Below are 57,671 nucleotides of genomic sequence, written 5' to 3'. Positions count from 1 at the left end.
ATGACTATCTATTTATTCATTATTTTGTTACCGTTTAGTTTACCGACTATGTTGCGTTGGTTAGAAATACCATTAGTAACTATTATAGCGGCAGCTTTTTTCTTAGTCGAAAAAATGGCAATTCATCTTCAGGATCCATTCGAAAACAAACCAACTGACACTCCAGTTTCTACAATTGCTAAAAACATTGAAAAAAACTTAATGCAGATGGTTAATGAATACAACGATGAATTTTCTAATAAATCGGAACATTTTGAGTCCAATTCGCATTCCGTACACGCGAAACAAAGCAAAGAAGACTATTATATTTTATAACTTAAATAATTGAGTCTTTCCCACATGACCTGTAAGAACAAAGTTTCTTGCAGGTTTTTTTTTAGATATAATTCTCGCAAAGCCACGAAGACTCAAAGAAATAAGTTCTAAACTTTACGTCTTCGCGACTTTGCGAGACAGTTTTATAGCTTTGTACATAATCCAAAAACCTGAAAGAACAATACTTTCCTGTAGGCTTTTTATGTTTATTATTTTACAGAAATAATTGTACTTTTGGAAGAATGAAGACAATTCTCGAAAACATCAATAAGCACACTACTTTAACACCAGAAGAACAAGAACTCTTTCTGTCCAAAACGGAAACACATCATTACAAAGCCAAAACCATTTTATTGAATAGTGGCGAAATCTGCAAATATTCCTATTTTGTAAATTCGGGAATCTTACGCAGTTTCAATATCAATGATAATATCGTAGAACACGTATTGAGTTTTGCCTGCCAAGGTTGGTGGATTGGAGACATGTACAGTTTGCTTTCGCAAAAGCCGGGCAATCTATTCATAGAAGTTCTGGAAGATGCTGAAGTCGTTTTATTATCCAAAGAAAACCAAGAAATACTGTATCGGGAAATTCCTAAGCTGGAACGTTTCTTTAGAATACTTACAGAAAACTCATTAGTTGCCAACCAAGAACGATTAATGGACAATCTAAGCTTAACCGCCGAAGAACGTTTTGAGAAATTCTGCAAAAAGTACCCTACACTCATTCAGAAAGTTGCTCAAAAACAAATCGCATCCTATTTAGGTGTTACGCCTGAGTTTTTTAGTAAAATGAAATCCAGATTGCTGAAAAAGCAGTAAGTGGTGGTCAATTATTTAGTAATTAGTTGTGTTTAGTAATAATACTAATCAAGGATTAAAATTAAATTACTACTATTCATCATATTAGTTAGACCTAACAGGTTTTAAAAACCTGTTAGGTCTCCGTTAAAACCTAAAAAACCGGAAGTTTTCTTTCTTAATCTAGATTAAGTGTCCTCCGCCCAAAACGATTGTAAATTTGTATAACAAAAATCACTAAATTTATATATCATGAAAAATACAGTTTTACACAAAGCCGATACAAGAGGACACGCAGATCACGGATGGTTAAATGCTTATCATAGTTTTAGCTTTGCAAGTTGGTACAATCCGGATAGAGTTCAATTTGGTGCTTTACGCGTTTTGAATGACGATACTATTGCAGCCGGAATGGGTTTTGGTACACATCCGCATGACAATATGGAAATCATCACCATTCCACTTGAAGGCGATTTGGCTCACAAAGACAGTATGGGTAATGCAGCTACCATAAAAACAGGTGATGTTCAGGTAATGAGTGCCGGAACTGGAATCCAACACAGTGAATTCAATCCAAACGCTGATCAACGCACAAAACTTTTCCAAATTTGGTTATTCCCAAAAACAAGAAACGTTGAACCTCGTTACCAACAAATTACTTTAGACACTACTGAACAAAAAAATAATTTTGCCCAAATATTATCTCCAAATTCTGATGATGCCGGAGTTTGGATTCACCAAGATGCTTGGTTTCATTTAGCCGATTTTAGCGCTGGTTTTTCTAAAAAATATGAGCTAAAAAAAGAAGGAAACGGTATTTATATCTTTGTAATTTCAGGAAAAATTACTGTTGACGATCAGGAATTGGAAACCCGTGATGGTTTGGGCATAACTGATTTTAAAGCTTTAGACATCAAAGCGACAACAGACTCAAAATTTCTATTAATGGAAATTCCAATGGGATATTAATTAAGGTGCTAAGATTCTAAGACTCTAAGTTTCTAAGATTAAAAACTTAGAGACTTAGGTACTTTAAAAAAAACTTAAAAACTCAGCATCTCAGTAACTTATCAACTTTTAAAAAAAATGAACGAAGAAGTACAATTAGAAATAAACGATAGAAAAGGTTTTTTCCACATAGACGTTAATGGTAAAACCGAAGCCAAAATGACTTTTGTGTTTGCCGGTCCGGATAAAATCATAATAGACCATACCGAAGTAAACGAAGGTAATAACGGAAAAGGTTATGGAAAAAAACTGGTGGCCAAAGCAGTAGAATATGCCCGAGAAAAAAATATTAAAATTATACCGCTTTGCCCTTTTGCAAAAAAAGTATTTGACAAAACTCCCGAATTTAAAGACGTATTATAATGGAAAATCTTTTCGAAAATGACATACTTGGTCATATAGGCACTCAAAAGTACTTATGCAACATCACTTGGAGAAAAGGGCAATTCCTTATGGATGAACCCGAAAATACTGGAGGAAAAGATTTAGGGATGGATCCTTTTTCGACTTTACTGGCTTCTTTGGCAGGCTGTACTCTTTCTACCCTGAGAATGTACATAGATAGAAAAGAATGGGCAATTCCAGAAATAAATATTTCACTAAATTTATATCAGGAAACTTTAGACGGCGAACTGACAACAACCATTAAAAGAAACATCACATTTTCAGAAGAAGTTAGTGTCGAGCAAAAAGATCGACTATTAATTATTGCTGATAAATGTCCGATTTCAAAATTACTTAAAGGAAATATAACCATTAACACATCACTTTAGCCATGGACCCAAAAAACATCAAAAAAGAATATACCAATGGTGAAGTTACCATTGTATGGCAATCCGGAAAATGCATTCATTCCGGAAATTGTGTGCGTAATAATCCAGACGTTTTTAAACCGAAAGAACAACCATGGATTACACCCGAAAATTCAACTACAGAAAAAATCATAGAAACTGTCAATAAATGCCCATCGGGCGCTTTGACCTTTTACCTGAACAAAAAAGATTAACCCTCATTTAATTTCCGAATCACTTTAGCAGGATTACCCACTGCTAAAGAATTTTCGGGAATATCTTTAGTCACAACAGATCCGGCACCAATTACACAGCCTGCACCAATAGTAACTCCTGGGCAAATTACTGAGTTCCCCCCTATCCAACAATCATCTCCAATCGATACAGGTTTTGAACTTTCGACAGTTCTTCTTTCGATGGCATTAAGCGGATGGGTTGCCGTGTAAACATGTACTCCCGGCGCAAAGAAAACATTGTTTCCTATGGTCACTTTCATCGTGTCTAAAACCACACAATTAACATTGAAATAAACATTCTCTCCAGAATGAATATTGTATCCATAGTCACAATGAAACGGCGGTTCTATATACAATCGTTTATGAGAATTGGGCATTAACTCCCGCAGAATGGCACGGGATCTTCCATTCATCAAATATTCGGTAACATTCAATTTATGCAATAACTTTTTGGCTTTCGTTCGCTCTTCTACAAGTTGTTTATCATTGCAAAAATAAGGTTCGCCCAAAAGCATTTTTTCTTTTTCAGTCATTTTTCGTACAATTCAAATTAGCAACTGCAAAGTAGAAAAAATTTGTTTTCGATTTTATTATAATGTGAAAACAAATGACTTTAAAATAACCGCAAATTCGCAAACTATTTTTTTAAATCGAAACGTATATTTTTATCCAAATTCATTTGCATTAATTCTACTTATAAATGACAGCATAATAACACCTTTATAAATTTGCGGTAAAAAATCACACATTCTTTCTCTCTTCTTATATAAATAACAGATCTTTCTTTAGCCCTGATGGAAGGGAAAATCTCCCGATTTAGAAAAGCAAGGCTTTTTTGCCGTAGTTTTTCTAAATTGGGAATTGGAATGACAGCAGGAGAAATCTTCTTAAGGTGCAAAAAATTGCTGCTCCTAAAAAAAATAGTATTTTTGCTGTCGATTTTTGGTTTTCACTTATAAAAATCTGAACCTTATAACTAGTAAACAAAAAAATATGAAAGCATACGTATTTCCAGGTCAAGGAGCACAATTCACAGGAATGGGTAAAGACCTATATGAAAACTCCCCATTAGCAAAGGAATTATTCGAAAAAGCAAATGAAATTTTAGGTTTCCGCATTACAGACATCATGTTTGAAGGGACTGCTGAACAATTGAAAGAAACCAAAGTAACACAACCTGCAGTATTTTTACACTCGGTTATTTTGGCTAAAACTTTAGAGGATTTCAAACCAGAAATGGTAGCAGGTCACTCTTTGGGAGAATTCTCAGCATTGGTAGCCAATGGCGTTTTGTCTTTTGAAGACGGATTAAAATTAGTTTCACAAAGAGCTTTGGCAATGCAAAAAGCTTGCGAAATAACACCTTCTACAATGGCTGCCGTTTTAGGATTGGCTGACAATATCGTTGAAGAAGTTTGTGCATCTATTGACGGTGTTGTGGTGGCTGCTAACTACAACTGTCCTGGACAATTAGTAATTTCCGGAGAAACTACTGCTGTAGAAAAAGCTTGCGAAGCAATGAAAACTGCTGGTGCTAAACGTGCCTTATTATTACCTGTTGGAGGAGCATTTCACTCACCAATGATGGAACCTGCAAGAGAAGAACTTGCTGCTGCCATTGAAGCGACTACGTTCTCTACTCCTATTTGTCCTGTGTATCAAAACGTAACGGCAAACGCAGTATCTGACGCTAATGAAATTAAGAAAAACTTAATCATCCAGTTGACTGCTCCTGTACGTTGGACACAATCTGTACAACAAATGATCTCCGATGGCGCTACTTTGTTTACTGAAGTAGGTCCTGGAAAAGTATTGACTGGTTTAATTGGAAAAATTAACAAAGAAGCTGCAACAGCGAATGTTTAATTTTTAGATAGCAGGTTGCAGATTTTAGACTGCAGCTATAGCAAATCAATACTATAGAATCCTCACGAACTGATGTTCGTGGGGATTTTTTATATCTCACTGTAAAACAAAGTTTTGAATTTCATTTTTTCTAAGAAATTATACATTTGTCATATTTTTATATAGAAAAAGTTTTATCTTTAGGAAGTTAATTCATCTAATTATTAATTCAAAAAAACTATAACATGAAAAAAGTACTATTAAGCTTAACATTAGCTATCGCTTTACTAACTTCTTGTAAAGAGAAAACACAGGATAAAGTAGAAGAAGCCGCAGGTGCTGTTAAAGAAGAAGTAAAAGAAACCGCAGATACTACTGTACATAAAGTAGAGACCGCTGTTGATACTGCAAAATCTAAAGTTAATAAAGCTGTTGAAACCGGCGCTGCAAAAGTAGAAGAAACTGCAAAAGAGGTTAAAGAGAATGCTAAGAAAAAATAAAAAAGCCGAATAGAAATCACAATACTATAGAATCCTCATAAACTTATGTTTATGAGGATTTTTTTATTTAACCTTTTCACATTTAACTACTTGAAACAAAAAACCCCAAACAATCATTACAATCGTTTGGGGTTTACACACTAAATGTAATTAATTATCTTGCCTGAATAGCCATATCTGTAAAATCAGAAAACAAGCCATCCAATCCTAATTTATAGAAAGCCTGGTATTCTAAAATTGGATTGTTATAATAGTTGTGCAATAAGCGACGCCCTTCATTTCTAAATGTATAAGCATGCACTTGCAAACCTTTTTTATGCGCATCCGAAATTAATGTGCTTGGAGGCAGCGCTTCTTTATCAGAATCATCAACTTTACCGTCTGCATTTATATCATCGGCTTTGCCATCATTATTGGCATCTGTCCCTTTATACGAAATAATAAAAGGTTTCCATGGGCCAATACCGTTGGCATAGGTTTTAACAAAATCTAAACCGGCTTGCGTTCTAAAAAAACCATAATCTCTGGTATCTCCTTTTAGATACCAATCATATGGTTTTCCGTCAGAAATAATTTCACCAGCTGGAACCGTAAAAACTAAATCCCCGTTTAGAGTCACATCATAACAGCTTAACAATTGAATGATTTTCACAGTCGATTTACTTCTGATGTATTGCAAATTAGAAACCTCAAACGACTGAACATAAACTGGAGATGAAGCGTCATTCCAACCTTCGGCAGTCAAAACTTCTAACAGTTTATCCGTGATTTTTAGGTTTAGCGCTTCGTGAAAAGAGGGGTGCTTTGTTTCTGGATAAATCCCTATAACTCGCCCAGTTTGTGCTGATCTTTGTTTTGCCAAAGCAACAACTTCCTCAAATGTAGGGATTGAGTATAGGTTATTATATTGTTGTGAACGTTCTGCAAAAGCTTGTTTCGCTTTTAATTTTTTAATCTCTACCAAAGTAAAGTCGCAAACAAACCAATCCGTTACCATTGCTCCATCAATATTTCTAGTCGTTTTTTTGGACGCAAAAGCAGGAATGTCAGCTACGTTTGTTGTTCCGGACAGCATTGGTTCATGACGCACCACCAATTGACCGTCTTTTGTCATTACCAAATCAGGCTCGATAAAATCGGCTCCCATATCAATCGCTTTGGTATACCCTTCTATCGTATGCTCCGGCAAATAACCCGATGCACCACGATGGGCAACTACAATAGGGTTTGCTCCTGTTAAAGTAGGATACTTGGCATTTTGATCTGAATCATTTTGATCGTCCTTATTGCAGGACAATAACAACATTGCGCCACTCAAAAGAATTGCGCTTTTTAAAACATGAATTGAGGTCATAAATTTATATTTTTAACAAATAAATTCAATTCCCCCTTAATTGGCGTTAGCGCTGAGTTAAGTATCTGTTATTTAAATTTTATAAAAAAACCTAACTATCAATTGATAGTTAGGTTTTTATCGGTTTCAAAATATTCTGTAAAGCTTCTTTACGAACGAATCTTCTCTTCCCATTTCCAAGCACTGGCCATGGCTTCATCTAAGGTAGATTCTGCTTTCCAGCCCAATACATCATTTGCTTTATCTGTATTGGCATATGCTTCGGTAATGTCACCTTCTCTACGAGGAACAATTTTATAAGGTAGTTTTTTATCGCTCACTTTTTCGAAACTATGTATCACTTCTAATACAGAACTTCCTGTTCCTGTTCCTAAATTGAATATTTCTATTTTTTCAAGGTTTTTTCCGTTTAATAAACGTTGTAATGCAATCACGTGAGCTTTTGCCAAATCTACCACATGTATATAATCACGGATACAAGTTCCGTCTGGTGTAGGATAATCATCTCCAAACACTGATAATTCCTGACGTACTCCAGAGCCTGTTTGGGTAATAAATGGCACTAAATTTTGAGGAACGCCTATTGGCAATTCTCCAATTTCTGCAGATGGATGTGCTCCAACTGGGTTAAAGTAACGCAATAAAATAGCATTAACACTAGTTACTTTGGCCACATCACTAATAATTTCTTCCCCAACTTTTTTGGTGTTTCCATAAGGCGACATTGGTTTTTGTACAGGAGCGTCTTCTGTAATTGGCATTTCTTCTGCTTGTCCGTAAACCGTACATGAAGAACTAAAAATGAAGTTGGCTTTATCTTGTTTAGAAAGCTCTTGCAAAAGATAAATCAAAGAAGTGATATTGTTTTCATAATACAATAATGGGTTCCCAACGCTTTCTCCAACTGCTTTAGATGCCGCGAAGTGAATAACTCCCGAAACATCATTATGCTTTTTGAAGAAATTACGAACTAACTCTTTTTCTCTTAAATCTAATTTTTCAAAAATTGGTGTTTTGCCAGTAATCGCAACAATACCTTTCAAAACCTCTTCTGATGAATTAGAAAGGTCATCAATAATAACCACTTCAAAGCCTTCATTTTGTAATTCTACAACGGTATGAGAACCGATAAAACCTAAACCTCCTGTAACTAGTATTTTCATATTTCTTTTTTTTGGTACAGACGCGATTCATAGCGTCTCTTTAATTAATATGTGAATTTCTATTTCATAAAAAAGACGCGAAAATCGCGCCTCTATGGGAATCATTTTAAATACTCTAAAACGCTATCCGTTATAAATTTAATTTGCTCATCATCTAATTCGGTATGCATTGGTAAAGAAAGCACTTCTTGAACTAACTGATTCGTAACCGGGAAATCTTCCTCTTTATAACGAACATCCAAATACGCTTTTTGTAAATGCAATGGAATCGGATAGTAAATAGCACATGGAATTCCTTTATCCAATAAATGTTGCATCAATCCATTTCGATCAGCATTGATGATTCTCAAAGTATACTGATGAAAAACGTGATCATCTCCTTTTGAATCAAATTCCGGAACTATTATATTAGAATGTCCAGAAAGAGCTGCATTGTATTTTCCTGCTGCTTCACGACGTGCCGCATTGTATTGATCTAACAAAGGTAGCTTCGCGTTTAAAACTGCTGCCTGAACACTATCTAATCGAGAATTCACTCCTACTACATCATGATGGTAACGCTCGTACATCCCGTGATTAACGATACCTCTAATAATATGAGCCAAAGCATCATCATTGGTAAAAATTGCTCCACCATCACCATAACATCCCAAGTTTTTTGATGGGAAGAAAGAAGTAGAAGACACATGACCTATTGTACCTGCTTTCTTTTTAGTTCCATCAGAGAATGCGCAATTAGCTCCAATAGCTTGAGCATTATCCTCAATTACAAAAAGATTATGCTCTTTGGCAATAGCCATAATTTCCTCCATATTGGCAGCACGACCAAACAAATGTACCGGAACAATTGCTTTTGTTTTTGGAGTTATTGCTTTTTTAATTGCATCGATAGAAATATTCATATTTTCCATATCAACATCAACTAAAACTGGTGTTAACTGTAATAAAGCAATCACCTCAACAGTAGCTGCAAAAGTAAAATCGGCTGTGATTACCTCATCTCCGGGTTTTAACCCAAGCCCCATCATGGCAATTTGCAAAGCATCTGTACCATTTGCACACGGAATAACATGCTTAACATCTAGATATGTCTCTAATGATTTTTGAAATGAATGAACCTGAGGTCCGTTAATATAAGTATTGGTATCCAAAACTTCCTGTATAGAAGCATTTACAGTTGCTGCAATTTTATCATATTGACCTTTTAGGTCAACCATTTGTATTTTTTTCATGTAATCTTTTTTTAGCACCCCATATCTCACCGAGGGCAATTAATCGAAGTATAGACATTTTTAAGACGTAGGCTATCAAATAATCTTAGCATTCTTAAAAAGCTGTACAAAAATAGTTATTTAATGAGTTCAAACCAATGAAACCCACATTAAAAAAGATTTTTCTTCTGAGGAAATAAAAAAACATCCTGATAATTCTTGAGATGATCCCAAAATTTTAAATATTTGTTTTCGAAAGAAAATAATATAAAGAAAATGTAATTTAGCACAAAAAAAATACTGATGCACTTTCTTTATAATTTAACCTTACTACTTGCTCAATTTATACTGAAAATCGTAGCTCTTTTTAGCCCCAAAATGAAGCTTTTTATAGAAGGCAGAAAAAATGTTTTTTCGACTTTGGAGCTAAAGATACAACCAACAGATAAAACCATTTGGTTTCATGCAGCATCATTAGGCGAATACGAACAAGGTTTACCCGTAATTGAAAAAATTAAAGAAACCTATCCCAATCATAAAATTATAGTTACCTTCTTTTCTCCATCGGGTTATGAAGTTCGTAAAAACAACACCGTTACTGACGCGACTGTTTATCTACCTCTGGACACTCCAAAAAACGCCAAACATTTTTTAAAACTGGTTCATCCGGATCTTGTTTTCTTTATTAAATATGAATTTTGGATTAATTATCTGGATCAACTAAAAAAACAAAACATCCCTACTTACTTAATTTCCGGAATTTTTAGAGAGAAACAATTATTCTTTAAGTGGTATGGTGGATTTTACAGAAAAGCGCTGGACACTTTTACTCATTTCTTTGTACAAAATGAAAACTCAAAAAAACTAATAACCGAATTGGGCAAAACCAATGTTACCATTTCTGGTGATACCCGATTTGATAGAGTAGTTGCAATCTTAGAAAAAGACAATACATTAGATTTCATTGCTGAATTCAAAAACAATAGCACAACCATAGTAATTGGCAGTTCTTGGCCTAAAGATGAAACCTTACTAATCGAATACATCAATTCTTGTACTCTTGATGTAAAGTTTATCATTGCTCCGCACAACATAAAAGCAGAACAAATTGAAAACTTAAAGAACAGCATCAGCAAAAAAGTGGTTTTATTTTCAGAAAAGGAAAGTAAAGATTTATCCCAATACAATGTATTTATAATAGACACCATAGGCATTCTTACCAAGATTTATAGTTATGCGGACATTGCTTATGTGGGAGGTGGTTTCGGAAACCCAGGTGTGCACAATATTCTGGAACCTGCCACCTTTGGAGTACCCATAGTTATAGGCTCAAACTACTCACATTTCGAAGAAGCAACTAGTTTAGTGCAATTAGGAGGTTGTATTTCGATATCCAATCAAAAAGAGTTGGAGCAAGCTTTATCTACCCTTATTCAGAACAATGAAACAAGACATCATAAAGGTCAAATTTGCAGCTCTTTTGTACAAAAAAACAAAGGTGCCACAAATAGCATTATGACAAGAATCATCAAGCTCTAGTACCTAAAATAATAATAACAAGAGACTCTTACTATCAACTTATTCCTAAATCTATCCCTTAGAATTCCAAAACCTCTCAAAATGAGCTATTAAGACAGTAAAGCCTGTAAAACAAGTCTTAGATTTTTGATTTTATCACAAAACCCTAATGTCCTGACAGAAAATTATTTTTAAAAAAAAAATGAAAAAATATTCTACATATTAAAAATTTTATATCTTTGCCCCGAATTAATAATTAACCTTTATATTAAATTAAGATGAAAAAAGTATTTTTAAGTTTAGCTGCTGTTGCTGTATTAACTGTTGTATCATGTAAAAAAGCTGACGCTGCTGCTGAAGAAACTACTGCTGTAGATTCTACTGCTGTTGTTGCTGACACTGCTGCTGTAGTTGCTGATACTGCTGCTGTTGCTGTTGATTCTGCTGCTGCTGCTCCTGCTGCAACTCCAGCTGCTACTACTACTCCAGCTGCTACTGAAGCTCCAGCTGCTAAGTAATTTCAAAATTACGCAAGAAAAAAATAAGCTGCATTTAGTGCAGCTTTTTTTATGCCTTGACATCAGACCTATAATTCTTTATCAATCAAAGAAAAGGTGCTAAAAAAATACCATCCCAAAACCGAGATGGTATTTTTTTTTGTTTTTTATATATTTAAAAACTCAATCCAAAAAAATCAAATCATTACTTGAGAAATCCAATATCTCAGACAATGCCGCATATTTTACAATTTCATCAATCCCTTTCTGAACCCTCAATTCCGTAGTATACTTTCTACTGATCGCAAATGGAGCCCCATCCAAAAACAGCTTAAAAAAATATTTACCTCCAGCCGATTTGTATTTATAAAAAGCCGCAAGATCTATATTGTTTTTAAAATACTCCACCCCTTCTTCGCATTCAAATTTCAATTCATAACTCAAACTTGTAAAAATCACTTTCCCTTTTCTCGAAGTAAAAACAAATTTATACTGACCATCAAATCTTTTACTTATCACAAAAGCACCCATTGAATTTTGAATTTTAATTTTAAATTACAGATTTTAGATTTAGGACTCAAACCACAAACACCGCAAAGGATTACGAGTTTTCACAAAATAAAAAAGCTTCAAACATAGTTTGAAGCTTTTAGTACTCAGAGCGGGACTTGAACCCGCACGAACATTGCTGTTCACTGGATTTTAAGTCCAGCGTGTCTACCAATTTCACCATCCGAGCATTATATGGTGTTGAGCGAAAAACGGGGCTCGAACCCGCGACCTCGACCTTGGCAAGGTCGCGCTCTACCAACTGAGCTATTTTCGCATTTCATTTCTTAAAAAGAACCGCAACACTTATTTAGTATTGCGGTTGCAAATTTAGGACATTTATTGAATTACACAAGGCTTTTTTATAAAAAAAACAAAGATAAAATATAACCTTCTGACAACGTTTACTTTAAATACGAAATTATTTCCTAGATAACATCCTTTTAATTTCATTGAGCTTCATCAATGCTTCAACTGGCGTTATCGCATTAATATCTAAGCTAACGATCTCCTCTTTGATCTCTTCCAACAAAGGATCATCCAGATTAAAGAAACTCATCTGCATTTCTTCTTTTTCAGACTTTATTCCATTTAAGACATCACTCGAATGATTTTTCTCTAACTTCTTCAGCATCTTTTGTGCCTTTGAAACAACCAACTGAGGCATTCCCGCCATTTTAGCCACATGAATACCAAAACTATGTGCACTTCCTCCTTTTACTAATTTTCGAATAAAAAGCACCGTGTCCTTTAATTCTTTTACAGACACATTGTAATTCTGAATTCGAGGCATAGTTTCAGTCATCTCATTCAGTTCATGATAATGCGTTGCAAACAATGTCTTAGGCTGAGACGGATGTTCATGCAAAAACTCAGCAATAGCCCAAGCTATAGAAATCCCGTCATAGGTACTGGTTCCTCTACCTATCTCGTCTAACAGAACCAAGCTTCGATCCGAAATATTATTCAAAATAGAGGCCGTTTCATTCATTTCGACCATAAAAGTAGATTCTCCCATCGAAATATTATCCGAAGCTCCAACTCTGGTGAATATTTTATCTACAATTCCCATTCTAACGCTTTCTGCAGGAACAAAACTTCCCATCTGTGCCAGCAACACAATCAAAGCTGTTTGACGCAATATTGCCGACTTTCCAGACATGTTAGGTCCAGTAATCATAATCAATTGTTGCGCTTGTCTATCTAAGAAAACATCATTAGTAATATACGGCACGCCTACTGGCAATTGTTTTTCAATTACAGGATGTCTTCCTTCTTTTATTTCAAGTTCGAATGTTTCGTCAATTTCCGGACAAACGTATTTGTTTTCGATTGCTAATTGGGTAAAAGAACACAAACAGTCTAATTGCGCTACCAAATTAGCATTCATCTGAACTGGTTTGATATAAGTAGCTATCCAACTTACTAATTGCTCAAATAAATCATTTTCGATTTTTTGAATCTTCTCTTCAGCTCCCAGAATTTTAGTTTCATATTCTTTTAACTCTTCGGTAATATAACGCTCTGCACTTACCAGAGTTTGCTTTCTAATCCATTCTTCAGGAACTTTATCTTTATGAGTATTTCTAACTTCTATATAATACCCAAAAACATTATTGAACGATATTTTCAAAGATGAAATTCCAGTTCGTTCCGACTCTCTTCTCTCAATCCCTTCCAAAAATTGTTTTCCTGATGTAGATATGGCTCGCAAATCATCCAATTCAGCATTTACTCCTTGAGCAATAGCATTCCCTTTGGCAACAGCCACCGGAGCATCTTGATTCAAGGTCGTTTTTATCTTTTCGCGCAATAAATCACAGCTATGCAAACTATCCCCGATTACTTTTACCGCTTCTTGAGGACTCTCTAATGCCAATGTTTTAATTGGGATAATAGCATCTAAAGACTCTTTCAGATAAACCACTTCACGAGGTGAAACTTTACCAGTGGCAATCTTAGAAATCAAACGCTCCAGATCCGAAATCTGTTTGATTTGACCCTGTATATTTTTTAAAATATCCTGATTTTCATTCAAATAAGAAACTACTTGATGACGACCTTTTATTTTATTACTATCTTTTAATGGTAAAGCCAACCAACGTTTCAACAAACGCCCTCCCATTGGCGAAAGCGTTTTATCAATTACATCAAGCAATGTAACAGCATTAGGATTGTAACTGTGATATAATTCCAGATTACGAATCGTGAATCGATCCATCCAAACATAAGCATCTTCAGCAATTCGCTGAATCGCCGTGATGTGCTGTACTTTATTGTGCTGTGTTTCGGATAAATAATAAAGAATCGCGCCCGAAGCGATAATACCTTCTTTTAATTCTTCAACCCCAAAACCTTTTAGAGAAACAGTTTGAAAATGCTTAGTCAGTGTTTCAAAAGCATAATCTTCTTTAAAAATCCAATCTTCTAAATAGAAATTATGAAAATCCTCTCCAAAAGCTTCCTTAAAATCATTTTTATTGTTTTTTGGAACCAAAACTTCACTTGGATTGAAATTTTGAAGTAGCTTATCTATATACTCCGCATTTCCTTGTGCGGTAAGAAACTCACCAGTAGAAACATCCAAAAAGGAAACCCCAATCGTTTTATTGGCAAAATAAATTGCAGCTAGAAAGTTATTGGTCTTAGATTGCAAAACTTCGTCATTCATAGAAACACCAGGCGTAACCAACTCAGTCACCCCACGTTTGACAATCGTTTTGGTCATTTTTGGATCTTCTAATTGATCACAAATCGCAACACGAAGTCCTGCTTTAACCAATTTAGGCAAATAAGTATTAATAGAATGATGTGGAAAACCAGCCAAAGCGGTCTCAGTTTCGGAACCAGCTCCTCTTTTAGTTAATGTAATTCCTAGAATTTTTGAAGCCCGAACGGCATCTTCTCCGAAAGTTTCATAAAAATCCCCAACACGAAATAACAAACAAGCATCAGGATATTTCCTTTTGATCTCGTTGTATTGTTTCATTAATGGAGTCTCCTTAGCTATCTTCTCTTTTGTGGCCAAAATTATTGTATTTGAATGAATAAAAAACTCAGCGAATTTATAATTTTATACCTCAAAAAACTAAGGTGTAAAAAAATTAAATTATTTTTAAGAGAACATATCAATACAATTTTGTTTATTTGTATAAATTTGTCAATAATTTTAAAAAAAGACTATGAAAAAAATATTCTTATTAGCATTGCTAACTGTTTTAGGAACTACGATTTCTAACGCTCAAGAAACTTCAAAAAAGAGCAAAAAAGCAAAAACTACTACAACTGCTGCTCCTGCTTTACCAAAAGTTGACGGTGCCGGAATGGTTTTTGAAAATGAAACTATTGACTACGGAACTGTAGCTCACAATGCAGATGGTAACCGTCAGTTTGTATTTACTAACAACGGAAACAAACCGTTAATCATTACAAACACACAAGGATCTTGTGGATGTACTGTACCTACTACACCAAAAGAACCTATTGCTCCAGGAGCAAAAGGAGTTATTGGAGTAAAATATGCAACTGACAGAGTTGGTCCATTTACAAAAACAGTTACTGTAACATCTAACGCTGCAGGACAGCCATCTAAAACACTAACTATTAAAGGAAATGTTTTACCAGATGCTGCACCAGCTGCTACAAAAAGCTAATATTATCTTTTTATACCATACAAAGAACGGCTTCCTAGATTTTAGGAAGCCTTTTTTATAAACCATTACCATTACCCAAACGATGAGAAAACTAGAAAACAGCGAACTAGAAAGAAAATCAATTGCCGATTTTAAAAAATCAGAAAAAACCCCTCTGATTTTGGTTTTGGATGATATTCGCAGTTTACACAACATAGGATCTGTATTTAGAACAGCCGATGCTTTTTTGATAGAAAAAATAATTTTGTGTGGTATTACTGCAACTCCGCCAAACAAAGAGATTCACAAAACAGCACTTGGTGCAACCGAAACCGTAGCCTGGGAACATCACGAAAATGTTTTGGAAGTTATTACTAATCTAAAGAAAGAAAACATCACTACACTTGCCATCGAACAAGTAGAAAGTTCTATTTTTCTTCAAGACTTCAAAGTAGACAAAAATCAGAAATACGCTTTAATCTTCGGGAACGAAGTATATGGAGTAGCTCAGGAAGCTGTAGCTCTGTGCGATGGTTGCATAGAAATCCCTCAGTTAGGAACCAAACATTCCTTGAACATTTCTGTAAGTGCCGGGATTGTAGTTTGGGATTTATTCAAACAATTTAGGCATTAACCAATTGGTAATCGAAGTACTCCCTATAACAAATAAGAAATATCACAGGAAATGTCATTTTTTTTTACACACTAATGGCTATTGCCTATTGGCTAACCACTAAAAGCTAAAAACTAATTACTTTTCTCCTGTATAGAATTTAGAACAAAAAGATAATCTTCTTGTTTATTTACAAAATCACGATCTGAGACATCTATCACCAAAACATTCAAATTGGTTTGGGTTTTGATATATTCTAAATACCCTTTATTGATTTTTTCTAAATATTCTGCTGTGATATCTTGCTCATAAACCCTTCCTCTGTTTTTTATATTTTGTAACAATCTCTCCGTGTTTTGATAGAGATAAATATACAAATCAGGTTTTGGCATTTCTTTATAAATGATATCAAACAGTGTACGGTACAATCGAAACTCATCGTCACCCAAGGTAATTTTAGAAAACAATAGCGATTTAAAAATATGATAGTCCGCAATTATAAAATCTTTAAACAAGTCAAACTGAGATAAATCATCTGACAATTGCTGATACCGATCTGCCAGAAAGGACATTTCCAAGGAAAAGGCATATCGATTTTGATCTTCATAAAATTTAGGCAAAAACGGGTTATCCGCAAACCGTTCCAGTACCGTTTTGGCATTAAAATCTTGAGCCATTTTTAGTGCCAAAGTCGATTTTCCAGCACCAATATTACCCTCAATGGCTATATAGTTGTATTGATTTAATTGTATTTTATCTAAAGGGCTTTTTAATTCCTGCACCACTTTACAAACACTATCATCAGATGTAGTTTCAATCAACTGTGAGATAGATTTTTTTAAAATGGGGTGTTCCCAATCTAAATTCAAATCCTGAAAAGGCAACAAAACAAATTTTCTGTTTTGCATTAATGGATGCGGAATTTGAAGATGTTCAATATTGACAACTTTATCATCAAAAGCTACCACATCAATATCAATAATCCTAGATTGATAGCCTGCATTTTCGCTTCGGATGCGTCCTAGTTTTTTTTCTACAATCAACACCTCTTCAAGGATTTGCTGAGGAGTTTGAGAAGTATGTAAAACTAATGCACAATTGTAAAATGCCTCGCTTTCAAAACCCCAAGAAGGTGTTTCGTATAGCTTGGAAACTTTTATAATGGTACCTATTTCCTGATGGATAAATTCAATGCATTGTTCGATGTTTGCTAATCGATTGCCTTGATTGCTTCCTAGAGATAAAACGACTTGATGTTGTGAATTCATATTAGGCACAAATTAACTAAAAGAAATTCAGAATAGCAGTATATTTGCCTAGAGTGTTGCAATTTATTTTCATCGTTAAATGTAACAAACCAACACTTTTTACTACTTATTTAAAAAATAGAATTATATGAGATTTTTAGGAAATGTGATGGCTACCATTATTGGTATTTTTGTTTTTTTCATGTTGCTTTTCTTTGGAATTGTTCTTTTAGGAGCCATTTTTGGGGAAGAGTCTGAAGGAGTAACTGTTAAAAGCAATTCGGTTATTGAATTAAATCTGAAAGATATTTGTTATGACTATGCCGGAAAATACAAAGATCCTTGGATGGAAGTTTTTTCTGAAAAGAAAAGCATTGGTTTTATAGATATCATTAATGCCATCGAAAAAGCAAAAACAGATAGTGACATCAAAGGAATATCTATCTTGAACGAAGATTCTTCGTTAGGATTAGCACAAAGCAAGGAACTTAGGGATGCATTGGAGAGTTTTAAAAAATCTGGAAAGTTTGTTATGGCCTACTCCAATGATTTTTCACAAAGAGATTATTATCTAAACTCTGTTGCCAATACTATCTACTTAAACCCTGCTGGTGATCTTGATTTTAAAGGTTTATCTACCGAAGTAATGTTCTTTAAAGACTTACAGGAAAAATCAGGAATAAAAATGGAGGTTATTCGACACGGAAAATACAAAAGTGCCGTTGAACCTTTTCTTGAGAACAAAATGAGTGACGCCAACAGAGAGCAAACAACTGCTTTACTTAACTCTGTTTGGAATTCAGTTCTTACTGATATTTCAGCAAGTCGTCATATATCAATAGACCGTTTAAATGAAATCGCAACTGGCTTGTTAGCCCGTACTCCAGAAATGGCCAAAGAGAATAAACTTATTGACATTATTGCCTATGAGGATGTATATCATGACGCTATCAAAAAAGCACTGAAAGTAGAAAAAGATGAAGATTACAACAAAGTATCGATATCTGATTACGCACAAAAAATAGCAACTACCTCAATAAATACAAGTACTGACAACCAAATTGCGGTAATTTATGCCCAAGGGGAAATAGCAAGCGGAGAAGGTGATGTTAACACAATTGGAGAAGGTTCTATGCGTCGTTCTTTTCAAGAAGCCAGAAAAGACAAAAACATAAAAGCAATTGTACTTCGCGTGGATAGTCCAGGTGGAAATGCCTTGACATCTGACTTAATTTGGAGAGAAATTGAGTTAACCAAGAAAGTAAAACCAGTTGTAGTATCTATGGGGAATTATGCAGCCTCTGGAGGATATTATATCGCATGTAATGCCAATACCATTTTTGCAGAAAAAAACACTATAACAGGTTCTATTGGGGTTTTTGGAGTATTACCAAACTTTAGCCAGTTATCTACCAAAATAGGAATAAACACTGAACAAGTGATGACAAATGAAAATGCTAATTACAGTCCGTTTGTACCTTTGAGTCAAAAGTTTAAAGGAGTAACTCTAGAAAGCATCGAAAGAGTATATAAAACATTTGTAAGTCACGTTGCCGAAGGACGAAAATTGACAGTTGCACAAGTAGATTCTATTGCACAAGGTCGTGTTTGGACTGGTACCGAAGCCAAAAGAATTGGACTGGTAGATAAAATAGGAAATCTAAACGATGCCTTAAAAGAAGCAGCAGCTTTAGCCAAAATCAAAGACTACTCTACCCAAAACTTCCCTGAGTACGAGAAAAACTTCAGTGATTTATTTGCCAAGCTTCCTTTTGCTAAATCCAAAGAAGCTTTAATCAAAGAAGAATTAGGTGAAGAAAACTATTTTGTTTTACAACAAATAAAGAAAGTACAACTTCAAAGAGGAATTCAGGCTAGAATGCCTTTTGAAATCTCAATTCAGTAATCAATTTTACCATTCAATATCAAACCCTTTCAGGTCATAAAACTGAAAGGGTTTCTTTTTATGATAATTTTACAGAACAACTAATTAATAATCTCTTATTTTTGTAAAGAACAACCCCAATCATTTAACACATATGCCTAAGAAAATTTTAAAAATCGTTGGAATCGTATTAATAGTACTCGTTGCTTCCTTATTCGCCATTCCGTATTTCTTTAAAGATCAAATAAAAGCCAAAATTACCGAAGCAATCAACGAAAAAGTAGACGCCAAAGTTTCCTTTTCGGATGCCGATCTAAGTTTATTCAAAAATTTCCCTAAAGCAACAGTAACACTAGATAAATTATTGATTATCAACAAAGCTCCTTTTGAAGGAGACACTTTGGTTTCTTTGGGCGAATTGAACTTAAACATGTCTATCAAAGAATTATTTAAAGATAAAGGAGAAGCCATGCAAATTGAAGGAATCACTTCAAAAAACGGTTTTATCAATATTATTTTTAATAAAGATGGAATAGGAAATTTTGACATTGCCTTAAAAGAAAACAAACCTGAAGAGGAAGGAAAAAAAAGCCCAATGCTATTGAAAATCCAGAAATATCAAGTTGAGAATTTCAAGTTTCAATATTTTGACGAAGCCTCACAAGTAAGAATGATTATTGACAGCTTAAACCATGAAGGTAAAGGTGATTTCAATGCATCAAAATTAGATTTAGACACCAAATCGACAGCTAAAATATCGCTTGATATGGGCAAGATCAATTATATGAAGAATGTTTCATTATCATTGGATGCCATTTTGGGAATTGATTTAGACAAAAGCAAATACACTTTTAAAGAGAATAAAGCATTGATCAATCAATTACCGTTAGAATTTGATGGTTTTATTCAAATGGTAGATGCAGGACAAGTGTATGATTTGAAATTCAAAACACCAACTTCCTCATTCAAAAACTTTTTAGGTTTAATTCCTGCTGTTTACTCTTCGAGTTTGGAGGGCGTAAAAACTACCGGAGACTTTACAGTTAAAGGTTTTGCCAAAGGTATGCTTACAGATACCACTATTCCTAAATTCAACATTGCAATAGCTTCCAATAACGGTTCTTTCCAATATCCGAACTTACCAAAATCAGTTCAAAGTATTGTAATCGATACTAAAATTGTAAACGAAACAGGTATAATGAATGACACTTATGTCAATCTGGACAAACTCTCTTTCAAAATAGACCAAGACATTTTTAATGCCAAAGCTAACATAAGAAACATAAGCACTAATGCATTAGTTGATGCTGCCCTAAAAGGAACTATCAATTTAGCCAACCTTTCTAAAGCGTATCCTATAAAACTAGACAAACCACTTACCGGAATTTTGAAAGCGGATGTGACAACCAAATTTGACATGGCCTCTGTAGAAAAAAGTCAGTACCAAAACATCAATAATGCCGGAACTATTGGTTTAACAGGATTTAATTATGCTGATGCCAATGGAAAAAACATGATTATTAGCTCAGCTTTGGTTCAATTCAACCCTAGCCAAGTGCATTTGAAACAATTCAATGCTAAAACCGGGAAAAGTGATCTTAGCGTAACTGGGGTTTTAGATAATTTTTATGGCTTTATGTTTAGAAAACAAGAGCTAAAAGGAAATTTCAATATGACTTCTAATCAATTGGCAGTTGATGATTTTATGACTAACAGTTCTGCTCCTGCCGGAAAAGCCGAAGCCACTACTGCGAAAGCTAAGAAATCAGAACCTTTGAAGATTCCCGCTTTCCTAAATTGTTCGCTTACCGCAAAAGCCAATACGGTTTTGTATGATAACTTAACACTGAAAGATGTTTCAGGGAAAATGATTATCAAAGACGAGAAAGTAACTTTAGAAAATGTAAAAACATCTATTTTTGGAGGAACTATTGGTGCTAGTGGATCTGTTTCTACCAAAGCTAAAACACCGGTATTTGATATGAATTTAAACCTAAACCAAGTTGACATTCAACAAAGTTTCACTCAATTGGATATGTTGAAAAAAATAGCTCCAATTGCCGGTGTTGTCAATGGAAAAATCAATACCAACATCAAATTGAATGGAAACCTGAATGCTACAGAAATGACTCCTGATTTAAAAACTCTTTCGGGTGATTTGATTGGACAATTGCTTTCTACTACCGTAAGTCCTAATAGCTCGACGATGCTAAAAGCATTGAGCTCAAATTTGAAATTTATTGATTTGAATAAAGTAAATCTTAATGATATCAAAGCAGCTCTTACTTTTGAAAATGGTAAAGTAAATGTAAAACCATTCGAGATAAAATACCAAGATATCAAAGCTGTTGTAGGTGGTACTCATGGTTTTGACCAAAATATGGATTACAACATCAAGTTTAATGTCCCAGCCAAATACTTAGGTAAGGAAGCCAACGCTTACATATCGAAAATGTCACCGAGTGATGCTGCTAAATTCGAGAATATTCCAGTAACAGCATTAATGACAGGAACGTTTAGTAATCCTAAAATTTCATCGGATATTAAAACGGTGTTGACTAACCTCACAATGCAATTGGCCAAACAGCAATCCGATAAACTAGTCAAAAAAGGAACTTCGGAATTGGATAAATTGCTGAATAGTGGTAAGAAAACTGATGCCGACACCACTAAAACCAATGCTCAGAAAGAAGATATTAAAAAGAAAGCTGGTGATTTACTCAACGGACTGTTTAAAAAGAAAACAACTCCATAAGATTAAGGCCTTAAGTGACTAAGTTTCTTAGATTCTAAGTAATATTAGAAACCCGACAGGTTTTTAAAATCTGTCGGGTTTGTTTTTTTATTTAATAGTCAAAAAAAAAGACTGAGTTGCTAAGAATCTTAGTAAGTCTGAAACTTAGAGTTCCAATCGAACTACATATCCCTCGAAACTTCGGATATTGAAAACAGTTCCATCTTCAAAAATGAGGTATTGCCCTTTTATTCCCGTTAGTTTCCCTTTATAATGAGTTGTTTTATCCAGACTCAAACTGTTTACTTTTTTAGGGTAATTCAAAACGGGATAGTGCATTTCATACAAATCAGCTTTGGTAATTTCAAAATACTCGCGGGTTTCCATCGGAATCAAATCAGCCACTTTCTGATGCTCGTTTGCAACGAGTACTCACTTAAATTAAAAGACAAATTGTAGCGTTTGCAGCGCGGGTAACTAAAACATAAGCCGTTGCATTAGCGGGAGATTGTAGAACCTTCATAGTAATCTATTTATATAAGCCGCGTTGCAAATGCTTTATTTAGTTGATTGAAGTAAGTAGGCACTCGTTTCAAACGAGCGCCAGATGGGATTAACTTCCTCTGGACTATTTGAAATTATAAAACTATTAGTAGTAAAATAGAAACGGCATATAACTGCTACTACAACGGATTTGGGCAATTAGCTTAATGGGAAGTTGGTTTTGTGTTTGGAAAATTTGTGTTTAACCGAAAAATCTCGCATCTTTATTCCCCAAAACCTCGCCAAGCGCCAAGACGTTGTGTACAATACCATGAAAAGAACTTTAAACATACTTCTAATACTACTTTCAACTTTGAGTTATTCACAAAACAACTCAGAATCCGACGTTTTTAAAAAAATCATTGATGACCAAATTGGAAAGGGTACATTTGGAATATATGTTCAATGTGAAAAATCAAGAACTTATTTTGACCAAACAATTTTTAAAGAAGAAACTGGACTTGAAGTCCCTGAAAACATACTAAAAGAAATCGAAGCAAACGTTGCAAAAAGCAGTAATGGAATTTGGAATTTAAAATTAATAAACGAATTGAATTACGGCTCTAGTTCTATAAATAGCGAAAAATGTTTGACTAATAAAGACGCCGAAGAAATATTTGAAAAAACAAAAAAATGGCAAAACATAATTTCTATAAGCGAACCTGTTTTTGACAATAATTACGAGAATTGTGTTGTTTCTATTACTTACTGGAGATTTACAAATAGTGTACATGGAAGCAAATATTTTTTAAAAAAAGTCTACGGAATTTGGACAGTAATAGCTGTGTATGGAATTTCGATGTCTTAAAAAAGTACTGTACACAACAGCTACTACAACGGATTTGGGCAAAAGACTTAATGCGAAGTTGGTTTTTTGGGATGATTTGCTTCGCCTGTTCGCTATCGCTCGGGTGGCAAATCGGAATAATGGGATCAATTTAGTCCCAAACCCGCTGTAGTCCCGGAACGTTAATACAAATTTCATCCATAAAACAAAAAAAGAGACTTCAAGCTACTGAAGTCTCTTTTTTGTTAGTAATTATAATAAAATTCAGGAGTTCTATTTTTTCAATAGTTTCTCTAAATATTCAACTTTATCTTTTTCAGCTTGAAGTAAACGTTCATAAAGCTTTCCTTTTTCTTCAAAAACTTCAACTAATTTTTCGATAGGATTAAAACTTGGCTGATAATTAAACAATGCACCATTATCGCTGTTGTTAACTGTATTTCCAATAATGTTAAAAACAGCTTCTTCTGAAAAGTTTTTGAGAACCTCTTCATTTACTCCAAGTGCTTTTGCAACTTCAAGTAATTTTTCATCTTCAATAGTTTCGCTGTTTTCCATATTCGAAATAGTTTGCTGACTCACGCCTAAAGCAATTGCTAATGCTTCCTGTTTCATTTCACGCAATTCTCTAATGCGGCTGATGTTGCGTCCTATGTGTTTTGGTTTTGTTGCTGTGTTCATAATTCAAAGGTATTAAATCGGTGCGGAATTTTTGTTGGTAAAATACCAATGATGAATTGTATGATACAATCTCAATTGGCTGGGTACGGCTGGAGCTGTTTAGAACTTGCCATGACTTAAACAAAAATACACATTTGCCAAAGAAGTTTCATTCAAAAATTTAAAATTATATCTCACAACATTTCAAATCCTAAAAACATGCCACAAAAGGATTCCCCTCCGCAAAGTCATGAGACTTTGTGGAGCGTACCCAATAATTTTAGGCAACCTTAGGAAAGCAAATTTCTTTATGTTGCTCGTTTGCAACGAGTACCAACTTATCGCGATTAGGGAAACAATCCGGAAGCAATAAACTGTACTGGAACTGATTTGAAATCTATTCTATTTAAAAAATAAAAAGTATTTTTGCCAGACAAAGCTGCCTAAATTAGGGTGGATATGTCTGATTTTATCAGGCATACACACTAGTAGGAAACAAGGCTAAGAAACTATTCAAAAAATCATCATGGGAATGATTTTTTTAACAATTATATTATATGAAAAAAAATATTTTTATATTTTGTTTAATCGTATTTACGATTAATCTTCAAAGTCAAAATCAAAACAACTTTGACAAAAATGAAAAAATAGTCAAACGAGATTCTTACAATAGAATTATAGAAGATCATACCAGTAATCGCATCAATTATTCTAAGAAAGAAACTGAAAATTTAATAGCTAATTACGATAACTCGACATTTAAAAAAGGTATACTTACTAATAAATCCGCAAACAACTTCGGGGAAGCTAAAAAAATTAGTAATTGCAATGCTGATTGGAAATATTCAATTATGGGTACTTCTATAGGACGAAATTCAATGAATTCCTACGACCTAGACAAAGACGGGAAAACAGAAATAATATGTAGTGCGATTTCAAATAATGCATCTTTTTGGTATATCCTCAAATTTGACCCAATAAACAACAACTATCAACAAATATGGACTAGTGATATGTATGATACTCATATCACTCGAATAAAAGTTTATGATATTAATAATGATGGCAATTATGAAATTATTATCGGATTTGAAAATGGAACATTTCAAATTTTAAATTGTATTGATAGATCAATTATAAAAGAAATATCAATACCAAGTTCAGAGAAAATTAATGATATTGAGTTTGATGATGCTGATAATGATGGATTAAAAGAAATTGCTGTTAGTACAAACAACAAAATTTATATTTATAATGCATTAGATTATTCAAATGAAGCTGAACTAAACTATGGCGCAAATGAATTTAGTATCGGTAATGTTGACGGAAGTTCCGACAAAGAAATTATTACTACACTTGGAAAAGTTTTGGTTAATAATGGGATTACTACTACTGTCAAATGGGTTTTTGACAATAACGCTTCTTCTGACTACGGCTATATGCTTGAACTTTCAGACATTGACAAAGATGGAATGCAAGAAATAATAAGGGCTAAATCATGGGACTATATTGATGTTTATGATGTAAATACACAACGTTTAAAATTTGAATGGAATGCCGATCTTGACATTCAGGCATTGTTACTTAAGGACATTAATAATGACGGAATTGACGAGATTATTTATGGTGATGGTCAATGGGGTGAAGTTCATTGTATCAATTCTACCACTAACACAGAAATATGGAAAATTACAAATCCTGAACATGGTGTAACAGCAATCAATATAGCAGATGTAAATAATGATGGAATGTTGGACGTTATGTGGGGTGCCGGATGGACCTCTACTGGTGCAGATTATTTTTATGTTGCTGATATGGCAACACTTTCAATTGAATGGCAAAGTATGGATATAGTTGGCCCTTTTTATGCCATTGCTATCGATGACATTGATAAAGATGGCATAAAAGAAATAGTTACAATTTCATATGAAAGCAAAAGCGGATATGAAAGCGGAATACTTACAATATTTGATGGTGTTACAAAAAGAATTAAATGGCAAAGCAATGGTACGTTTTTTAATCAAGTATGGACTGGAATATATGATGTGAAAATTGAAGATATTGACAATGATGGAAACAAAGAAATAATAGTGGCTGCCGGACAAACATATACCGGAAAAATATGGATTATTGATGGTATTACTAAAACAATAAAAAGTTCCCATTTATATAGTACCGAAAATCTTGCTGAGTTCAAGATTCTTAACATAGATGATGTTGATGGAGATGGGAAAAAAGAGATTGTAGTATGTACCTCTTCCAATTATTACATAGTTAATCCAGAAAATTTTGCTATAAAATATTCGTCTGAATCTATGGGTTACGGATATTCATCAAACATCAAAATTGATAATATTGATCATGATAGTGAAAAAGAAATTATAATTTGTAGTGACAGAATTTCTGTTTACGGAGGGATGAGTCATCAACAATGGAAAAGCACTGAATCAAACTATTCTAATATCGATTTATACGATATAAATAATGACGGTAAAAAAGATATTGTAGCCGGAACTTACGATGGTTACATTAAAGTGTTAAATGGTGTTGATATGCAAAATATTTTATCATTAAAATTAAGTAATAATAAAATTGATGGTATTATATTATCCGATTTAAATAATGACAGCAAACCTGAATATATTTTTACTTCTAACGGTTCTGTTTACATTTATTCAGATTCTAATCAATTTATCGTTACAAAAAAATATGGTAATTATGCGGGTTCATTTAATAGCTTGAAAGTAGCTGATGTCAATAATGATGGCATAAAAGATATAATATTTGGCAATAGTGCTTTTATTACCCAAATATCTAATAATTGCTATCAATGTATGTGGTTTACAACCAAAACAAATATTAAAAATGTTTCTTGTAGCTCCGCAAATGATGGTTCAATAAATGTAATTCCAAACGGAAATCCTCCCTATACTTATAATTGGAATAACGGAACAAGTAATTCGTCAATTTCTAATCTGTCAGTTGGGGAATATATGTATACAGTCACAGATAATAACGGTTGTAAAATTAATGACACTATTAGTGTCAAAAAATCTCAATTAACTGCCAGTTATCTATCATCAAATAAAACATGTTTCCCGTCAAATGATGGATCAGCTGCTGTTACTATTACTCAAGGAACTGCTCCCTTTATATATTTATGGAATACTGGCGCAAGCACATCTTCTATAACAAATCTAAGCCAAGGTCCCTATTCTGTTACTGTTACAGATTCAAATGAGTGCGTAATAAAACATGATTTTTATATCAATAAAGACGCACTTACTTTAAATGTAGATAAAAATAATGTTACTTGTTTTGGTTTAAACAATGGAAGTATATCTTTATATCCCAATGGAACTCCACCCTATATTTACTCATGGAATAATGGACAAAGATCAAAAGACCTGTTTAATCTAAAATCAGCAACATATGATGTTACAGTTACTGATTCGCATGGTTGTGATTTTAAAGAATCAATAAATATTACCGAGCCAGCAGAAATCGTAACACAGACAAAAACAACACCAGATGATATCAATACACGTTTTGGTGAAGGTTCTGCAACGATAAATGTAATAGGTGGTAATCCTCCATATTCTTTCAATTGGAATGATTCATTTTCTCAAACAACTATTACAGCAATTAATCTACTTGCGGGAGAATATATTGTTGAAATCACTGATTACAAAGGATGTATAAAATATGACAAAGCTACTGTAAATACAACAAATGGAACACTTGGAATAAATGAAGTAAATTCTGAATCCCACATAAATATTTTTCCAAATCCTGCACCAAACAGTATAACAATAGAAAATAACAACCAGAACAAAGAAATCACTTTGACGATTTTTAATATAAATGGACAAGAAATAATGCAACAACAAATAAAAGATAAAAAAACACAAGTTGATATTAGCAACTTGAATAGTGGCATTTATTTTTTTAAGTTGATAACTGACAAGATAGTTGAAGTAAGAAAGATAATAAAAGAATAAAGCCCAGCACCCAACCGCCGCTCCTCCCATGTAAAGCACCATAAAGCTATTAACAACTTTGAGTAAGGATGGCATTTTGCTTTTTTGCCATTTTATGGAAGCTGAGCGTGATCCTGAAACAGCATTTTATTACGTAGTTGAGCGTACACTTACCCTATCGTTTTGGGAAAATAACTTCTTCTGAATTTCAAATACACCCAACTTTTGAGTTTGGCCCAAGAAATCAATTACGTCCTGAAATCAATGGTAAAATTGAAAAATGTGAAAAATTATTGCTTAATAAATTTAAAATTTGGAATACCAAATTATTTGAAACTTCCATTGTTTTTAATTATAAATCTAGCTTTTATAGCTTTTTTGTTTATAAAACCGATTGATGAATTTTTTACGTGGAAATTTTTAGCTTTCATAGCTCCTTTTACGTTTGTAATTTTCTATATAACTTTTAAAAAGAAAACTAAATCTTCAACAAAACTTCTAAGTCAAATTTTAGACGCAGAAATAATTAAATAAATGGCTACTAACATACGCTTTGCGATAGTGGGTTTAGGACTGAATTTAAGATGGTTTTGCATTTGGAATATTTTGGCAAATCCGAATAATGGGCTTAATTTAGTCCCGAATCATTAATAACCTGAGTTCGATTATTAATTATTTTTTAATCAATTGAATATTTGCACTTTATGATTCCTAGATTTTCCTGCAAGGTCTTTTTTTGACCTTGTAGGTATTTGGATGCACAAACAACAATCCCTACAAGGTTTTGGAAACCTTGCAGGAATCCAAAACTATTTCCAAATCAACTATTTAACAATCGAACTTAGGTTAATAACAAGGGAACCTTATTCATTTTATTAGATTTTATCTGTGAAATTGATATTGCCCATGATATTAGAAAATACCTTTTTACACCGCAATGCCACGTGAGGGATGGAAGCAAGCTACCGAAGTAGCGCGGACAGCCCGACAGCATAAAGAAGTGGGCCTATAGCTTTATGGTGGCACGCCCACACGAGCTTTTACAAACTGATGAAGTAAATGCTTTTTAAATTATTGTTTTAAACTTCCAATCGAACTACATAGCCTTCAAAACTTCGGATATTGAAAACAGTTCCATCTTCAAAAATGAGGTATTGCCCTTTTATTCCCGTTAGTTTCCCTTTATAATGAGTTGTTTTATCCAGACTTAAACTGCTTACTTTTTTAGGATAATTCAATACTGGAAAATGCATTTCGTACAAGTCATTTTTTTCCAAATGATAAAACTCCTGAACTTCTGCTGGAATTAAACTTTCTACTTTTAGTTTTTCGGCTATTAGGTCCATATGAACAATATCATTTTGAAGCATTTTACGCCAATTGGTTTTGTCTGTATAGTGACTCTTTAGCGCCACCTCAGTAATTCCGGCCAAATAACGATTAGGCACCTCAACAATAGATATAGCCTGGCTTGCTCCTTGATCGATCCATCGTGTCGGCATTTGGGATTTTCGGGTTACCCCTACTTTGACTTCACTGGACAATGCCAAATAGACAATATGGGGCTGTAATTGTACTTGCTTCTCATATGCCAAATCTCGATCTTCTATATCAAGATGGGCGGTACTCAATTCAGGTTTCATAATCCAATCTCCCACAGCTGGGCTAGAATAGAAACATTCGTAACAAAATCCTTGACGAAATATTTTTTTCTTTTTACCGCAATTCAAACACTGATACCCCTCAAAATTAATTTCCAGCTCTTTGTTCAATAATTGGTTCATGTTCAAAAAACTGTTTTCGAAAACCAAATAATATTGAATTGGATCTCCAAACTCGGTTTGCATTTTAGAAAGTACTCCTTGGTAAGTCATTTAGATTGCTGATTTATGATTGTTGATTAACGATTTTAGATTTCTAATCGTGCATTAGATTTCCTATTATTTGTTTTCTATTTTTGAAATAGAATCTTTACCACAAAGAGAATTGTTTTTTATAAAAAAACACTATTTTTGGTATTATTGCAAAGTTAGCATTTGTGAATCTATTTTCAAATCTAAAATCTGCTATCTAAAATCTAAAATAATAAACCTTCATGCCTTTATCAATTATCAATTCTATCGCTTCTTGGTTTTTAAAACAAAGAATTCACCAAATTGAACTTTTTTTGAAATACCCGAATGAAGTTCAGGAAGAATTATTGATGAATTTAATTCGATTATCCGAAGAAACAGTTTTTGGTAAACAATACGATTATGAATCTATAAAATCATATCAAACGTTTACTGAAAGAGTTCCGATTTCGACTTATGAAGATTTAGAACCTTATATAGAACGCACCCGAAAAGGTGAACAAAATGTCCTTTGGGAAACTCCCATAAAATGGTTTGCCAAGTCCAGTGGTACCACCAACGCCAAAAGTAAATTTATCCCTGTAAGTAATGAAGCTCTTGAAGATTGCCATTACAAAGGAAGTAAGGATTTATTGTGTTTGTATTTGAACAACAATGAGGATTCTGAAATGTTCTTAGGCAAAAGCTTACGTTTGGGAGGCAGTTCTCAAATCTATGAAAACAACAATACTTTTTTTGGTGATTTATCGGCTATTCTGATAGAAAACATGCCTATTTGGGCCGAATTTAGCAGTACACCCAGCAGCAAAGTTTCTTTGATGAGCGAATGGGAAACTAAGATGAATGCTATTATTAAAGAAACCATAAACGAGAATGTAACCAGTTTTGCAGGTGTACCTTCGTGGATGTTGGTTTTAATGAACAAAGTACTCGAGGAAACAGGGAAATCAAACTTATTGGAAGTATGGCCTAACTTAGAAGTGTATTTTCACGGAGGCGTTAGTTTTGATCCTTACAGAGAGCAATACCAAAAAATATTACCCAAAAGCCAATTCAAATACTACGAGATTTACAATGCTTCCGAAGGTTTTTTTGCCATTCAGGACTTAAATAATTCGAGTGATTTGTTGCTAATGCTGGATTACGGAATTTTTTATGAATTTATTCCTATGGATACTTTTGGCACTCCAGATCAAAAAGCCATTCGATTATCGGATGTGCAATTGTTCAAAAACTATGCTATGGTAATTACTACCAATGGCGGTTTGTGGCGATACTTAATAGGCGATACCGTTCGATTTACTTCTTTAAATCCGTACCGCATCCGAATTACGGGACGTACCAAACACCACATTAATGTTTTTGGGGAAGAACTTATGGTAGAAAATACTGATCAAGCAATTGCCAAAGCCTGCCAAATTACTCAAAGCGAAGTCGTCGATTATACAGTTGCTCCAGTATTCATGAAGGACAAAGAAAAAGGAAGTCATGAATGGATGATTGAGTTTAAGAAAAAACCACAAGATATCAATGCTTTCCAAAAAGTTTTAGATGACACTTTACAATCTTTAAACTCCGACTACGAAGCCAAACGCTACAACAATATGACCTTAAATCCGTTAGTAATAAATGTGGCAAGAGAACGATTGTTTTATGATTGGCTCAAAGAAAGTAACAAACTGGGGGGCCAGCACAAAATCCCTAGATTATCCAACAAAAGAGATTATCTCGAACAATTGAAAAAGATGCAAAACTAGATTATGAAATATATTTCTCTTCTGCTAATTACTATAATTATTTCTTCCTGCAGTTCATCTGGCCGTGTTTGTGGCGGAAGCGGAGGAAAACGATGCGTTGAGATTACTCATAAAACAAATACTGATAGAATTTCTTGATTCATAGAAATATTCAACATTGCTATAAAATTCAAAAAAGCCATTCAAAAATTAAATTTCTGAATGGCTTTTAATTTTACTATCATCGTGTTAAACAACAACTGAGACTATTTTTCCAGTATCTTTTTCAGATTGGCTAAGTTCTTGGTTTGGGCATCTTTTATGAATTTCTCTCCAATAAAAATCATTAAATTCATCGGGTATGGTGAATGTCCATAAAATTCAGCTGTAATTTTTGTTTGATTGTCCGAGATTGGCTCCAACAAAGTACTCGCTTTATCATCCCCTTTCATTGGTCGCTCAAAATGTAAATCTACATCGATTCTATCTTCAGAAACAGCAGTAATTTTCTGTGAACCAGCTCCAACATTATCGTCTTTGCTATCCCAAGAAGCCTTAAAACCAACTGTACCATCTGTACCTTCATATGTCATTTTTACATTAGGATCTTGCATTACCCAAACACTATAGTTTTCTTGATTTTTAACTATTTTGACATAGTCAAAAACCTCTTGTCTTGGCTTATTGATTGTTGTTGAAACCGAAACTGTATAATCATTTGAGATAAAGAGTGCAACAAACAACAATAGTGCAATAACACTAATTATTCCTAAACCTATTATTTTAAGTACTCTCATATCAATTTATTTATTAGGATTTTCATCAAAATTAACCATCCAATGAATTCCAAATTTATCTACAAACATCCCAAAATAAGCTCCCCAGAAGGTTTGATTCATAGGCATAAAGGCATTTCCACCTGCAGAAAGCCCATTAAATAATTTATCAGCTTCCTCTTTACTTTCAGTATTGATAGAAATTGAAACATTTGAACCCATAACTACTGCTCCGCTGGCATCGTTACTATCGCTTCCCATCAAAACAGAATCTTTGCCTATTGGTAAACAAATATGCATAATTTTGTCTTTATCTTCTTCAGATATTGCCCCACCTCCTTTGGCATCTTTTGGCATATCACTAAACTTTCCTGCATAAGGGAATTCACCTCCAAAAACGGATTGGTAAAACAAAAATGCTTCTTCACAGTTCCCATTAAAAACTAAATACGGATTAATTGCTGCCATACTTTTTAAATTTTAAATTAATTATTTATTAGTTTCAAGATTCTGAGTTTCTAAGTAACTAAGATTTTAGTACTTTTATAAGGCTTGAAAAATAGTTAAAAAGAAAAATTAACGCATTCATATTTGCAAAATTTTGCATTTTTCCCATTAATTGAGAACCTTAGAATCTTAGTGACTTAGCATCTACAAAATAATTTCTTTATTTTGGTAATTTACTTAAGTCCATATACAAAACATTCCAACGATGTCCGTCTAAATCCGCAAAGCCACAACCATACATCCACCCTTCGTTTTCTGCTGGTTTAGCAAAGACGTTTCCTCCCGCTTCTTGTACTATATTTGCAAATTCATCTACTTCTTCTCTGCTTTGTGCATCAATAGAGATTAACATTTCGGAACTTACCGTAGTGTCTGTAATCTTATTTTGAATACAGCTAGCAAATTGTGTCTCTTCAAAAAGCATTATAACAAAATTATTCTCTCCAACTAACATGCAGGTATGACTTGCGCTGTCATGTTTTTCATTAAAAGAAAAACCTATTTCAGTAAAAAAGGCTTTTGATTTTTCTATATTTTTTACAGGCAGATTGAGCCAAACTTGTTTTACCATCTTTACTTTTTTTAGGTTAAAGACTCTCTACATATTTTTTAAAATTATTTAAAATAGCTTGCCAACCTCCTCGTTGCATCTCTTCTGGATTTTGGGTTTCAGGATCAAAACTTTCAATCACATCTACTCCATTTGGGGTTACTGTAAAACTAACTTCAACCTTTCTCCCATCAGCCATTACATATTCAATCGCTTCATTTTGTTCTACCAAAGTATATTCCCCTTCAAAATCAAAACTCATGGTTCCATCTTTGGAAGCCATCGTAGACTTAAATTTCCCACCTGTTCTCAAATCATTTTCTGCATAAGGAGTATGCCAATCATCAGAGGCATTATTCCATTTGGTAATATGCACTGGACTTGTCCAACATTCCCAAACGGTTTCTATTGGAGCATTAATGTTATTTTGTACTGTTATCATTGTTATTTATTATTGGTCTAATATTTTAAAAATACGTTTTAACTCACTGGTATTTGACTTTCGTCCATAAAGAAAACCTCCCAATGATGATGGTCTAAATCCAGAAAACTCCTATGGTACATCCAGCCATAATCTTTGTTTTCCATATATTCAGTTCCGCCAGCTTTTATAACATTTGCAATCATTTCATCAACTTTTTCCCGACTTTCTACTGATATAGAAATCAAGACTTCACTGTTTTTACTAGCGTCACAAATTGTTTTGTTAGTGAATGTTTTATAAAACTCTTCTGTAATCAACATTGAAAAAATTGTATCTCCAATAATCATACATGCGGCTTTGTCATCTGTAAACTTAGGATTGAATGTAAAACCCAGTTGAGTAAAAAATTCCATGGACTTATTTAACTCTTTTACAGGTAGATTTAAGAAAATTTTTGTTTCCATTTTTTCATAAAATTACAAATAGAAATGATATAATCTAAAAATAAATCCACTTTTTTAACACAAAAAAACCTGCTCCTTTGATAGAGCAGGTTTTAGAAAATATTTTATATATACCATTCTATATCAGTAAACAACAAATATTACTTAATCTAAATTCACTTTAACCATTACATCACCAGAATCATTTTTTGTTTGATAAATTTCAAATATAATTTCATTTTCAGAAATCTTAAAAGGGACTCTATCACTTGCCACATACTTTTTGATGTCATAATTTTTAAAATCTTCATTATTAAATATTTCTCCACCACTTACACTACCTTCTGAATCCGAAATTTTTACAATATTCAAATATTCATCATGGCCACCAAAAGCATCGTATGGTTTTTTATTTAAAGCCAAATTGATATTATGGATATTATCCATGAAAAGAAAATAGTAACTATTATTTAAATTCACATGCCAATGAGTAGATTTATTCACTTCATTTTTAGGGATTTTATTTTCCCACACCACATTTCCATTTGGCTTTACTTTAACTGCTATTATATTTTTATAAAAAGTAACGGTATGACCACCACCCCCTGAAGGTAAATTACCACTAGAATAGTATGAATCCTTTTGCTCCCCTATAAAAACTAAATCACCATTTTTACAAACATACACATCTTGTAACAACACTCTAATAAACTCATTACTTTCTCCTTTAGTAAGTTTAGCCAGTACTTTATCAATGTTTTGTTGCCCTTTGTCAGTTTCATATTTCTTTATAAGTTCTAGAGTAAATTTAGCATAAACTTTATCATATATTGTTCCATCTGGGTTAATCTTAAAACCAACATATCCATCCGTATCCATAATATCCGAAGATCCATTACTGTATGTACCTCCACAAACCATAAAATCTTTTTCAGTATTAAATAAACTCAACGTATTTATAACATTCTCTTTATCCTCTACTTTTACAATCTTTATTGTTTTTACACCAGATTTTACAGTAAAAATTTCAAAATGAAAATTCGCAATAAGATCTTTCTTTTTCTTCTTATCATCATGACTATCATCGTGATACACTTTTCCTAACCAATAAAAATCACCATTATTATTTAATCTATAATCGTCATATTCAACTGCTTTTTCATTATAAGGCATTTCAAATTCACTAGAAAAAATTTGATTTAAGTTTCCATCAAATTCTTTTATACCAATAATGTCGTTCGATTTTTTATCTCCTTTATTTTTTTCAGGATCTTTTTGGTAATTAATTGCAAAACTCTTTTTATTAAAAGATTCAGTTAAATTAAAATATGAACGATAACTAGTATTAGGAGACACTTTGCCATCTACTTGCAACAGTAACTTAGGCGATCCCACAAATTCACATTTACCAAAATCTATTTCCGCACTAAAAACCTGTTCTTTTTTTGCATCACCATCCCAAGAAGAGTAAAAAACAAAATATTTATCATTAAGCTCTACACAATCAACAATATAGAAGTTTTTCGCAAAAAACTTATTAAATTTGTTTTCTTTTATTACCGTTAGCTTTTCTGAATCAATTTTTTTAATTGTAATGTCATCAGCTTGAATATTACATATTAAAATTTCTTTTCCCTTTGAGAAAGTAGTGTTACTTACTTTCAGATTTTTTACAATCATTCCTCTATAAGCTTTATTCTCTTTGTAAGTTTCGCTTATTTTTTTATTATACTTTTTTGGAGTTTCATTTTGAGCAAAGGCTGTTAAGCAAGTTAAACTGACACTTAGTAAGTATAATTTTATTTTAAAATTCATTTTGTTTTGTTTATTTTGTTTTGTTTATTTTGTTTTGTTTATTTTGTTTTGTTTATTTTATGGAATGTCTATATAATTAACTAGAAACTTCTGACCCATAAAAATGAAGATCGAAAAAAACCTGCTCGAATGACCGAACAGGCTCTAGAAATATTTTTAATTAAAACTTAAGAAGCTATTTCTAAACGTTTTAATAAATTTTTATTTAATGTTTCTTTGGCGTATTCTGTATCAATTTCTAATTTCTTATCATCAGAACTTGGCAATTCATACATAGCATCGGTTAAGATAGCTTCGCATAACGAACGCAATCCACGAGCACCCAATTTGTATTCTAGCGCTTTTTCTACAACAAAATCCAACGCTTCATCTGTAATGGTGAATTCTACCTCATCCATCAAAAATAATTTTTGATATTGCTTGATTAAAGCATTTTTTGGCTGAGTCAAAATCGCACGTAAAGTTTCTCTATCTAGAGGATCCATGTGCGTCAAAACAGGCAAACGTCCAATGATTTCAGGAATCAATCCAAAATCCTTGATATCTTTAGGGATAATATATTGCAACAAATTGTCTTTATCAATATTATCTACATTTTTAGATGTAGAATATCCTACTGCTTGACGGTTCAAACGTTTTGAAATGATTCGTTCTACTCCATCGAAAGCACCACCTGCAATAAATAAAATATTTTGGGTGTTGACCTCAACGAATTTTTGATCTGGATGTTTACGACCTCCTTTTGGCGGCACGTTAACTACTGTTCCTTCCAACAATTTCAATAAAGCTTGTTGCACTCCTTCGCCAGAGACATCACGAGTAATAGAAGGATTGTCGCTCTTACGGGCAATTTTATCAATTTCGTCAATAAAAACAATTCCTCTTTCCGCTTTGGCCACATCATAATCTGCTGCTTGCAAAAGACGTGTCAAAATACTTTCGACATCTTCCCCTACATAACCTGCTTCTGTAAGAACTGTTGCATCAACAATAGCAAGAGGCACATCTAACATTTTAGCAATAGTTTTTGCTACTAATGTTTTACCAGTACCAGTTTGCCCTACCATAATGATATTACTTTTTTCAATCTCTACTTCATCGTCTAATTGCTGTTGCAATAAACGTTTATAATGATTGTAAACCGCTACTGACATCACTTTTTTGGTTTGCTCTTGTCCTATAACGTATTGATCTAGGAAAGCTCTAATTTCTTTTGGTTTCTTTAAAATTAAATCCCCAACTAGTTTTGAACCTCCACTTGATTTTAATTCTTCCAGAACAATTCCGTGTGCTTGCTCGATACATTTATCACAAATGTGTGCATCGATCCCTGCAATCAATAAATTAGTTTCTGGTTTCTTTCTTCCACAGAAAGAACATTGTAATACTTGCTTTGCCATTCTTTATAGTCTAAAGCCGAAAGTCCTAAAGTCGAAAGTCCTTAGCATTGCTTTTGACTTTCGACTTTCGACTTTTGACATTTTTTAACCTCTTCTTAAAACTTCATCAATCATTCCGTATTCTTTAGCCTCATCAGCTATCATCCAATAATCTCTTTCACTGTCTTTATGAACTCTCTCGAAAGTTTGTCCTGAGTGGTGAGAAATTATTTGGTATAATTCGTCTTTCAATTTCAACATTTCGCGCAAGTTGATTTCCATATCTGTAGCAACACCTTGTGCTCCTCCTGATGGTTGGTGAATCATTACACGAGAATGTGGCAAAGCCGAACGTTTTCCTGCTGCACCCGCACACAAAAGTACTGCTCCCATAGAAGCGGCCATTCCTGTACAAATTGTAGCTACGTCTGGCTTAATGTATTGCATCGTATCATAAATTCCTAAACCTGCATAAACACTTCCTCCTGGTGAATTCAAATAAATCTGAATATCTTTTGAAGCATCTGCACTTTCCAGAAATAACAATTGAGCCTGAACGATGTTTGCTATTTGATCATCAATTCCTGTACCTAGGAAAATAATTCGATCCATCATTAATCTCGAAAAAACATCCAATTGAGAAATATTCAATTGACGCTCTTCAATAATATAAGGAGTCATATTTTTAGGATTCATAGCCGCTACAATTTTATCATAGTACATAGCATTTACCCCTTGATCCTTTATTGCAAATTTTTTGAATTCTTTTCCGTAGTTCATCTTAAAAAGTTTATGAGTTTATAAATTCAATAGTATAGTCTCTAATGTTTTTCTTGTTTTATATGGTAAAGCAAAGGTCATACCTTTTTATTTTATGTGACAATCTGTCTCATTATAATTCTTTAGTTCGTCTGTAAAACTCCCCCTCAAAGCATCTTTCATTTACCTATTTTAAACAAAGAGCGTCAAAACAAATTTTATTTTGACGCTCAAATATACTTATTTTTTTACAAATTATTCTCCGTAAGAAGCTGCAATAAATTCTTCGTAAGTAACTTCTTTTGTAGTAGGATTCGCTTTTTCTTTGAACAATTCAAGTAATTTAGCTGCAACCACTTGATCAGAAAGTCTTTTCACTTCTTCTTGATTAGATAAAACTCTTGCTACAATTCCTTGTACTTCTTCGTCAGTTGGGTTCATTTGTCCAAATTGAGCCATTTGTTGTCTGATCGTATTAGTTGTAAATGCTTTCAAATCTTCAAAAGTAATTTGGATATTGCTTGTAGCCATTGCTTTTCCTTCGATCAATTGAAAACGCAATCCTCTTTCAGATCTTGCATATTCAACAACTGCCTCTTCTGGAGTTAATTGTTTTTCTCCAACTGTTTGCAACCATTTGATTAAGAATTCAGAAGGTAAGTCAAACTTAGTGTTTTCGATCAAAAAGTTCTGAACATCAGCCAATAATTTTTGGTCTGCTTGTTGTGCGAATTGAGATTCTGCATCTTCTTTAATTTTCGCTTTCAATTCTTCTAATGAAGCTACATTTCCTGCTCCAAAAAGTTTGTCGAACAATTCTTGGTTCAATTCAGCTAATTCAGCTCCATTGATAGCCTCGATTGTAAAATCAACATCAATAGCCAAACCGTGAACATTATCGTGACCTACTTTCAAGTAGTCCATCAATTGGTGGTCATCTTCAAATAAACCTTTAGTATTTACAGTAACTACGTCACCTGCTTTTTTACCAATAAATTTATCAGCAGTTGCTTTATCTTTAAAAATTGCCAAAGCAATTGTAGTTTTGTTATTGATACCTTCTGCCTCATTAGAGAAAGTTCCAGTAATATCAGAGTCAGCTACAACAACATCTTGAGGTATTGGAGTACCAAATTGTTTTTGGATACGTGCTACTTGACCGTCAATTAATTTATCATCAGCAGTAACAATATATTTTACGATATCATTTTTAGCTTCAAGATCTAATTCAAAATGTGGTACTAAACCGATTTCATATTCAAAAACCAATTCTTCAGCATCCCAATCTAAATTTTCATTTTCTTTAGCAAGCGGAGTTCCTAAAAGGTTCAATCTTTCAGACTGTACAAAACGCTCCAAAGCCAAATCCACTACTTTCTTAACCTCTTCCTTTTTGATGGTTTTACCGTATTGTTTTTCAACAAGATCTTTTGGCACCTGACCTTTTCTAAATCCTTTTACAGTTGCCAAAGGCATTTTTTCGTTTATTCTTTTCGCTACTTGTCCTTTGTAATCCATGTGAACAACTGTCATTACAATCGTTTCATTCACAGCGTCTATTGCTACTCTTTTGATATCCATCTTCTTCTTTATTTTACATTATAAAATTGGGTGGCAAAATTATGAAATTTTTGTAACTCAAACAAGTATTTTATCCCGAACCTTCTTTATTGAGTTCTAGATAATTATTAAATTAAATTAAGAAAAGGAATACGTTTTTAATTAGCAAAATAAATTTACTCAAAAGCAAGATCACTTACTTTATCTCTTTACAAAAACTCATGTGGGTAAGATTCTCATTTTAGGAAAAAGAACAAATCTTCTTTATAAACTATGTACTTCCTTCAAAACAAGGTCATAATACCCGAATTGCTCAAGAAACTTTCTCTAAATAAAACCCATTGAATCCTAAAAAACATGATTGGCGTTTCTGGTTTTTTGCTCACTATGCATTGACATTATCGCTTTCTCAATTTTCCGAAAATAAAAGAAACAACTAGCATGGTAAAAATCACTCAAAACTATATAGCATGAGATTATTACTTCTGCAAATTTTGATTATAAATTACTTAGGGAATGTATTGAAGTCGGAGTTTAAATCTTCTGGATTGCTTTGTATTGAGATGAACATCTCGGGGAATGACATTTTAGAGTTTTGTAGTCCGTGGGGGAATCGAACCCCCCTTACCAGGATGAAAACCTGGCGTCCTAACCGATAGACGAACGGACCTTGCTTCTCTATTGCGGTCGCGAAATTACAACTATTTTTGAAATACACAAGGCGATATATAAAATCCAGACCGCAGAAATAGCACTTTTTTTATTTGCAAATTATAATCAATTCATAATTAGCAGTTTCTACAAAATAGAAAAATGAAAAAAAATTAATAAAATTAACTCTCATCTACAAAAAAACATCGATTTTAGACTTATTTGCTCCCTCCCGTTCAGCAAAATCTACCAGATTTTATCTTTTTTATCCCCATAGAACAACAAAAACAAATAAACTCTACACTTTTCCTAATAAAATCTTTGAACTTGATTGTATTCCAAGGACAATAATTTGATTTTTGACAAAACCCTATTCAACTGTTTTTATTGAGATAATTACTTACCAAATTAAATACGAAATCCGCATTGACACACGTTATTTATCCATAAATTAGCAATGGCAAATGCCACAACTATTAACTAAACACTTACTACTATGAAAAATTTAGGCATATTTTGCTTGCTATTGGCTTGTATTGGATTCCAAAGCTGTAAAAAAGACCAAAGCCAAAAAGAAATTAAAGCTGAAAAAGCTCTAGCTGAAAAGGTGATAAGCACAGAATGCTACAAAGCACTATACGAACAAGATACGATTGAATTAAAAGTCAACACTCTAAAAAACGGAAAAATAACCGGAGATATGGTAATGAAATTACTTGATATGCCAAAAAAGGTTGGGAAAATAACCGGTGAATTCCACGGCGATACATTGTTTGTTGACTACTCTTTTATTCAGGGAGCAAATAATAAAAAAATATTCAAAAATCCGATGGCTCTTCTAAAACGTAAAGACACTCTCGTTTTAGGTAGTGGAAAAATAGAAACCTATTTAGGAAGATCTTATTTTAATAAAGACACGCCTATAGATTTTGATCGTGTAAAATATAAATTCACAAGTGTTGATTGCGTCGAAAAATAACATACATTTCATAGAATTACATTTAAGTTAAACAACCAATACAAATAAAAAAGCCTCGAAACGTATCAGATTCGGGGCTTTGTAGTTTTTTTTAGTATTGAATTTGCTGAATATTTACAGGCAAGCCTTTTATTATTTCTACTTTATTATCACTTGCTTTTAGAATAAAGGTTCTCCGTTTAAATCCGTAGTGAGTAATTCACTCATATAATCGAAAAAAGGTCTCATTGCTAAAAATGTTGCAATCACTTCTTTCTGAAAATCACCAGATAAAACTTCCTCGTCTGTAAATTTTCTCTTCACTACAAATTGCTTTTTCTTAATCAAATTAATTGCCGGATGATTTTTATCAAAACCTTTTGGGGCTGTTTTCACTCCATCTTCTCCTTTAAGCTCTCCGAAATATTTTACGAAAGTATTCTCAGTAGTAATCTTTTCGATTTCTGTTGTATCCATTTCGAACTCTTTACGGATACGAAGTAAATCTTCACTATTTGGTCCCCAAAAACCTCCTCCAACAAAACTATTATTTTGTTCTAAATGGATATAATAACCTCCTCTTAGCATTGGTTTTGTACGAGAATATCCGGCTCCTAAATATGTTTTATAAGGAGATTTATCTTTAGAAAAACGAACATCTTTATAAATTCTAAAAATGTGGATTCCTTGCAAACTATCGTGCTTTTGAAGTTCGGAATAAATCTGATCGAAAAAATCTTTGTTTTCTTTCACAATCGAATCGTATTCCGATTTATGCTTAGCAAACCATTCCCGATTGTTATTTTCTTTTATCTGTTTAAGAAATTCAAATCCTCTTTTCATAATAGTATACAAGTCAAAAGTCCGACTATATTTCTCATTTGTTTCAAGTGTTAATTATCTTTCGGATTGTTTTATAAGCTGATGTACAGCATATATACACAAAGGCTTATCAGCCATATCGATTCCTCAAAAATAACAGAAAATTACTTATAAATCAGATAAAATATTTTTTATCACAGAAAGCCCGACCACTGCTAGAAGGAAAGGCTATGAAGACAAAGCATCTAACCTTTTTCTCTAGCGGCGGTCAAGCCCAATAGTAGTATTTTTCTAAAGTTTTAAATTTCTTAATCGCAATGCATTTACAATTACAGAAACCGAACTAAAACTCATGGCCAAAGCGGCTATCATTGGCGAAAGCAAAATCCCAAAAACAGGATACAAAACCCCTGCCGCAATTGGAATTCCCAAAACATTATACAAAAAGGCAAAAATCAAATTTTGCTTGATGTTTTGCATAACGGCATGACTCAAATTTCTAGCTTTTACGATGCCTTGCAAATCGCCTTTTACCAAAGTGATTTTGGCACTTTCGATAGCGACATCGGTTCCGGTTCCCATAGCTATTCCAACATTGGCTTGTGCCAAAGCTGGAGCATCATTTATCCCATCACCTGCCATAGCTACAATTTTGCCTTGGGCCTGCAATTTCTTAATTTCTGCGAATTTATCTTCTGGCAAACAACTGGCTTTATAAGATGACAATCCTAATTCATCTGCCACTGCTTTAGCGGTATTTTCATTATCTCCAGTAAGCATTATCACATCAACACCTTGACGTATTAATTCTTTTATAGCAGCTTTACTGGTACTTTTTATGGCATCTGTAATTGACACAAATCCTATTGCCTCCCCATCAATGGCGATATACGAAACAGTTTTACCTAATTTTTGTTCAGCACTAATTTTACTTTCTAAATCTTCTGAAACTTCAACGTTGACTTGCTCCAATAATTTTCTATTCCCAAGCGCTATCTTTTTACTCAGAACAGTACCCAAAACTCCTTTTCCTGCAATAGCCTCGAAACCTTCTACTTCTGACAAGCTTATCTTTTTCGCTTTTGCAAAATCTACTATGGCTTCCGCCAAAGGGTGCTCACTGTGTTTATTGAGTGAGGCTATCAATTGCAATACCTCAACTTCTTCTTTATTCGTCACATAAATTTTCTCTACCGAAGGTTTTCCTTCTGTAATTGTTCCTGTCTTATCAGTTATTAGAACATTTACTTTATTCATATTTTCTAAGGCTTCGGCATTTTTTATCAAAACACCGGATTGTGCTCCTTTCCCCACTCCAACCATAACTGACATAGGTGTTGCCAAACCCAATGCACATGGACAGGCAATAATCAATACTGCTATGGCATTGATAAATCCATATACCAGTGCTGGTTCTGGACCAAAATTTGCCCAAACAAAAAATGTTAGAACTGCAATCAACACCACAATTGGAACAAAATATTTAGCGATGGTATCGGCTAACTTTTGAATGGGTGCTCTAGAACGACTGGCATCGTTTACCATTTGTATAATTTGGGAAAGCAACGTTTCTGATCCAACTTTTTCTGCCAACATCACAAAAGATTTATTGCCATTGATCGTTCCTGAACTCACATTATCTCCCACTACTTTATCAACCGGAATAGGCTCTCCTGTGAGCATTGACTCATCAATATTGCTTTCTCCACTTATGATTTTTCCGTCTACAGGGATTTTTTCTCCTGGTTTAACTCGCAACAAATCGCCTTTCTTAATATCATGAATAGAGATTATTGAATCGCTTCCGTCTACGACCAAAGTAGCTTCGGTTGGAGTTAATTTTAATAATGCTTTTATAGCCCCGCTGGTCTGGCTGTGTGCTTTGGCCTCCATCAATTGTCCCAATAAAACCAAAGTAAGAATTACTGTTGTGGCTTCAAAATAAAGCGAAACTACTCCGTTGTGATTTTTAAATTCATGGGGGAAAATATCTGGAAAGAATAACCCTAAGAGACTAAACAGAAATGCAACTCCAGATCCTATCCCGATAAGGGTAAACATATTGAGATTCCAGGTTATTATAGATTTCCAAGCTCGGACAAAGAATATCCAACACGCATAGAACACTACTGGTAATGATAAAAATAGTTGAACCCAATTCCATTTATTGGCATCCATCAATTGATACATCGGATTATTTGGAATCATATCTGACATAGCGATAATAAAAATTGGCGTAGTAAATCCGACTGCTATTTTCATTTTTTGCAACATCGCTTTATATCCTTTTTCTTCATCTGAATCTACAGTTGCCATTGGCACCAAATCCATTCCGCAAATAGGACATGAGCCTGGCTGATCCTGAATAACCTCTGGGTGCATCGGACAGGTATACTGTGTTTTATGTACCGTTAACTCAGGATATTTTACTAAATCCATTCCGCAAACTGGGCAATCTCCTGCTTTATCATAGACTTTATCGCCTTCACAAAACATTGGGCAATAATATTTCCCTGGATTATTATTTTGAACTTTCTTATGTTGATTCTCATCCGAACCTTTTGTACCGCAACATGATTTAGTTGTTGGTTTATCCTCTGATTCATGAGTCGACACTGCCGAATTATTATCTTTTATTGTGTATTTCCCAACTGAATACAAAACTTTTTGGAATTGAAAAGTTGGAATGTGTTTTTCCATACTGATTGTTGCCAATGGCGGATCTAAAGTCACCGATGCTTTTACTCCTTCAATAGCATTTAAAGTTTTCTCTACTTTTGAACGACAACCATCACAAGACATTCCTGTAATTGTATATGTATGTTTCATAATTTTCATTTAAAAAAAACAGCCGTAGTAAATATTTCAAAATAAAAACGTATAATTTTTCTCGTCCTTTTACCCTTTTTCTTTGTTAAAAAATCTTTTAATAGCCCAACTATTTAAAGATTTTTTGCCTTGAAAAAGAACAAAATAACTTCGCCAAATTTTGTACGTTTTTATTTCAAAACCTTTACTTAAGAAAGGCTCTTAAAAAATTTTATTTAGTGTTTCATCTCTTTTTCATCACTCTTTTTTTCAATCATTTTCATTCCGCATTTAGGACATTTCCCTGGTTTATCTGATGTAGAACCATCCATTGTGCAAACATATTTGTTTTTTGTCGCAGTAGATGTTTGACTTCCTTTTGCAGTTGTGTTATGAACTGACTCTTTACTTTCAACCAAGTCCATTCCGCATTTAGGACATTCTCCTTTTTTATCACTTTTTACTTCAGGATGCATAGGACAAGTATACATTGTTTTTTGAACTTCTTTTTGGCTCTTTGTAATTGCCTTTTGAGCTGATGCTGTTGTACCAATGGCAAAAAATACGGCTAACATGATAAATACTATTCTCATTTCTATTTATTTTAAAGGATTAATTAATACTAATTTGAACTATTCAAAGTTCTGAAATAATACTTTTTTGATCTTGTAGAATTTTCTAAATGATTTGTAAAATTCACAAAGTATCTATTTGTTTTCTTTTAATCTCTAATGTCTTTTTAAAATTTGTTGGAGTCATACCGGTCATTTTCTTAAACTGATTACTTAAGTGTGCTACATCGCTATAATTCATTTTAAAAGCAATTTCGCTTAATGACAATTCGTTATAACGCAACAGTTCTTTTACTTTCTCAATTTTCTGAATAATAAAATAATACTCTATAGTCATTCCCTCTACTTCAGAGAATAAAGCACTTAAAGTATTGTATTCCTGACCTAAATGAGTTGCTAAATAATGTGACAAATTGGTCTTTAAATCTAAATCTTGATGATGAACCAGTGTTACAATTTGATTTTTAATCCTTTCAACAGTGACAATTATTTTATCTTCCAATAATTCAAAACCAAGCTCCTCTAATCTTTTACTTAAAATTGCTTTGTCTTCTTCTCTCCAATTATCCAAAAGTTCGACTTGACCTAATTCTATTGCTATGGGATGAATCCCTATTTTTTCAAACTCAGACTTTACTGCCATTATGCAACGATTACAAACCATATTTTTGATATACACTTTCATTTTTATTCTTATTAAAAGATATTATATTAAACCCAGAATCTGTATTAGAAATCTACAAGATTCGGACATAACACTTTGTTTATAATTGGATTTTTCTAATAATTCAAGCTCATTCCAAACCCTACTCCCATATCACTGTCATAATGTGTGGTTATCCCAAAATTCCTTCTGACAATGTATCTTAATCCAGCCATATACTCTTTGTCTGTATTCCACATCAAACTCATTCTCAATCGTTTTGAAACAGGGATATCTTTACGTTCAAATTGTAAACGCAGATTACCGTCTGTAAAGATTTCAGCTTGTGCGATAATTAGTAATGGCAAAGTATAATTTACACCTGCACTGAATACCGCTCGATTATCTTTAGTATCAGCTTGTCCGAAAAGATTTTGCTCATGTTCATCTATACCCATCCTTCTATATCTCCAATCAAAACCTACAAAAGGCATTAACCATTGCATTTTTCCAATATACCTCCCAATATGAGTTTCGACTTCATATCCATGCATATCATTGTAACCCAATCTCCATTCGGTGCCAATACTCCAACGCGTGTTGGCATACATTGCTTCACCATCATTCCCATTGGTTGCAAAATCATTTTCGGCCATAAAATGAAACATTCTATCATCAGCAAATAATTTGCGCTGTGCTAATTTCGGATTTGTAATTAATGGATTTGGCGGTTGATTTTCGTAACTAAAAATCCTCCCCATTCCGCTCATCATATGATACAAAATATGGCAATGAAAAAACCAATCCCCATCTACATTGGCATTAAACTCTAAGGTATCCGTTTCCATTGGCATAATGTCTACAACATTTTTGAGAGGTGCATAATCTCCTTGGCCATTTAGCAATCTAAAATCATGGCCATGCAAATGCATTGGATGTCGCATCATGGAGCCATTATGCAATACAATCCGAACATTCTCTCCTTTCTTTATCAAGATTTTATCTGTTTCCGAAACTACTTTGTTGTCTAAACTCCAAACGTAACGATTCATATTTCCAGTAAGTTCAAATCGCAATTCTTTGACTGGTACATCTTTTGGAAGCGTGGTTTTCATCGGAGATTTGAGCATTGCGTAATTTAAGGTTGTGATATCTGAAAGTTTGTTACTATTGTAATCATCCCCAGTCATTTTTTTATCACTTTTCCCTTTAGCTTCCCCAGTAATTTCCGGATACATTACGACATTCATATCCATTTGATTTAAACTCATACTCATGCCCATATCATCTAAATCTCCATTCATTTTCATCATATCGTTCATCATTTTCATTCCTTCAAAATATTTCAATTTTGGCAACGGATCTACTAATTGTTTGATACCATTGCCAATATATAATGAAGATGATTTTGTGCGATCTTCTGAGGTTGCCATAAACTCATATGCCGTTTTATCAGCCGGAATTATCACAACTACATCATATGTTTCTGAAGCTGCAATTAGCAACCGATCTACTTCTACAGGTTCTACATCACTCCCGTCATTGGCAACGACAGTAATTTTACCACCGGCATATGTGAGCCAAAAATTGGTTGATGCTCCTCCATTTGAAACTCGTAAACGAACTTTATCTCCAGATTTAAATTGAGAAAGTTGGCTTTCGCTTTTTCCGTTAATTAAAAACTTATCATAATACACATCGCTAACATCCATCGCATTCATTCGTTTCCATTCATTGGTTACCTTCGTTTTGAAATGCCCCGCTTTTATAGCTTCAGAATAACTTTGAGTGGTTCCTTTCTGAATGGCAAACCAATCTGATGCATTATGCAACAATCGATGTACATTATTGGGATCCATATCTGTCCATTCGCTTAAGATTACTGGAACAGTTGGCAAATCATCAATTCCTTTCCTAAATGTTGGATCATTGGCTCTTTTATTCAGTACAAAAGAACCATACATTCCAATTTGCTCTTGTAATTCTGTGTGACTATGATACCAATGTGTCCCATTTTGAATTATCGGGAAAGTGTATTTATGAATCGTATGTGGTTTTATTGGCATTTGTGTCAAATTAGGCACACCATCCTCCTTATTAGGTAAAAACAAACCATGCCAATGCAAGGACGTATCTTCCTCTAATTCGTTGTGTACATAAATTTCGGCAATATCTCCTTCGGTAAAAGTCAAAGTTGGCATTGGAATTTGACCGTTTACAGCAATGGCTCTTTTAGGCTTGCCTGTAAAATTTACAATTGTATCACGAACGTATAGATCATAACGCACCGTTTTTTGCGCATTTACTGACAATACCACAAAGAAGAATAAAACTATTAATCTAAAATTATTCATCTTATTTGATTGTTTCTACCACTTTACCACAACTCAACATTTGCGAACCATAATAAGGATTCTTAATCACACTCTCTTTACTCAACCAATTGGCATCTGCCATAGGGCAATATTCGTAATAAACCGGTTCAGAGAACTTTGAAACTTTGATCAATTCATAACTGTTTTTTGATAATGATTTAAAAATCTCTCGTTGTTTTTTTATGTCCTGAGTAGCTGAAATATTCTTTGAATCGGCAGTTAAATCATTCAAAACTTTCATCCATACCATATGCACATCCATACTTAAAGTTTCCATTTTCACAGCAGTGATAGCTGTAAGTAACTTTTGTGAATTTTCAGCTGCTAATTTACCTTCTCCTTTTATCAAAGCATCTTTCAATAGAAAATAACTCTCAAAAACTGACTGCAATTCATTTGCTTTTTGGCTTTCAGAAACAGATGAAGGGTTAACCACTGTCATTCCTATAGCATCTGTTTTGGCATCAGCTTTTACAGGAACTTTAGCCTCTCTATCATATTGACAGCATTCATCAAGACTTGAATAGGCTTTATCTGGCGCAAGAAATACATCGCTATCATAACCCGCCAATGCTATTCTTTTTAAGATTTCTTCTTGATTGGTCTTACTCGCATCATACGAAAGCGTAGCCATTTTAGTTTCCTTATCCCAACTCACTTGAGCTATATTTTTTAGACTTCCAGCTTTTTCAATTTTAGATTTACACATACCACAGTTGCCATATATTTTTACAACTTCGGTTTTAGCATTTTTTATTTGGGCGTCTATTTTTGTGATAGAAAGCATTGTTAATGCTACCATCATTATTTTTTTTAATGAGTTCATTGTATATTTTTTTAAAGAATGAATAAACGAAACAACATTCAAATTATAGTATTAAAACTACACTTTGAATAATTGAAACTTAATATAAATATAAGATTTAAAGCAATATTTGCTTCGAATTTGACACACCAATGGCTGTCAAAATTAAATTTAGCCTATTTTAGGAATGAGCCATAGAGATTGAAAACCTGAAGAAATTGTGGTTTTCAAATCATTAAAACTCCCTTTTTCTGTATATAAAAAGAGTGCTTTAGAATTTATTTCTGTTATAAAAGGAACAAAAATTGCAATTTGTACAGAAGGAATATTGCAATTTGAATGACCACATTTCCCACCACACCCATGGTGTTTTTTACCATTTTCATTATGATGTGAATCACAACAATTTTTTATTTCTTGTTTTGAAGAGGCTTCTTTTTTACAAGAAGTTGTTTTTGAATAACTATTTCCACAAGCAAAAACTGTACTTGGCATCACTAAGAAACCAAGTACAGTAAATATTAATATGTAGATTTTTTTATTCATTAGATTAAAAAGCTTATCACAAAGTTAGGTCATTTCTCTTTTAGTGTTGAAATAGACACACTAACTTTAAACCTAATTTAACACTACTTATCATTACCAATAATTGAATATATAATAGACTGACTAAGGGATAAAACGATACTAAAAATCATTGCAATCCAGAAAGAATCAACTGTAAACCCCCCTACAATTTTAGTACAAAGTAGAATAATTATTGCATTAACAACCAACAAAAACAATCCTAAAGTAACAATTGTAAAAGGTAACGTTAGCAGTACCATTATTGGTTTTATAAAAATGTTAAGCAGTCCTAAAACAATAGCAACTACCATTGCTGTAGCTGGTCCAGCAACATGAACACCCGGTAAAAAATGGGCTATTCCAAAAACCAAGCCTGCAGTAACAATAATTCTAATTAGCAAATTCATAGAAATGTTTTTTAAAAATTTCAATAAATATAGTAAAAAAAATATTCTATTTTATTTTATTTTAAAAAAGCACTTACTAATTCATAAAACATAACTGGGTTTTCCGCATGAAGCCAATGTCCTACATTAGGAATGGTTTCGATTTTTGAATTTGAAAAATGATCTTTTATATTTTCAAAATCACTGTCAAGTATGTAATTTGAATTTCCTCCACGAATAAAAAGTGTTGGCTTTTCAAAAGTCAAATCAGGAGCTAGTTCTTTACCTATTTCATTTACTTTATCATTAAAAACGCTCAAATTAAATCGGAACGCTAATTGTCCCGGTTCTTGCCAATACAAACTTTTCATTAAAAACTGACGTGTTCCAAAATCAGGAATATAATTCTTCATGATTTCTTCAACTTCATTACGACTTGGTTTTAGCGAAAAATCGACAGCGTTTAATCCTGCTAAAATATCCTGATGATGTGGTGCATAAAACTTAGGGCCAATATCTGCAACAATCAATTGGTCTACTAATCCCGAATGTGTAGTTGCCAATAACATCGCAACTTTCCCACCCATAGAATGTCCTATTACATTAATATATGTCAGATTATTTTCTTGACAATAGTTGTAAACATCCTGAACCATGTTTTCATAATTAAATTCATCAGAATGAAAACTACGTCCATGATTTCTTAAATCCAATAAATGCACCTGAAAACCGTCAGCTACAAATTGCATTCCGAGTGATTTCCAATTATCAGACATTCCAAGAAATCCATGAAGAATAAGTAGAGGTTTTCCTGAACCTTCTATTTTTGAGTAGAGCATTGTATCTTTTGATTGCAGATTATAGATTTTGAGTTGCAGATTTTAAAACCTACATCCCCAAATCATTAATCAATATTAGAACTTCTATTTGTAAACAGAGTATTTTGATTCTTGCGAATCAAGGGCAAAGGTAGAAAAAATCAAATTTAGCACAACTAGAAAATTTCAGTCCATTTTTAAGAAAATATTGCCAAAAATGGTATTGTAAAGTAAATTTTAAAATCTTAGTTTTGCTCACCCTAAATACAGAAAGTTAACTTACAAATTTTTAAATTAACAAAGAAAATATCTCAAATTTTAATTTATTAACAGACAGATATTTACACAAAAACAAACATTATTACATTACTAATATTTAAATCTTAAAAACAATGATTAAAAAATTCCTTTTACTTTCTGTAATTGTTTCTCAACTTACAATTTCTTGTAGTAAAGAAGACGATGCAATAAATCCAACAGATCCAACAAACCAAACAGATCCAACAAATCCAACAAATCCTGCCGAAAAAAATCTAGCGGAACAAATTGCTGAAATCATAAAACTACCTTATTCTGCATTACAACCTGAGCAGCAAAAAACAAAACTTGAAGCTGAAGCAAATGACATGTTGCTTAAATTAGACAAATCAAAAACATCTGGAGCTATTGAAGCTACTGAAAACTTAGGAAACTTGTTAAGCATTAATACCATTGATATTTTGGATGGTAAAAGCGACAATCAAATTGCAGATGTTCTTAATATTTCTGGAGTTTACGGAATTTACTCATGGAATAATTCAAAACAAATTTGGGAAAAAACAACTTCAACAAGCGAGTTGAAATTTATCTTTCCTGCAAAGAAAGGTCAAACAACTAATAATGCAACTTTATCAACTAAAAGTACTTCTTCAGATATAAAAGTAAAACTTAACGATTTAGATCAATTCTATTTACCAACTTCTGCCGATGCAACTTTAACTATTAATGATAAACAAGCCGCAACATTTACTACAACTGCTAAATATTCTAATGGAAAAGAAACTCCTACTGAATCTAGCTTTAAAATGGTTTTAAGTGATGGTTACACTTTTGAAATCAGTGGTAAAAAAATGCCTGCTGAAGCTAAATCATCTTTCACTTTTGAAGGAAAAAACATTATTGAGTTTAATTCAGGTAGTACTGCCAATATAGATGAATTATTAAAAGACAATGCACTTGTATCCTACAGAGGTAAAGCAAATGGTCTTATTAGATTAATGGACAACTTTGTAATACTAGCTGATGCAAATATTGAAGGCCTTGCTAATGACGAAGCTGCCCTAGACAAATCATTAACATATCCAGATTATAAGTCTAAAACTTATTATACAAACCTTAATACTTATAACAAAAGCTATTCAGAAGGATCTGTTCTTGCAAATAATAAAAATGTAAAAATGATTCTTGTGTCTAAAAAAGATGGTACAAAAATCGCAGACGTTATCCAAAAATCACAAAAAGGAGATTCCTATAATTCAAATGTTATTTGGAAAACAGACAGTTCAGTTAAAGAATATGGCGGTTACTGGACATGGGACTACAATTCCGTTGGTACTTCAGTTCAACAATACGACGAAGTATTATACTTAAAATTCAATGACAATACTGAAGTTGAAATGAGTGTATACTTTTCGACAGGATTTGATACTTTAAATACTAAATTTGAAGATTTCTTAAAAGCATTTGAAAGAAACTAACTCTTTTTAATTTTCAAAAAATGAGGCTACCTAAAAAGGCAGCCTCATTTTTTTTGGGGTGTTTGAATTGAAATTGTACTTTGTCCATAGCCTTCCCAAATACCAATCCCTCCTTTTATATTCGATTTCAAGCTTGTATTAGCTGGGAAAATTGGACTTCTACCATTAATAATTTCGTTTTGCCAGCTATTCCAAAAATCAAAACCTTCCTTGCTCATAGTTCTTAATTTTACAAAAATTAAATCTCCATCTCTAAAATAAGGTTCATATTTTGTTTTAGAAAGCACATAAATACCACGTGTCACCTGCAATGAAATAGATGGAGAAATAAAATTTTCATCATTTAAATTTCCATACAGCGCTGGCACAAAAATAGGCTCCTCTTTATCCAATCGAGTCTCGATTTGATAATAATTCTTTTCTAAAATGGGATCATTAAACTCTAAATGAACAAAACCTTTTGCATCAGCTGGATTTTCCTTTACATACTTCGCAGATTTTATAGTAACTACATTAGGGATAGTTGTTGTTGCTTTTATTATTTTATTTAAATATTCTATTTTCAAAGCATACGTTTTACCAACTTCTCCAATGATTTTAGAACCATGATAAACATAAGGTGGCACTCTATCTTTATCACTCCTTAAACTTAAAACCTCTTCATTTTCACCATCTGAAACGGTAACTTTTGCCGAACGAATAAAATAATCAAAAATGGTTGTAGAATCAATAACAGCATTAATTGGGATACTTCGAGATAAGATTACTTGTGGTACATCTCCTTGTTCAATCCATCCTTCGACAACTATTTTTGATTCTCCATCAACACTTTTTACATAATCCTCTCTACTGCATGAAACCAATACGATTAACAGAAAGATCAAGGACAACAAACCTATTTTTTTCATCGATTAAAATTTAAATCTCCAGCTTATTGACGGGAGTATAGAATACATTTTTTTTTCATCAGTATCAACACTTATTTTCTTTCCATTTACTGTTACACGCAAAACAACATAAATAGGATTATCAATATTAAATGTATTAAAAACAGAAAAATTCAGTACACTTTCTTTTTTTGGAGTTTTAAAAAACGAATAATTAACTGAAACATCTGTACGAATATAATTAGGCATCTGTGCATTATTATAACTTCCAAATTCTCTTATTGGCGTATTATTCATAAAGTACCAAGAGGTTGGCATTGTAAACCTATTTCCAGAACTAAAAAGCTGTGTCAAACCAACATTCCATTTCTTATTAAAATCATAGGTTCCTACGAGGACAAGATTATGTCTTCTGTCATATTTTGAATAAAACACCTCTCCGTTATTAAGCTCGTCAAATTGACGACTTGACCAACTCAAGGTATAACTTATCCATCCATTAAATTTTCCATTGTCTTTTTTTAACATCCATTCCAGTCCATATGCTTCACCATCCCCGATTAAAATATCATTCTTTAAAGATGTAGTTTCATTAAACTGGGTTAGTCCATAAGGATACTCTATTAAATCTTTCATTGAACGGTAATAACCGTTTAAACAAGTATTAATTTGCTTTGAGATTATTTTATTGCACCCAACAGAATAATTATTAGACGATTGAGATGGAATACCATCTGAAGCTGCAATCCAAAAATCCGTTGGTATACCAACGCTGGATGCAGTTATTAAATTAACATATTGATTTTGTCGTGTATAAGATGCAAAAAAAGAAAGATCATTTTTTGGGAAATAGTTAAATACTACTCGGGGTTCAAAGCGCAAAAAAGAACTAGCATTTGAGCCCGAAGTATAATAGCTCAATCTTGCCCCTAATTCAGCACTCATCTTATCTGAAAATTTAGGCTTAGCATTTGCAAACACTGCAATATCATTAGCTTTAATTTTTGCTGTTTGCGTATCATTTACAATAGTACTCAAATTATCTACATCTATTTTTTGAGGTAATAAATCATGAAATGTGTATTGAAATCCAGACTCAAAAGGGATACCCTTAACCATGTATTGAATTGAATTTGAATAACCAAAATCTTGTATATATGATGAAACTTTCATTTGAACATCTGACTGATTCATAAATAAACCATTCTCATATCGTGTAAAATAAAAAGAATTTTTCATTATTGTTGTTTCAGACAACATACTTCTCAAAGTAGGTGTAACTACCACATTACTCCATTTTAGGTCAGCATTCAAATACACTTTAGGATCACTTACTCCAAATTTATCTCCACTTAAAAAAGCATTAATTGTCAAAATGTTTTTTTTAGAAAACTCAGTGATAAAAGTCAAATTACTATCAAAAAAGCCGTACTTAAAATCTTCTTTTCCTTTTTTAGCATTTCCTTTATCTGATTTTAAGAGTGGCCCCACTATTTCATCAATATAGGTTTTCCTTCCTGAGATAAAGAAACCTGTTTTACTACCAATAGGTACAGACAAGCTTATTTGTGAAGACAATAACCCCAAACTTCCTTGTATAGAAAACTCATTAGGCTTTGATTGATTTGGTAATACATATACGGTAGAACTCAACCGTCCTCCGTACTTGGAATTCAAATTAGACCTATCGAATTGCACTTCAGTAATATGATCCGCATTATAAAAAGGAAAAACACCTAGTAAGTGTGCCATCCCATAAACTGGAGCGTCCGCATAAAGCATTAAATTATGTCCTGGATCACCACCCCTAACATATAAGTACCCATTAGCATCACCAGAATTCTGAACACCCGGTGTTAGTTGCAACAATTTCACAATATCAGGCGTTCCTAAAAGAGACGGAATATTACCCATTTTTTGGGGATTGAAAGACAATTTCCCTCCTAACGCAACTGATAGTGGCCTTTTAATTTCGTTCTTAACAACAACTTCTTTTAATTCAAGTTCATTATCCATCAATGTAAAAGAAAGTGATGTATCCTTTTTTATTTCTAATTGTAAAGATTCTTTTTCAAATCCTAAATGATCTACATTAATTCTTACTTCCCCTACTGGAATCTCAATTGAGTACTTTCCGATTGAATCAGTAAAAACATGAAACTTTAGATTTTCATTAGTTAAAAAGGAAACATTGGCACCAATTATTTTCTGTTTCTGATTATCTTTTACAAAACCATTAACCACAACTTTTGATTGTGCAATTAAATTAGAAAAACAAAATAGAAAAAAAAGAAGGATTCGTTTCAAAATATTACATTCATTATGGTCAACAAAAGTAAAGAATCCAAAACCAACCCTATTGGCTATGGATTCCTCCTTTTCTAAAACCATTTTTTTATTATCAGCAAACTTACTAGAGTATCAAGTAGAGTAAGCCTTTTTAATTAATCATTAAAAATTAAAATAATCTTACTTTAATTTTTGCAAATACATGTTTACTACATTTTCTAAACCTAAATAAATAGATTCAGAAATAAGCGCATGTCCAATCGAAACCTCCAATAGTCCCGGTATATTTTGATTAAAGAACTGAATATTATCCAAGCTTAAATCATGACCGGCATTAAGCCCTAATCCTAGTTCATTTGCTAAAACTGCTGAAGCTACATAAGGTTCAATTCCTTTTTTATTCCCTAAACCATATTGATGAGCAAATGCCTCGGTATACAATTCTATTCTTTCAGTCCCTATTATTTTGGCTCCTTCAATCATTTCAGGAACAGGATCTACAAATATTGACGTTCTAATTCCATTACGTTGAAACTCTTGAACTATTTCAGTCAAAAATGAAGCATGCTTTATAGTATCCCAACCTGCATTTGATGTAATTGCATCTACAGCATCTGGAACCAAAGTTACTTGTGTAGGCTTAACCTCTAGGACTAAGTCAATAAAAGATCCTTCAGGATTTCCTTCGATATTATATTCCGTATAAACAATCGATTTTAAATCTCGGGCATCTTGATAGCGAATATGTCTTTCGTCCGGACGTGGATGAATAGTAATGCCTTGTCCTCCAAACTTTTGAATATCAGTGGCCACTTTAAGTAAATCAGGTACATTTCCACCTCGTGCATTACGTAAAGTAGCAATTTTATTTATATTAACGCTTAATTTTGTCATAGAAACAGGAATTAAAAGAGTACTTTTTAAAATTATTTTGACAAAAATACAAAGTAAAAGGTAGCAGATTCTGTATATTTTTGATTATTTTGCATCAATTATTGAGGATAGATTATATGACAGACATTAAAGACTATATTACAAACGACTACAAAGCGATTGACGGACATGAAACTATAGGGTCTGTTCGAGACTTTTTTGATGATTTAAACTACTCACATTTTCCGGTTATAGAAGAAGGGATTTATGTTGGAAGCATCTCTGCTGACGATATAGAAACTTTTGACAGTGATAAAAAAGTCCTAGATTATAAATTCACACTAGAACATTTTTTTGCCAGAACCAATATGATTTGGCTAGATGTATTGGAAGTTTTTGCAAAAAACCACACCAACTTAGTTCCTATTTTAGATGAAACTAATAAATATGTAGGATACTATGAAATTGAAGACATTATTAAATTTTTTCACGAAACCCCTTTTCTAAAAGAACAAGGCGCTGTCATAATAGTCAGAAAAAACAGTATTGATTACTCGATGAGCCAGATCGTACAAATTGTAGAGAGTAATAATGGCAAACTTTTAGGGCTTTTCATTTCAGAATCTGATGTAAATAGCGTTCAGGTAACTATGAAAATCAATTTAGGTTCTCTAAATGATATTATTCAAACTTTTAGAAGGTATAATTACGAAATCTTATCCGATCACGACGAAGACAATTATATCAACAATCTAAAAGAACGTTCGGATTATTTAGATAAATACCTGAACATGTAACTATTTTATAGAAT

Annotated in this window: 51 protein-coding genes and 3 tRNA genes (1 of these 54 cut by a window edge); 20 read left to right on the top strand and 34 right to left on the bottom strand. The window is 33.1% G+C overall.

The genetic code is table 11. From position 1 onward, the window contains the following. The 6 genes from OZP08_RS06555 to OZP08_RS06530 form a co-directional block, all read left to right on the top strand. Positions 1–315, top strand: the 3' end of a protein-coding gene (locus OZP08_RS06555) for a bestrophin family protein (RefSeq protein WP_268848843.1). Its footprint begins 642 nt before the window's first position; only the last 315 of its 957 coding nucleotides appear in the window; the start codon falls outside the window, past its left edge; it ends in the stop codon at positions 313–315. A gap of 242 nt (positions 316–557) precedes the next feature. Then, positions 558–1,136 carry a Crp/Fnr family transcriptional regulator gene (locus OZP08_RS06550; RefSeq protein WP_268848842.1) on the top strand — a complete coding sequence of 193 codons (579 nt, stop codon included), beginning with the start codon at positions 558–560 and terminating at the stop codon, positions 1,134–1,136. Between the two features lie 231 nt (positions 1,137–1,367). Continuing rightward, positions 1,368–2,084, top strand: coding sequence for a pirin family protein (locus OZP08_RS06545; protein ID WP_281323266.1), 717 nt, complete (start codon positions 1,368–1,370; stop codon positions 2,082–2,084). 117 nt (positions 2,085–2,201) lie between these two features. After that, positions 2,202–2,486 (top strand): GNAT family N-acetyltransferase, encoded by a 285-nt coding sequence (locus tag OZP08_RS06540; protein WP_268848840.1) that lies wholly within the window; start codon positions 2,202–2,204, stop codon positions 2,484–2,486. After that, complete coding sequence (locus tag OZP08_RS06535; RefSeq protein ID WP_281323265.1) at positions 2,486–2,896, top strand: OsmC family protein; 411 nt, start codon at positions 2,486–2,488, stop codon at positions 2,894–2,896. Before OZP08_RS06540 ends, OZP08_RS06535 begins: the two co-directional genes overlap by 1 nt. Positions 2,897–2,898: 2 nt before the next feature. Beyond that, positions 2,899–3,129 (top strand): (4Fe-4S)-binding protein, encoded by a 231-nt coding sequence (locus OZP08_RS06530; protein WP_281323264.1) that lies wholly within the window; start codon positions 2,899–2,901, stop codon positions 3,127–3,129. Here the strand turns inward: OZP08_RS06530 and OZP08_RS06525 are convergent. Beyond that, a complete protein-coding gene (locus OZP08_RS06525) occupies positions 3,126–3,683 on the bottom strand; it encodes a sugar O-acetyltransferase (RefSeq protein ID WP_281323263.1) in 558 nt (185 codons plus the stop codon). The two genes, OZP08_RS06530 and OZP08_RS06525, sit on opposite strands and share 4 nt — an antisense overlap. A 460-nt stretch (positions 3,684–4,143) precedes the next feature. Here OZP08_RS06525 and fabD point away from each other — a divergent pair, with 460 nt between their 5' ends. Continuing rightward, on the top strand, positions 4,144–5,016 hold the full coding sequence (fabD, locus tag OZP08_RS06520; protein WP_268848837.1) for an ACP S-malonyltransferase: 873 nt from the start codon (positions 4,144–4,146) through the stop codon (positions 5,014–5,016). Positions 5,017–5,240: 224 nt separating this feature from the next. Then, positions 5,241–5,495: a hypothetical protein gene (locus tag OZP08_RS06515; RefSeq protein ID WP_268848836.1), complete on the top strand. Its 255-nt coding sequence runs from the start codon at positions 5,241–5,243 to the stop codon at positions 5,493–5,495. 154 nt (positions 5,496–5,649) lie between these two features. On the opposite strand, the gene OZP08_RS06510 is transcribed toward OZP08_RS06515, so the two are convergent. From OZP08_RS06510 to OZP08_RS06500, 3 genes are all read right to left on the bottom strand, one after another. Further along, positions 5,650–6,849: a glycerophosphodiester phosphodiesterase gene (locus OZP08_RS06510; protein ID WP_268848835.1), complete on the bottom strand. Its 1,200-nt coding sequence runs from the start codon at positions 6,847–6,849 to the stop codon at positions 5,650–5,652. Positions 6,850–6,998: 149 nt separating this feature from the next. Next, on the bottom strand, positions 6,999–8,012 hold the full coding sequence (gene galE / locus OZP08_RS06505; RefSeq protein ID WP_268848834.1) for a UDP-glucose 4-epimerase GalE: 1,014 nt from the start codon (positions 8,010–8,012) through the stop codon (positions 6,999–7,001). 101 nt (positions 8,013–8,113) lie between these two features. After that, the gene (locus tag OZP08_RS06500) at positions 8,114–9,244 is read right to left on the bottom strand and encodes a DegT/DnrJ/EryC1/StrS family aminotransferase (RefSeq protein WP_281323262.1); all 1,131 of its coding nucleotides are present in this window, start codon (positions 9,242–9,244) and stop codon (positions 8,114–8,116) included. A gap of 282 nt (positions 9,245–9,526) precedes the next feature. Here OZP08_RS06500 and OZP08_RS06495 point away from each other — a divergent pair, with 282 nt between their 5' ends. Continuing rightward, positions 9,527–10,762: a 3-deoxy-D-manno-octulosonic acid transferase gene (locus tag OZP08_RS06495; protein ID WP_268848832.1), complete on the top strand. Its 1,236-nt coding sequence runs from the start codon at positions 9,527–9,529 to the stop codon at positions 10,760–10,762. A 257-nt stretch (positions 10,763–11,019) separates the two neighbouring features. Beyond that, positions 11,020–11,259, top strand: coding sequence for a hypothetical protein (locus OZP08_RS06490; RefSeq protein WP_268848831.1), 240 nt, complete (start codon positions 11,020–11,022; stop codon positions 11,257–11,259). Between the two features lie 162 nt (positions 11,260–11,421). Here OZP08_RS06490 and OZP08_RS06485 read toward each other — a convergent pair whose 3' ends face one another. The 4 genes from OZP08_RS06485 to mutS form a co-directional block, all read right to left on the bottom strand. Next, the gene (locus tag OZP08_RS06485) at positions 11,422–11,769 is read right to left on the bottom strand and encodes a YegP family protein (protein ID WP_268848830.1); all 348 of its coding nucleotides are present in this window, start codon (positions 11,767–11,769) and stop codon (positions 11,422–11,424) included. A 122-nt stretch (positions 11,770–11,891) separates the two neighbouring features. Next, positions 11,892–11,977 (bottom strand) — tRNA-Leu (locus OZP08_RS06480). 14 nt (positions 11,978–11,991) lie between these two features. Beyond that, positions 11,992–12,064: transfer RNA gene (locus OZP08_RS06475), tRNA-Gly, on the bottom strand. Positions 12,065–12,208: 144 nt separating this feature from the next. Beyond that, positions 12,209–14,815 (bottom strand): DNA mismatch repair protein MutS, encoded by a 2,607-nt coding sequence (gene mutS, locus OZP08_RS06470; protein ID WP_281323261.1) that lies wholly within the window; start codon positions 14,813–14,815, stop codon positions 12,209–12,211. A 154-nt stretch (positions 14,816–14,969) separates the two neighbouring features. Between mutS and OZP08_RS06465 the strand changes: the two genes are divergently transcribed. Then, positions 14,970–15,440 (top strand): DUF1573 domain-containing protein, encoded by a 471-nt coding sequence (locus tag OZP08_RS06465; RefSeq protein ID WP_268848829.1) that lies wholly within the window; start codon positions 14,970–14,972, stop codon positions 15,438–15,440. A gap of 82 nt (positions 15,441–15,522) precedes the next feature. Beyond that, positions 15,523–16,053 carry an RNA methyltransferase gene (locus tag OZP08_RS06460; RefSeq protein WP_281323260.1) on the top strand — a complete coding sequence of 177 codons (531 nt, stop codon included), beginning with the start codon at positions 15,523–15,525 and terminating at the stop codon, positions 16,051–16,053. A 113-nt stretch (positions 16,054–16,166) separates the two neighbouring features. Here OZP08_RS06460 and folK read toward each other — a convergent pair whose 3' ends face one another. Continuing rightward, a complete protein-coding gene (gene folK / locus OZP08_RS06455; RefSeq protein WP_281323259.1) occupies positions 16,167–17,300 on the bottom strand; it encodes a 2-amino-4-hydroxy-6-hydroxymethyldihydropteridine diphosphokinase in 1,134 nt (377 codons plus the stop codon). 127 nt (positions 17,301–17,427) lie between these two features. Between folK and sppA the strand changes: the two genes are divergently transcribed. Together sppA and OZP08_RS06445 are read left to right on the top strand one after the other, a co-directional pair. Beyond that, positions 17,428–19,185 carry a signal peptide peptidase SppA gene (gene sppA / locus OZP08_RS06450; RefSeq protein WP_268848827.1) on the top strand — a complete coding sequence of 586 codons (1,758 nt, stop codon included), beginning with the start codon at positions 17,428–17,430 and terminating at the stop codon, positions 19,183–19,185. Between the two features lie 133 nt (positions 19,186–19,318). After that, the gene (locus tag OZP08_RS06445) at positions 19,319–21,919 is read left to right on the top strand and encodes an AsmA family protein (RefSeq protein ID WP_281323258.1); all 2,601 of its coding nucleotides are present in this window, start codon (positions 19,319–19,321) and stop codon (positions 21,917–21,919) included. 144 nt (positions 21,920–22,063) lie between these two features. Here OZP08_RS06445 and OZP08_RS06440 read toward each other — a convergent pair whose 3' ends face one another. Beyond that, on the bottom strand, positions 22,064–22,303 hold the full coding sequence (locus OZP08_RS06440; RefSeq protein ID WP_349293464.1) for a DUF2797 domain-containing protein: 240 nt from the start codon (positions 22,301–22,303) through the stop codon (positions 22,064–22,066). 409 nt (positions 22,304–22,712) lie between these two features. On the opposite strand from OZP08_RS06440, the gene OZP08_RS06435 reads away from it, so the two are divergent. Further along, positions 22,713–23,249 carry a hypothetical protein gene (locus OZP08_RS06435; RefSeq protein WP_268848826.1) on the top strand — a complete coding sequence of 179 codons (537 nt, stop codon included), beginning with the start codon at positions 22,713–22,715 and terminating at the stop codon, positions 23,247–23,249. A gap of 252 nt (positions 23,250–23,501) precedes the next feature. Here the strand turns inward: OZP08_RS06435 and OZP08_RS06430 are convergent, their stop codons facing one another. Then, entirely contained in the window at positions 23,502–23,909 is a 408-nt protein-coding gene (locus OZP08_RS06430) for a helix-turn-helix domain-containing protein (RefSeq protein WP_268848825.1), read from the bottom strand. A gap of 536 nt (positions 23,910–24,445) precedes the next feature. Between OZP08_RS06430 and OZP08_RS06425 the strand changes: the two genes are divergently transcribed. Then, positions 24,446–27,889: an FG-GAP-like repeat-containing protein gene (locus tag OZP08_RS06425; RefSeq protein WP_281323257.1), complete on the top strand. Its 3,444-nt coding sequence runs from the start codon at positions 24,446–24,448 to the stop codon at positions 27,887–27,889. A 1,058-nt stretch (positions 27,890–28,947) separates the two neighbouring features. Here OZP08_RS06425 and OZP08_RS06420 read toward each other — a convergent pair. Next, entirely contained in the window at positions 28,948–29,742 is a 795-nt protein-coding gene (locus tag OZP08_RS06420) for a DUF2797 domain-containing protein (protein ID WP_268848823.1), read from the bottom strand. Positions 29,743–29,963: 221 nt separating this feature from the next. Here OZP08_RS06420 and OZP08_RS06415 point away from each other — a divergent pair, with 221 nt between their 5' ends. After that, complete coding sequence (locus OZP08_RS06415; protein ID WP_281323256.1) at positions 29,964–31,478, top strand: GH3 auxin-responsive promoter family protein; 1,515 nt, start codon at positions 29,964–29,966, stop codon at positions 31,476–31,478. Between the two features lie 245 nt (positions 31,479–31,723). On the opposite strand, the gene OZP08_RS06410 is transcribed toward OZP08_RS06415, so the two are convergent. The 10 genes from OZP08_RS06410 to OZP08_RS06365 all read right to left on the bottom strand — a co-directional run bounded on the left by OZP08_RS06410 (position 31,724) and on the right by OZP08_RS06365 (position 40,340). Next, on the bottom strand, positions 31,724–32,254 hold the full coding sequence (locus OZP08_RS06410) for an SRPBCC family protein (RefSeq protein ID WP_268848822.1): 531 nt from the start codon (positions 32,252–32,254) through the stop codon (positions 31,724–31,726). A gap of 6 nt (positions 32,255–32,260) precedes the next feature. Next, positions 32,261–32,701, bottom strand: coding sequence for a VOC family protein (locus OZP08_RS06405; protein ID WP_268848821.1), 441 nt, complete (start codon positions 32,699–32,701; stop codon positions 32,261–32,263). Positions 32,702–32,900: 199 nt separating this feature from the next. Beyond that, a complete protein-coding gene (locus OZP08_RS06400) occupies positions 32,901–33,311 on the bottom strand; it encodes a VOC family protein (protein ID WP_268848820.1) in 411 nt (136 codons plus the stop codon). A gap of 16 nt (positions 33,312–33,327) precedes the next feature. Then, positions 33,328–33,732, bottom strand: coding sequence for an SRPBCC family protein (locus OZP08_RS06395; RefSeq protein WP_268848819.1), 405 nt, complete (start codon positions 33,730–33,732; stop codon positions 33,328–33,330). 38 nt (positions 33,733–33,770) lie between these two features. Further along, positions 33,771–34,178: a VOC family protein gene (locus OZP08_RS06390; RefSeq protein WP_268848818.1), complete on the bottom strand. Its 408-nt coding sequence runs from the start codon at positions 34,176–34,178 to the stop codon at positions 33,771–33,773. Positions 34,179–34,322: 144 nt separating this feature from the next. Next, positions 34,323–35,972, bottom strand: a complete 1,650-nt coding sequence (locus OZP08_RS06385) for a hypothetical protein (protein WP_281323255.1) — start codon at positions 35,970–35,972, stop codon at positions 34,323–34,325. A gap of 167 nt (positions 35,973–36,139) precedes the next feature. Then, positions 36,140–37,372, bottom strand: a complete 1,233-nt coding sequence (gene clpX / locus OZP08_RS06380; RefSeq protein WP_268848815.1) for an ATP-dependent Clp protease ATP-binding subunit ClpX — start codon at positions 37,370–37,372, stop codon at positions 36,140–36,142. 84 nt (positions 37,373–37,456) lie between these two features. Further along, positions 37,457–38,131, bottom strand: coding sequence for an ATP-dependent Clp endopeptidase proteolytic subunit ClpP (gene clpP / locus OZP08_RS06375; RefSeq protein ID WP_281323254.1), 675 nt, complete (start codon positions 38,129–38,131; stop codon positions 37,457–37,459). Between the two features lie 234 nt (positions 38,132–38,365). Further along, positions 38,366–39,691: a trigger factor gene (locus OZP08_RS06370; protein ID WP_268848813.1), complete on the bottom strand. Its 1,326-nt coding sequence runs from the start codon at positions 39,689–39,691 to the stop codon at positions 38,366–38,368. Between the two features lie 577 nt (positions 39,692–40,268). Further along, a tRNA-Glu gene (locus tag OZP08_RS06365) sits at positions 40,269–40,340 on the bottom strand. A gap of 477 nt (positions 40,341–40,817) precedes the next feature. Here OZP08_RS06365 and OZP08_RS06360 point away from each other — a divergent pair. Then, positions 40,818–41,300, top strand: a complete 483-nt coding sequence (locus OZP08_RS06360) for a hypothetical protein (protein WP_281323253.1) — start codon at positions 40,818–40,820, stop codon at positions 41,298–41,300. A 159-nt stretch (positions 41,301–41,459) separates the two neighbouring features. Here the strand turns inward: OZP08_RS06360 and OZP08_RS06355 are convergent, their stop codons facing one another. The 9 genes from OZP08_RS06355 to OZP08_RS06315 all read right to left on the bottom strand — a co-directional run bounded on the left by OZP08_RS06355 (position 41,460) and on the right by OZP08_RS06315 (position 51,096). Beyond that, positions 41,460–42,122, bottom strand: a complete 663-nt coding sequence (locus tag OZP08_RS06355; protein ID WP_268848811.1) for a DUF2461 domain-containing protein — start codon at positions 42,120–42,122, stop codon at positions 41,460–41,462. 270 nt (positions 42,123–42,392) lie between these two features. Then, on the bottom strand, positions 42,393–44,930 hold the full coding sequence (locus tag OZP08_RS06350; RefSeq protein ID WP_281323252.1) for a heavy metal translocating P-type ATPase: 2,538 nt from the start codon (positions 44,928–44,930) through the stop codon (positions 42,393–42,395). A gap of 215 nt (positions 44,931–45,145) precedes the next feature. Then, positions 45,146–45,502 carry a heavy metal-binding domain-containing protein gene (locus OZP08_RS06345; protein ID WP_281323251.1) on the bottom strand — a complete coding sequence of 119 codons (357 nt, stop codon included), beginning with the start codon at positions 45,500–45,502 and terminating at the stop codon, positions 45,146–45,148. Positions 45,503–45,605: 103 nt separating this feature from the next. Next, positions 45,606–46,166, bottom strand: coding sequence for a helix-turn-helix domain-containing protein (locus OZP08_RS06340; RefSeq protein ID WP_268848809.1), 561 nt, complete (start codon positions 46,164–46,166; stop codon positions 45,606–45,608). 95 nt (positions 46,167–46,261) lie between these two features. Next, a complete protein-coding gene (locus tag OZP08_RS06335; protein WP_268848808.1) occupies positions 46,262–48,478 on the bottom strand; it encodes a multicopper oxidase domain-containing protein in 2,217 nt (738 codons plus the stop codon). A gap of 1 nt (position 48,479) precedes the next feature. Further along, entirely contained in the window at positions 48,480–49,325 is an 846-nt protein-coding gene (locus tag OZP08_RS06330) for a DUF3347 domain-containing protein (protein ID WP_281323250.1), read from the bottom strand. Between the two features lie 150 nt (positions 49,326–49,475). Next, positions 49,476–49,850: a hypothetical protein gene (locus tag OZP08_RS06325; RefSeq protein WP_281323249.1), complete on the bottom strand. Its 375-nt coding sequence runs from the start codon at positions 49,848–49,850 to the stop codon at positions 49,476–49,478. Between the two features lie 83 nt (positions 49,851–49,933). After that, a complete protein-coding gene (locus OZP08_RS06320) occupies positions 49,934–50,278 on the bottom strand; it encodes a phage holin family protein (protein WP_281323248.1) in 345 nt (114 codons plus the stop codon). 56 nt (positions 50,279–50,334) lie between these two features. Beyond that, on the bottom strand, positions 50,335–51,096 hold the full coding sequence (locus OZP08_RS06315) for an alpha/beta fold hydrolase (protein ID WP_281323247.1): 762 nt from the start codon (positions 51,094–51,096) through the stop codon (positions 50,335–50,337). Between the two features lie 371 nt (positions 51,097–51,467). Between OZP08_RS06315 and OZP08_RS06310 the strand changes: the two genes are divergently transcribed. Then, positions 51,468–52,811, top strand: coding sequence for a hypothetical protein (locus OZP08_RS06310; protein WP_281323246.1), 1,344 nt, complete (start codon positions 51,468–51,470; stop codon positions 52,809–52,811). Positions 52,812–52,855: 44 nt separating this feature from the next. Here OZP08_RS06310 and OZP08_RS06305 read toward each other — a convergent pair whose 3' ends face one another. The 3 genes from OZP08_RS06305 to OZP08_RS06295 form a co-directional block, all read right to left on the bottom strand. Beyond that, on the bottom strand, positions 52,856–53,719 hold the full coding sequence (locus tag OZP08_RS06305) for a DUF4249 domain-containing protein (RefSeq protein WP_268848802.1): 864 nt from the start codon (positions 53,717–53,719) through the stop codon (positions 52,856–52,858). A gap of 3 nt (positions 53,720–53,722) precedes the next feature. After that, on the bottom strand, positions 53,723–56,089 hold the full coding sequence (locus OZP08_RS06300) for a TonB-dependent receptor (RefSeq protein ID WP_281323245.1): 2,367 nt from the start codon (positions 56,087–56,089) through the stop codon (positions 53,723–53,725). 78 nt (positions 56,090–56,167) lie between these two features. Beyond that, positions 56,168–56,881 carry a pyridoxine 5'-phosphate synthase gene (locus OZP08_RS06295; RefSeq protein WP_268848800.1) on the bottom strand — a complete coding sequence of 238 codons (714 nt, stop codon included), beginning with the start codon at positions 56,879–56,881 and terminating at the stop codon, positions 56,168–56,170. A 116-nt stretch (positions 56,882–56,997) separates the two neighbouring features. Between OZP08_RS06295 and OZP08_RS06290 the strand changes: the two genes are divergently transcribed. After that, the gene (locus OZP08_RS06290; RefSeq protein ID WP_281323244.1) at positions 56,998–57,657 is read left to right on the top strand and encodes a CBS domain-containing protein; all 660 of its coding nucleotides are present in this window, start codon (positions 56,998–57,000) and stop codon (positions 57,655–57,657) included. Positions 57,658–57,671: the final 14 nt, after the last annotated feature.

The organism is Flavobacterium aestivum (assembly GCF_026870175.2).
GTDB classification, from domain to species: domain Bacteria; phylum Bacteroidota; class Bacteroidia; order Flavobacteriales; family Flavobacteriaceae; genus Flavobacterium; species Flavobacterium aestivum.
The sequence above is the reverse complement of the archived record's forward strand: the minus strand, read 5'-3'. Positions and strand labels throughout refer to the sequence as shown.

Bases quoted from the DNA above. Each gene is read 5' to 3' on its own strand.
- OZP08_RS06550 (WP_268848842.1), top strand. From the start codon at position 558: ATGAAGACAATTCTCGAAAACATCAATAAGCACACTACTTTAACACCA.
- OZP08_RS06545 (WP_281323266.1), top strand. From the start codon at position 1,368: ATGAAAAATACAGTTTTACACAAAGCCGATACAAGAGGACACGCAGAT.
- OZP08_RS06540 (WP_268848840.1), top strand. From the start codon at position 2,202: ATGAACGAAGAAGTACAATTAGAAATAAACGATAGAAAAGGTTTTTTC.
- OZP08_RS06535 (WP_281323265.1), top strand. From the start codon at position 2,486: ATGGAAAATCTTTTCGAAAATGACATACTTGGTCATATAGGCACTCAA.
- OZP08_RS06530 (WP_281323264.1), top strand. From the start codon at position 2,899: ATGGACCCAAAAAACATCAAAAAAGAATATACCAATGGTGAAGTTACC.
- OZP08_RS06525 (WP_281323263.1), bottom strand. From the start codon at position 3,683: ATGACTGAAAAAGAAAAAATGCTTTTGGGCGAACCTTATTTTTGCAAT.
- fabD (WP_268848837.1), top strand. From the start codon at position 4,144: ATGAAAGCATACGTATTTCCAGGTCAAGGAGCACAATTCACAGGAATG.
- OZP08_RS06515 (WP_268848836.1), top strand. From the start codon at position 5,241: ATGAAAAAAGTACTATTAAGCTTAACATTAGCTATCGCTTTACTAACT.
- OZP08_RS06510 (WP_268848835.1), bottom strand. From the start codon at position 6,849: ATGACCTCAATTCATGTTTTAAAAAGCGCAATTCTTTTGAGTGGCGCA.
- galE (WP_268848834.1), bottom strand. From the start codon at position 8,012: ATGAAAATACTAGTTACAGGAGGTTTAGGTTTTATCGGTTCTCATACC.
- OZP08_RS06500 (WP_281323262.1), bottom strand. From the start codon at position 9,244: ATGAAAAAAATACAAATGGTTGACCTAAAAGGTCAATATGATAAAATT.
- OZP08_RS06495 (WP_268848832.1), top strand. From the start codon at position 9,527: ATGCACTTTCTTTATAATTTAACCTTACTACTTGCTCAATTTATACTG.
- OZP08_RS06490 (WP_268848831.1), top strand. From the start codon at position 11,020: ATGAAAAAAGTATTTTTAAGTTTAGCTGCTGTTGCTGTATTAACTGTT.
- OZP08_RS06485 (WP_268848830.1), bottom strand. From the start codon at position 11,769: ATGGGTGCTTTTGTGATAAGTAAAAGATTTGATGGTCAGTATAAATTT.
- OZP08_RS06465 (WP_268848829.1), top strand. From the start codon at position 14,970: ATGAAAAAAATATTCTTATTAGCATTGCTAACTGTTTTAGGAACTACG.
- OZP08_RS06460 (WP_281323260.1), top strand. From the start codon at position 15,523: ATGAGAAAACTAGAAAACAGCGAACTAGAAAGAAAATCAATTGCCGAT.
- folK (WP_281323259.1), bottom strand. From the start codon at position 17,300: ATGAATTCACAACATCAAGTCGTTTTATCTCTAGGAAGCAATCAAGGC.
- sppA (WP_268848827.1), top strand. From the start codon at position 17,428: ATGAGATTTTTAGGAAATGTGATGGCTACCATTATTGGTATTTTTGTT.
- OZP08_RS06445 (WP_281323258.1), top strand. From the start codon at position 19,319: ATGCCTAAGAAAATTTTAAAAATCGTTGGAATCGTATTAATAGTACTC.
- OZP08_RS06435 (WP_268848826.1), top strand. From the start codon at position 22,713: ATGAAAAGAACTTTAAACATACTTCTAATACTACTTTCAACTTTGAGT.
- OZP08_RS06430 (WP_268848825.1), bottom strand. From the start codon at position 23,909: ATGAACACAGCAACAAAACCAAAACACATAGGACGCAACATCAGCCGC.
- OZP08_RS06425 (WP_281323257.1), top strand. From the start codon at position 24,446: ATGAAAAAAAATATTTTTATATTTTGTTTAATCGTATTTACGATTAAT.
- OZP08_RS06420 (WP_268848823.1), bottom strand. From the start codon at position 29,742: ATGACTTACCAAGGAGTACTTTCTAAAATGCAAACCGAGTTTGGAGAT.
- OZP08_RS06415 (WP_281323256.1), top strand. From the start codon at position 29,964: ATGCCTTTATCAATTATCAATTCTATCGCTTCTTGGTTTTTAAAACAA.
- OZP08_RS06410 (WP_268848822.1), bottom strand. From the start codon at position 32,254: ATGAGAGTACTTAAAATAATAGGTTTAGGAATAATTAGTGTTATTGCA.
- OZP08_RS06405 (WP_268848821.1), bottom strand. From the start codon at position 32,701: ATGGCAGCAATTAATCCGTATTTAGTTTTTAATGGGAACTGTGAAGAA.
- OZP08_RS06400 (WP_268848820.1), bottom strand. From the start codon at position 33,311: ATGGTAAAACAAGTTTGGCTCAATCTGCCTGTAAAAAATATAGAAAAA.
- OZP08_RS06395 (WP_268848819.1), bottom strand. From the start codon at position 33,732: ATGATAACAGTACAAAATAACATTAATGCTCCAATAGAAACCGTTTGG.
- OZP08_RS06390 (WP_268848818.1), bottom strand. From the start codon at position 34,178: ATGGAAACAAAAATTTTCTTAAATCTACCTGTAAAAGAGTTAAATAAG.
- OZP08_RS06385 (WP_281323255.1), bottom strand. From the start codon at position 35,972: ATGAATTTTAAAATAAAATTATACTTACTAAGTGTCAGTTTAACTTGC.
- clpX (WP_268848815.1), bottom strand. From the start codon at position 37,372: ATGGCAAAGCAAGTATTACAATGTTCTTTCTGTGGAAGAAAGAAACCA.
- clpP (WP_281323254.1), bottom strand. From the start codon at position 38,131: ATGAACTACGGAAAAGAATTCAAAAAATTTGCAATAAAGGATCAAGGG.
- OZP08_RS06370 (WP_268848813.1), bottom strand. From the start codon at position 39,691: ATGGATATCAAAAGAGTAGCAATAGACGCTGTGAATGAAACGATTGTA.
- OZP08_RS06360 (WP_281323253.1), top strand. From the start codon at position 40,818: ATGAAAAATTTAGGCATATTTTGCTTGCTATTGGCTTGTATTGGATTC.
- OZP08_RS06355 (WP_268848811.1), bottom strand. From the start codon at position 42,122: ATGAAAAGAGGATTTGAATTTCTTAAACAGATAAAAGAAAATAACAAT.
- OZP08_RS06350 (WP_281323252.1), bottom strand. From the start codon at position 44,930: ATGAAACATACATATACAATTACAGGAATGTCTTGTGATGGTTGTCGT.
- OZP08_RS06345 (WP_281323251.1), bottom strand. From the start codon at position 45,502: ATGAGAATAGTATTTATCATGTTAGCCGTATTTTTTGCCATTGGTACA.
- OZP08_RS06340 (WP_268848809.1), bottom strand. From the start codon at position 46,166: ATGAAAGTGTATATCAAAAATATGGTTTGTAATCGTTGCATAATGGCA.
- OZP08_RS06335 (WP_268848808.1), bottom strand. From the start codon at position 48,478: ATGAATAATTTTAGATTAATAGTTTTATTCTTCTTTGTGGTATTGTCA.
- OZP08_RS06330 (WP_281323250.1), bottom strand. From the start codon at position 49,325: ATGAACTCATTAAAAAAAATAATGATGGTAGCATTAACAATGCTTTCT.
- OZP08_RS06325 (WP_281323249.1), bottom strand. From the start codon at position 49,850: ATGAATAAAAAAATCTACATATTAATATTTACTGTACTTGGTTTCTTA.
- OZP08_RS06320 (WP_281323248.1), bottom strand. From the start codon at position 50,278: ATGAATTTGCTAATTAGAATTATTGTTACTGCAGGCTTGGTTTTTGGA.
- OZP08_RS06315 (WP_281323247.1), bottom strand. From the start codon at position 51,096: ATGCTCTACTCAAAAATAGAAGGTTCAGGAAAACCTCTACTTATTCTT.
- OZP08_RS06310 (WP_281323246.1), top strand. From the start codon at position 51,468: ATGATTAAAAAATTCCTTTTACTTTCTGTAATTGTTTCTCAACTTACA.
- OZP08_RS06305 (WP_268848802.1), bottom strand. From the start codon at position 53,719: ATGAAAAAAATAGGTTTGTTGTCCTTGATCTTTCTGTTAATCGTATTG.
- OZP08_RS06300 (WP_281323245.1), bottom strand. From the start codon at position 56,089: ATGGTTTTAGAAAAGGAGGAATCCATAGCCAATAGGGTTGGTTTTGGA.
- OZP08_RS06295 (WP_268848800.1), bottom strand. From the start codon at position 56,881: ATGACAAAATTAAGCGTTAATATAAATAAAATTGCTACTTTACGTAAT.
- OZP08_RS06290 (WP_281323244.1), top strand. From the start codon at position 56,998: ATGACAGACATTAAAGACTATATTACAAACGACTACAAAGCGATTGAC.